Source organism: Burkholderia sp. BCC0398, assembly GCF_902833245.1.
Taxonomy (GTDB): Bacteria; Pseudomonadota; Gammaproteobacteria; order Burkholderiales; family Burkholderiaceae; genus Burkholderia; species Burkholderia sola.
Genome location: NZ_CADFEM010000004.1, coordinates 115343 through 173013 on the forward strand (window position 1 = coordinate 115343; position 57671 = coordinate 173013).

General features: G+C 67.1%; 47 protein-coding genes (2 of these 47 running past the window's edge). 18 read left to right on the forward strand and 29 right to left on the reverse strand.

What is annotated here, in order from left to right; all coding sequences use genetic code 11:
* From HWX76_RS09835 to tssH, 10 genes are all read right to left on the reverse strand, one after another.
* On the reverse strand, positions 1 to 66 hold the beginning of the coding sequence (locus HWX76_RS09835) for a tetratricopeptide repeat protein (RefSeq protein WP_176015747.1). It extends 1470 nt beyond the left edge of the window; the window shows 66 of its 1536 coding nt (coding positions 1–66); it begins with the start codon at positions 64 to 66; its stop codon lies beyond the left edge, outside the window.
* Positions 67 to 180: 114 nt separating this feature from the next.
* The gene (locus HWX76_RS09840; protein WP_176015748.1) at positions 181 to 2151 is read right to left on the reverse strand and encodes a phospholipase D-like domain-containing protein; all 1971 of its coding nucleotides are present in this window, start codon (positions 2149 to 2151) and stop codon (positions 181 to 183) included.
* 30 nt (positions 2152 to 2181) lie between these two features.
* The gene (tssI, locus tag HWX76_RS09845; protein WP_176015749.1) at positions 2182 to 4911 is read right to left on the reverse strand and encodes a type VI secretion system Vgr family protein; all 2730 of its coding nucleotides are present in this window, start codon (positions 4909 to 4911) and stop codon (positions 2182 to 2184) included.
* Between the two features lie 75 nt (positions 4912 to 4986).
* A complete protein-coding gene (locus tag HWX76_RS09850; RefSeq protein ID WP_124631106.1) occupies positions 4987 to 5322 on the reverse strand; it encodes a hypothetical protein in 336 nt (111 codons plus the stop codon).
* Between the two features lie 67 nt (positions 5323 to 5389).
* Positions 5390 to 6736, reverse strand: a complete 1347-nt coding sequence (gene tssK, locus HWX76_RS09855; protein WP_050012732.1) for a type VI secretion system baseplate subunit TssK — start codon at positions 6734 to 6736, stop codon at positions 5390 to 5392.
* Positions 6737 to 6767: 31 nt separating this feature from the next.
* Positions 6768 to 7274, reverse strand: coding sequence for a type VI secretion system lipoprotein TssJ (tssJ, locus tag HWX76_RS09860; RefSeq protein WP_050012733.1), 507 nt, complete (start codon positions 7272 to 7274; stop codon positions 6768 to 6770).
* An 87-nt stretch (positions 7275 to 7361) separates the two neighbouring features.
* Positions 7362 to 7847 (reverse strand): Hcp family type VI secretion system effector, encoded by a 486-nt coding sequence (locus HWX76_RS09865; protein WP_050012734.1) that lies wholly within the window; start codon positions 7845 to 7847, stop codon positions 7362 to 7364.
* Between the two features lie 93 nt (positions 7848 to 7940).
* Positions 7941 to 9434 carry a type VI secretion system contractile sheath large subunit gene (gene tssC / locus HWX76_RS09870; RefSeq protein WP_050012735.1) on the reverse strand — a complete coding sequence of 498 codons (1494 nt, stop codon included), beginning with the start codon at positions 9432 to 9434 and terminating at the stop codon, positions 7941 to 7943.
* 27 nt (positions 9435 to 9461) lie between these two features.
* Positions 9462 to 10004: a type VI secretion system contractile sheath small subunit gene (gene tssB / locus HWX76_RS09875; RefSeq protein ID WP_050012736.1), complete on the reverse strand. Its 543-nt coding sequence runs from the start codon at positions 10002 to 10004 to the stop codon at positions 9462 to 9464.
* A 38-nt stretch (positions 10005 to 10042) separates the two neighbouring features.
* Positions 10043 to 12736 carry a type VI secretion system ATPase TssH gene (tssH, locus tag HWX76_RS09880; protein WP_050012737.1) on the reverse strand — a complete coding sequence of 898 codons (2694 nt, stop codon included), beginning with the start codon at positions 12734 to 12736 and terminating at the stop codon, positions 10043 to 10045.
* A 488-nt stretch (positions 12737 to 13224) separates the two neighbouring features.
* Here tssH and HWX76_RS09885 point away from each other — a divergent pair, with 488 nt between their 5' ends.
* From HWX76_RS09885 to HWX76_RS09905, 5 genes are all read left to right on the forward strand, one after another.
* Positions 13225 to 13896, forward strand: coding sequence for a TagK domain-containing protein (locus tag HWX76_RS09885; RefSeq protein ID WP_176015750.1), 672 nt, complete (start codon positions 13225 to 13227; stop codon positions 13894 to 13896).
* A gap of 133 nt (positions 13897 to 14029) precedes the next feature.
* Complete coding sequence (gene tssE / locus HWX76_RS09890) at positions 14030 to 14587, forward strand: type VI secretion system baseplate subunit TssE (RefSeq protein ID WP_176015841.1); 558 nt, start codon at positions 14030 to 14032, stop codon at positions 14585 to 14587.
* A 32-nt stretch (positions 14588 to 14619) separates the two neighbouring features.
* Complete coding sequence (gene tssF, locus HWX76_RS09895) at positions 14620 to 16509, forward strand: type VI secretion system baseplate subunit TssF (protein ID WP_050012740.1); 1890 nt, start codon at positions 14620 to 14622, stop codon at positions 16507 to 16509.
* The gene (tssG, locus tag HWX76_RS09900) at positions 16509 to 17582 is read left to right on the forward strand and encodes a type VI secretion system baseplate subunit TssG (RefSeq protein WP_124639594.1); all 1074 of its coding nucleotides are present in this window, start codon (positions 16509 to 16511) and stop codon (positions 17580 to 17582) included. Before tssF ends, tssG begins: the two co-directional genes overlap by 1 nt.
* On the forward strand, positions 17579 to 18682 hold the full coding sequence (locus HWX76_RS09905; RefSeq protein WP_050012742.1) for a type VI secretion system ImpA family N-terminal domain-containing protein: 1104 nt from the start codon (positions 17579 to 17581) through the stop codon (positions 18680 to 18682). The genes tssG and HWX76_RS09905 overlap by 4 nt, the downstream gene beginning before the upstream one ends.
* A gap of 139 nt (positions 18683 to 18821) precedes the next feature.
* Here the strand turns inward: HWX76_RS09905 and HWX76_RS09910 are convergent, their stop codons facing one another.
* The 4 genes from HWX76_RS09910 to HWX76_RS09925 are packed head-to-tail and all read right to left on the reverse strand — an operon-like array spanning position 18822 to position 27338.
* On the reverse strand, positions 18822 to 23015 hold the full coding sequence (locus tag HWX76_RS09910) for a bifunctional nitrate reductase/sulfite reductase flavoprotein subunit alpha (RefSeq protein WP_176015751.1): 4194 nt from the start codon (positions 23013 to 23015) through the stop codon (positions 18822 to 18824).
* Positions 23016 to 23031: 16 nt separating this feature from the next.
* Complete coding sequence (gene nirD, locus HWX76_RS09915) at positions 23032 to 23379, reverse strand: nitrite reductase small subunit NirD (protein ID WP_050012744.1); 348 nt, start codon at positions 23377 to 23379, stop codon at positions 23032 to 23034.
* Positions 23380 to 23417: 38 nt separating this feature from the next.
* Positions 23418 to 25991, reverse strand: a complete 2574-nt coding sequence (gene nirB / locus HWX76_RS09920) for a nitrite reductase large subunit NirB (protein ID WP_176015752.1) — start codon at positions 25989 to 25991, stop codon at positions 23418 to 23420.
* Positions 25992 to 26012: 21 nt separating this feature from the next.
* Positions 26013 to 27338, reverse strand: coding sequence for an MFS transporter (locus HWX76_RS09925; RefSeq protein WP_050012746.1), 1326 nt, complete (start codon positions 27336 to 27338; stop codon positions 26013 to 26015).
* Between the two features lie 659 nt (positions 27339 to 27997).
* On the opposite strand from HWX76_RS09925, the gene cobA reads away from it, so the two are divergent.
* The 6 genes from cobA (at position 27998) to HWX76_RS09955 (ending at position 33113) form a co-directional block, all read left to right on the forward strand.
* Positions 27998 to 28759, forward strand: coding sequence for a uroporphyrinogen-III C-methyltransferase (gene cobA / locus HWX76_RS09930; protein WP_050012868.1), 762 nt, complete (start codon positions 27998 to 28000; stop codon positions 28757 to 28759).
* Positions 28760 to 28879: 120 nt separating this feature from the next.
* Entirely contained in the window at positions 28880 to 29473 is a 594-nt protein-coding gene (locus tag HWX76_RS09935; RefSeq protein WP_050012747.1) for an ANTAR domain-containing protein, read from the forward strand.
* 5 nt (positions 29474 to 29478) lie between these two features.
* Positions 29479 to 30531: a CmpA/NrtA family ABC transporter substrate-binding protein gene (locus HWX76_RS09940; RefSeq protein WP_176015753.1), complete on the forward strand. Its 1053-nt coding sequence runs from the start codon at positions 29479 to 29481 to the stop codon at positions 30529 to 30531.
* Positions 30532 to 30665: 134 nt separating this feature from the next.
* Positions 30666 to 31265 (forward strand): uracil-DNA glycosylase family protein, encoded by a 600-nt coding sequence (locus HWX76_RS09945; RefSeq protein WP_176015754.1) that lies wholly within the window; start codon positions 30666 to 30668, stop codon positions 31263 to 31265.
* Positions 31266 to 31355: 90 nt separating this feature from the next.
* A complete protein-coding gene (locus tag HWX76_RS09950) occupies positions 31356 to 32297 on the forward strand; it encodes a helix-turn-helix transcriptional regulator (protein WP_176015755.1) in 942 nt (313 codons plus the stop codon).
* Between the two features lie 117 nt (positions 32298 to 32414).
* Positions 32415 to 33113 carry a fumarylacetoacetate hydrolase family protein gene (locus tag HWX76_RS09955; RefSeq protein WP_050012751.1) on the forward strand — a complete coding sequence of 233 codons (699 nt, stop codon included), beginning with the start codon at positions 32415 to 32417 and terminating at the stop codon, positions 33111 to 33113.
* 55 nt (positions 33114 to 33168) lie between these two features.
* Here the strand turns inward: HWX76_RS09955 and HWX76_RS09960 are convergent, their stop codons facing one another.
* The 4 genes from HWX76_RS09960 to HWX76_RS09975 form a co-directional block, all read right to left on the reverse strand.
* Positions 33169 to 33708, reverse strand: a complete 540-nt coding sequence (locus HWX76_RS09960) for a DUF4303 domain-containing protein (RefSeq protein ID WP_176015756.1) — start codon at positions 33706 to 33708, stop codon at positions 33169 to 33171.
* Positions 33709 to 33834: 126 nt separating this feature from the next.
* Positions 33835 to 35046: an MFS transporter gene (locus HWX76_RS09965; RefSeq protein ID WP_176015757.1), complete on the reverse strand. Its 1212-nt coding sequence runs from the start codon at positions 35044 to 35046 to the stop codon at positions 33835 to 33837.
* A 228-nt stretch (positions 35047 to 35274) separates the two neighbouring features.
* Entirely contained in the window at positions 35275 to 36870 is a 1596-nt protein-coding gene (locus HWX76_RS09970) for a trypsin-like peptidase domain-containing protein (RefSeq protein WP_176015758.1), read from the reverse strand.
* Positions 36871 to 37386: 516 nt separating this feature from the next.
* Positions 37387 to 38865: a PLP-dependent aminotransferase family protein gene (locus HWX76_RS09975; protein ID WP_050012757.1), complete on the reverse strand. Its 1479-nt coding sequence runs from the start codon at positions 38863 to 38865 to the stop codon at positions 37387 to 37389.
* Between the two features lie 195 nt (positions 38866 to 39060).
* Between HWX76_RS09975 and HWX76_RS09980 the strand changes: the two genes are divergently transcribed.
* Complete coding sequence (locus HWX76_RS09980; RefSeq protein WP_176015759.1) at positions 39061 to 40263, forward strand: GNAT family N-acetyltransferase; 1203 nt, start codon at positions 39061 to 39063, stop codon at positions 40261 to 40263.
* On the opposite strand, the gene HWX76_RS09985 is transcribed toward HWX76_RS09980, so the two are convergent.
* On the reverse strand, positions 40232 to 40729 hold the full coding sequence (locus HWX76_RS09985) for a DUF3331 domain-containing protein (protein WP_089489419.1): 498 nt from the start codon (positions 40727 to 40729) through the stop codon (positions 40232 to 40234). The two genes, HWX76_RS09980 and HWX76_RS09985, sit on opposite strands and share 32 nt — an antisense overlap.
* Here HWX76_RS09985 and HWX76_RS09990 point away from each other — a divergent pair.
* From HWX76_RS09990 to HWX76_RS10010, 5 genes are all read left to right on the forward strand, one after another.
* The gene (locus tag HWX76_RS09990) at positions 40728 to 40976 is read left to right on the forward strand and encodes a hypothetical protein (protein ID WP_148095985.1); all 249 of its coding nucleotides are present in this window, start codon (positions 40728 to 40730) and stop codon (positions 40974 to 40976) included. The two genes, HWX76_RS09985 and HWX76_RS09990, sit on opposite strands and share 2 nt — an antisense overlap.
* 116 nt (positions 40977 to 41092) lie before the next feature.
* Positions 41093 to 41833 (forward strand): GNAT family N-acetyltransferase, encoded by a 741-nt coding sequence (locus tag HWX76_RS09995; protein WP_050012760.1) that lies wholly within the window; start codon positions 41093 to 41095, stop codon positions 41831 to 41833.
* Positions 41834 to 42180: 347 nt separating this feature from the next.
* Positions 42181 to 43245, forward strand: a complete 1065-nt coding sequence (locus HWX76_RS10000; RefSeq protein ID WP_050012761.1) for a 2,3-butanediol dehydrogenase — start codon at positions 42181 to 42183, stop codon at positions 43243 to 43245.
* A gap of 318 nt (positions 43246 to 43563) precedes the next feature.
* Entirely contained in the window at positions 43564 to 44220 is a 657-nt protein-coding gene (locus HWX76_RS10005) for a VC0807 family protein (RefSeq protein WP_050012762.1), read from the forward strand.
* Positions 44221 to 44305: 85 nt separating this feature from the next.
* Positions 44306 to 45172 (forward strand): CPBP family intramembrane glutamic endopeptidase, encoded by an 867-nt coding sequence (locus HWX76_RS10010; RefSeq protein ID WP_050012870.1) that lies wholly within the window; start codon positions 44306 to 44308, stop codon positions 45170 to 45172.
* 33 nt (positions 45173 to 45205) lie between these two features.
* Here the strand turns inward: HWX76_RS10010 and HWX76_RS10015 are convergent, their stop codons facing one another.
* The 5 genes from HWX76_RS10015 to HWX76_RS10035 form a co-directional block, all read right to left on the reverse strand.
* Positions 45206 to 46186, reverse strand: coding sequence for an aldo/keto reductase (locus tag HWX76_RS10015; RefSeq protein ID WP_176015760.1), 981 nt, complete (start codon positions 46184 to 46186; stop codon positions 45206 to 45208).
* A 160-nt stretch (positions 46187 to 46346) separates the two neighbouring features.
* Complete coding sequence (locus HWX76_RS10020) at positions 46347 to 47018, reverse strand: MarC family protein (protein ID WP_027780810.1); 672 nt, start codon at positions 47016 to 47018, stop codon at positions 46347 to 46349.
* Between the two features lie 137 nt (positions 47019 to 47155).
* On the reverse strand, positions 47156 to 47956 hold the full coding sequence (locus HWX76_RS10025; RefSeq protein WP_176015761.1) for an enoyl-CoA hydratase-related protein: 801 nt from the start codon (positions 47954 to 47956) through the stop codon (positions 47156 to 47158).
* Positions 47957 to 47994: 38 nt separating this feature from the next.
* A complete protein-coding gene (paaK, locus tag HWX76_RS10030; protein ID WP_124554929.1) occupies positions 47995 to 49317 on the reverse strand; it encodes a phenylacetate--CoA ligase PaaK in 1323 nt (440 codons plus the stop codon).
* Positions 49318 to 49372: 55 nt separating this feature from the next.
* A complete protein-coding gene (locus tag HWX76_RS10035; RefSeq protein WP_176015762.1) occupies positions 49373 to 50929 on the reverse strand; it encodes a 3-hydroxyacyl-CoA dehydrogenase in 1557 nt (518 codons plus the stop codon).
* Between the two features lie 542 nt (positions 50930 to 51471).
* On the opposite strand from HWX76_RS10035, the gene HWX76_RS10040 reads away from it, so the two are divergent.
* Entirely contained in the window at positions 51472 to 52560 is a 1089-nt protein-coding gene (locus HWX76_RS10040) for an ionic transporter y4hA (RefSeq protein WP_124554931.1), read from the forward strand.
* A gap of 134 nt (positions 52561 to 52694) precedes the next feature.
* Here the strand turns inward: HWX76_RS10040 and HWX76_RS10045 are convergent, their stop codons facing one another.
* The 5 genes in view from HWX76_RS10045 to HWX76_RS10065 are tightly spaced (at most 8 nt apart) and all read right to left on the reverse strand, a layout consistent with a single transcriptional unit that may run on beyond the window.
* Positions 52695 to 53552 carry an amidohydrolase family protein gene (locus tag HWX76_RS10045; protein ID WP_176015763.1) on the reverse strand — a complete coding sequence of 286 codons (858 nt, stop codon included), beginning with the start codon at positions 53550 to 53552 and terminating at the stop codon, positions 52695 to 52697.
* A complete protein-coding gene (locus HWX76_RS10050; protein WP_176015764.1) occupies positions 53549 to 54571 on the reverse strand; it encodes a hydroxyacid dehydrogenase in 1023 nt (340 codons plus the stop codon). The genes HWX76_RS10045 and HWX76_RS10050 overlap by 4 nt, the downstream gene beginning before the upstream one ends.
* Positions 54568 to 55653, reverse strand: a complete 1086-nt coding sequence (locus tag HWX76_RS10055) for a LacI family DNA-binding transcriptional regulator (protein WP_050012770.1) — start codon at positions 55651 to 55653, stop codon at positions 54568 to 54570. The genes HWX76_RS10050 and HWX76_RS10055 overlap by 4 nt, the downstream gene beginning before the upstream one ends.
* An 8-nt stretch (positions 55654 to 55661) precedes the next feature.
* Positions 55662 to 57548 carry a TRAP transporter large permease subunit gene (locus HWX76_RS10060; RefSeq protein WP_080334199.1) on the reverse strand — a complete coding sequence of 629 codons (1887 nt, stop codon included), beginning with the start codon at positions 57546 to 57548 and terminating at the stop codon, positions 55662 to 55664.
* A 3-nt stretch (positions 57549 to 57551) separates the two neighbouring features.
* A protein-coding gene (locus HWX76_RS10065; RefSeq protein ID WP_050012771.1) for a TRAP transporter substrate-binding protein crosses the window boundary here: on the reverse strand, positions 57552 to 57671 show its end. It continues 912 nt past the right edge of the window; only the last 120 of its 1032 coding nucleotides appear in the window; its start codon lies off the right edge, out of view — the gene reads right to left on this strand; its stop codon occupies positions 57552 to 57554.

Sequence of the window (57671 nt, forward strand, 5' to 3'; positions counted from 1 at the left end):
GCACTTGAATTCCATGCGGTGCGGATTAAACAGCGGAAGTTTCTCGTAGCGGGGCTGGTCAGACATGACAGTGGTCAATTTGTTGGTCAAAGTAATCGATGATCCAGCTTGAACATTAATACCGTTCAAGAATAGAGCAACGCAAATAAAGCGTATAAATATGGTCACACACACCTCCACTCACACCACCAACGTCCCGTCATATGACGGAACAGTTACCTGGGCGTGCATAGTTGCCGTCGCTCGGTAGTCCTCGAATTCAAGCAGAAAACCCTGCATACTCGCACCATCTTTTCTCGCTAATGCGTTTTGCTTCATGAGATCTCCCCATGCTTTATAAACTGTTGGAATCAAGGTTCGCTCCCCCGTCCCGCTGATCCCTCCACCCGATTGCAATCCAAACACCCGCTCACGCAACTTCACCACCCACTCCTCCCCAGTCGCAGCAATATTGATTTCGCTATCCACCGACATACTTCGTTGATTCAGGTTGGCGCTCCCGAGTGTCACGAATACATCGTCGATCAGCATCAGCTTCGAGTGAATATAAATCTCGCGATACGCCATCTTCCCTTCCACCATCCCGCTTGTGCGCAGTCGCGCCACGCTCACTTTCAGGCCAAGCGTGCCCTCCAACGCCTCCACGCTCGGACGATCGAGCACCTTGTGCCTTGCCTTGACCTTGAGCGGATTTCCGTGTTCATCCTTGAGATTCAGGTCGTATTGAACATACTTTGCTCTTTTATAGTCCTGACTCATCCTTCCGGAATCCACCAAATCGGCCTGATTCGGCATCGCTTTTCCGTGACCGAGTTCCGTCAATGTGTCAAAGGTACGCGGCACCATTCCGTCGTCCTCCGGATGTGGAATGACGATGAACAGATGGAGCCTAGGAACTTCGGCAATCGGCTTCTTGGACAGACGATCCCAAGCATCACAGAACTTTTCTCGCTGATCCTTCAAATGACACGCGAATTCCGGGTAATAAAAGTACTGATTTTCGATATAGATGTAGTTACGTGCGTAGCTTGTCGCCTGGAAATACAGCTCCTTGATGCTTTTTTCCCGCTCGTGAGCCTGAGTCCGAACTATCTGTACAGCCTGCCGTGGGTTTTTCGGCAAGGTGGGGATCCGAGGTGGCAACGCTGCCAACTCCTTCGTCTTCCAGTCTTTGGGCGCGAACAAATTCCAGCCTTGCTCAAAATTCTGGTGCAGACGCTTGAGCGCCGGCCCGACTACCCGGCAAGCGTAATCTTGCAGTGGCCTCGCATGCTTGTATTGCCCCGTACCAGTTCGATTTCCGGGATTCTGCGTAGCTTTTGCTTGCGCGTGCTCGCCATCGACATTTGTTGCCGACCAGGTCTCGCGCAGCGAGTCGTCGATTCGATGGTTTTCGCTGTCCCAGTAGTCCGTCACGGAGTTGAGGCCCATGACATATCCAATGGCATGAAGGCCTCCTTCATGCTCGTAATCAATCAGTATCGGCTTCTGGTGATGCGTCGGAAAATTCCACAGAAGCCCGGCCTCGTCTACGGGGTTATACCATTCGAACGCGGGTGGATCTTGCTCCTTTGGAGCCTGATCGATTAAAGCCTTGACATCTGATCTGGAAATACTTCGCAAAACGATCTGTAGATTTGGGTTTCTTCCTTGCGCCCTTTGCGACGAAGGGAGATGATCCTGCCACCACTTCACGCAGTAATCGTGGCGAGCGTGATTTGCGTATGGCGATCCAAGTGGTCCGTGCTTCGCATCGGTGTAACCAGGCATGTTGTTCTGCTTGGTCGATGCGAGCAAGTCATACCAAATCAGCAAGCGAACGCGAACGGGATTCCGCGCTCGAGTAGTGACTTCATGCAGCAACTCACCGTATGTTTTTCCACGCTTCCATTCCGCCCCAGAGCGGACGAGTTCCATTGCCGGATCGAACCCCCAGCAGACAATATCCACGGTTGCCTTGGCGTCACGGATGTCCTTCTCGATTCTTTCGAAGCCTTCGCGGCCACATACAAAGAAATCCAATGCGTTGCCGTAAGTAATCGGATTCTTCTCGCGCTTTTCCAGCAGCCATTGCACGGTGCCTTGCGCCCTACGCCCAGCTTCGTCGATTGCAATATCAACTGGATTATGCGTCTTGATGTCGTCGGCCATATAGTTGTCCCGTAGCGTTTCGAGCACACGTCACACGCGTTCGCCACGATTCGAGCGCAGATCGACATGCTCGGGATCGTGATTAAGCGCATCGCGCACCTTAAGATTGAACTCACCGCCGTTGCTGAGTTTGACGCGATACGCGCTTGTTCCCGGCTGATGATTCATGACGATCACGCGCCCGAACTCGTCGGTCACGCCCTCTCCGATCTTTGCGGTTCCCTTGAACAATTCGTACGGCTCGTCGACGTACCGGTTCGCGGCCCCAGGTAGCGCGCCAAGCGTGAAGTGCAGGTTTTCCGGCAATTCCGGGGCGTCGAGCACGAGCGGGCTGCTCTTGTTGTCCGGACCGGTGAATATGCGCCCAGCCGAATGCACTTCGAAATTCCCGTTTGTACCGCTTGTGATCTCACCGGCACGCCAGCGCGTGTAGCTACCGCCTCCGCTTATTTCCACTTCCTGCTGAGCACTGATGCGAATCCGGTCGGCAACGACCGTGACATTGAGTTTCGCGAGCAGGTTAATACTGTCTTTCAGCGCCTTTAGATCGATGTCACCTGCCGCGGCCACCAAGCGCATACCGGCTTGATAGACAAACAACCGTAACGCCTTGCGCATGCTCGCGAACAAGCCACCGCCCGTGCTGACCGACATGTCGGTACCGACAGTCACCGCGGCAGCACGGCCACTGCTCAGATGAATCTGTTCCGGCGTACTCGCAACGATGCCGGCGGGACTGGCGAGTACAAGCTGAGGGTCCCGGAACTGATTCAGCTTGCCGCCGCCCCGAATAGCATTCGCCTGTGCTTTCAAAGACGTCACAATGGTGGTTTGTTCACCATCGTGCGCATGAACGGACTGAGCAGTGTGTGCAAGCCCTTCTGCAAGCTCCTGGGACTCGGAAAGCTGCGCATCGATCTCGTCGACGCTGAATGCGTCGCCATTGGCGGCTGGTCGACTGAAGGTCGTGAGCAATAGCCCTTCGGCCCCCCGAACCGCAGCTTTGCCGTCCGTTCGCAATTCAGCCCCTCGACCACGCTCATCCTGCCGCCCAGCATTGCCGGCAATGCGCGTGATATACCCGAGATTCAACTGCGAAGTGCCTTCGTCGCTCGACAGGTGGGCCTGGATTTTTCCGTTCGTGTCGTCGAAGGCGAGCGTATTCGCCCGACGGCCGCCGACCTCCCGGCTGCGATAGCCGGCAAGCGTCTGGTTTTTCGGCAATGCGAACGGCGGCATGTTGAATGCATTGGCCGCACGCCCCACGATGATCGGTAAGTCCGGATCGCCGTTGACGAAAGCGACTTCGACCTCATGCCCCCGGCGCGGCAGAAAGATTCCGCCGAACTGATCGCCATGCCACGCACCGGCCACGCGCACCCAGCAACTTGAACGCTCGTCGTTGTTGCCGAGCCGGTCCCACAGAAACTGGAGCTTCACCCGACCGTACGCATCAGTCCAGATTTCCTGATTCTCCGGACACGTCACGACGGCATATTCGACGCCGTTCACACGTGGCTTTGCAATCGTACGCAGCAGCCTGAACGGTTCAATTGTCGGCTGCACCGTAAAATCCGCCTCGCAACGGTATCGCTGGCCGGATCCGGACGCTTCGCCAATCTCCTCGATCGTCAGCTTGCAGGCGATCACCGCATACTCGCGATTCGCCGCATCCTGCGGATAGTGCGACAGCACGAACGTCTGGCCTGCCACCATGCCGCGCAGGTTGCCTTTGCCGTAGGCCCTCAGCCCCTGACAACGCCGAGCCTCCATCTGCACCAGCGTCAGGTACTCCGCTTCCGTGCGCGGCTCGTTGTGATCGCCCGAGAGTCCAGCCGCACCAGCCTGCGGCTGTGCGTAATCACCCCACGTGTAGTGCTCCTGGTGGGCAAGCCCCGTATCGCGAGGATCCTCACGCGTCACCTTCAGGTCCGCACGCGGCAACGTATAGTCGTAGTCGACGCTCGTCACCGCACCTGCGGTCAGCGCGTGGGAGACCGAGAAGTCCTGAATGTGTTCCTCGTCAAGCCGTCGACCGGTCGGCGGTTCGTAGCGAAGCGCGGCATACGCGTCACCAAGCGGTTTGAGCGCGCCCATCGAGTCGCACAGCACAAGGCGATGCTTGCCTTCGCCATGCTCGAAGAAGTAGTAGATGCCCCACTCTTCCCACAGGCGCTGCAGGAACGTCCAGTCGCTTTCGAAGTGCTGGCGTTGAATGTCACGCTTGGGCCATGCGTTGTTCGGCCGCGGCGTGGTGAGCCGTTTTTCGACCGGGAACGGATACGACGAGAGCACCGCATCAGTGATCTCGACCACGGACATGTCCTGGAAGATACGACAGTCGCAATTCTTGGTTGCTTGCCAGAGCCATGGCCGCAGCGTGAGTGCATACACGATCGAACGACCATCCTCGCGCACGAGCGTCGCATGGCTCACGATACCGGTAATCTCGCGTGCGCCCGCGCCGAGATTGGCCATGCCAGCATTGCCGGCCAAGCCGGGGATGAAGCGGCCCTTGCCCTCGAGCTGAATCGATACGGTCACTTCCGTACCGATCAGCGTGTCGAGCTTGACGTTCGCCGCGATGCTCTGCGAAAACCCGAGCGCATCCGGAGTTTTCAGCTCAAGCGTGTACTCGAACAGTTCGCCAACGGTCTCGCCACCGGTGAGTTTCACCGGAGTGAGGATCGACTGTCCCGCATACAGCGGCAGGGCCGCGCCTGAGACTGATAGTGTCCGTGGTGCATCAAACAAAGCCATTCCGACATCTCCATTGAATCACTTGAGCTGCGGTTTACCTATAGTGCGTTCGGGTATCGACGCCTATCCGCCGATTCATTTCCAGCCGTTGACGAGCTGAGGCGGATTATTAATGAAATAGAAAAACAAAATACCCACCGAAACAATCAATACACAAAAAACATATACAAGACCAAGAAAGATTCCGCCGGCGATATCCGGTTCGCCGCGTACAAACAAGACAATCGCACAACCGACCGCTAGCAACGGTGGCACGATAAGGCCATAGCCCCCCCAAAACGACTGCGATCCCACACCTACAAATAAGACAAAGCAATAGCCTACGACCACAATCAACCAAGCCAGTCCGATACCGCGCCGTATGAGTTCTTTCTGAGTTGGGTTCGGAGACCGCTTGGTGATATTTTTCATTTTCCAGATTCGAGTTAGTTAAGAGCTTGGGCCAATTAGCTATCTAGCTCTCTCGCAACGGACGCGCTTATGCCCGTACGCCCCACAATTCGAGCTTGAGCGACGGAAACTCCCCCGCGACATGCAACGCAACGCCGCCATGCCGCACGACTTCCTCCCAAAGCGGCCCGCCCTGAGTCAATTCGTAATAGATGTAGCCCGCGTTGAATGGAATCTGCCGCGGGGGCACCGGCAACGCTTCGAGGCCAATACCCGGCAAGTGACTGCGCACGAGGCTCGGCAGCTTGTCCGACGGCCCCGCCTTCGCCTGCGCGAGAAACTGCTGCTTCAGCGCATCCGCAGGCATTGCCGCATGCACGGCCAGCACCAGCGCGGTGAACCCTTGCATGTCGACCGGATCGACCACCGCGTTGCGCATGCCGTGACCGCGATCCTCGAGCGCGATGCTCTGCGCGCTGCGCACCAGCACGGCGTTGAGCAGCCGATGCGTGTCGTCGACAACCGGCTTCAGGCACACATGCGGCGTCGTATGCTGATACATCGGATGCGTTTCGAGCGGACGGCGCGTATCGGTGCGCAGATGCGTCGACAACTCGCCAGCCATGCCGATCAGCAGCGCGTATACGTCCGATGGCGATGTCGCCGGCACCCGCAGCAGATGCTGAAGCAGCGGCTCGTAGCGGTTGAGAATCTGCAACAGCAGGTAATCGGTAACAGTCGCCGCGCTCGCGGTGGTGTCATCGGTTCCGGCCAGGCGCTGCGCCAGCGCATTCGCGCGCAAGCGCGCGAGATCATGAATCTTTGTCACCCAACTCGTGAGCAGGTCGCTCGCGCCGTAACCGGATACGGGCGGCACAAGCGTGTCGTCGAGCGCGATGCTGCCATCCGCGCGAATCGTCTTCACGCACGTGAGTGCGAGACCGATCCACGCATCGCCCAACTCCTTTTCAGGCAGCAGGCGTACTCGCAAGTTCGACAGTTGCACCGATTCGGGCGCAAGACCGATCGAGTTCGTGTCACGCAGCTCCGTGTCGAACACCTGATAGCGTGCGAGCGAATCGGGTGTGTTGTCGAAGGTGGTCTCCTCGCAATTCGGCAACCGGACAGGCACGGCCAGATAGATGACCTGATCCAGATGCTCCTGCCGAATCGTCAACGGCGGCGGCAACGGCGTGTTGCCCGGCGCATCGAACGGCGTGCCGTCGGCGAACACCCCGGCCGCCGACTTGACGACCACCTTGCCGAGCGCCAGCGCTTCATGGTCGAGCGCGTAGTGCGTGAAGCCGAAAAAGAACGGCGACAGCGGCGCCGCACGCTGATGCGCGTATTTCTCGAAATAGCGGTCCTGCTGCTGGAACAGCTGCGGGCGGAAGAACAGCCCTTCCTGCCAGGCGACCTTGGCGTACCAGCTCATGCGTGCCGTCCGTTTTGTTGCGCGACGTGTTTCATTTTTTCGCTTCCGTGATCTTGACGGCCTTGGCCTCGAGATCGATGGTCAGTTTCAGCTTCGGCGTGAACAGGCGGTACCACGCCTTGTCCGGTGCGGTCGGCATCACATAAACTGCTCGCCACACCGCATTCGGCAAGTCGCGATAAGCCGCGATCACGCCGATGGCCTTCGTGGCCGAATCGGGCCGGCGCACGAACGTCCGGTGCTCGCCAGGGCGCAACTGCAACTCGTCGCGTTTCACCACGTCGTCGGCCAGCACCGTTTTGTGCTGGGTCTGCAGCGTGAAAAAGTCGGATGCCTCGAAGGCACCGTCGTTCTTCAGTTCGTAAACGCGCACGACGATCGGCGCAGCCCTTCCCCGGTCGTCCGGATTGACATCGGGCAGCGCGTTCACGCGCATATCGAGCCGAATCGGCTCCTTCGGCTTCGGCTCGCCACTGCTTGCGCAAGCGGAAAGCGCGAGCGCGCAGACAAGTGTGGCGACGGTCGGTATCGAGCGCATGCAGCTATGAACCCTTATTCCCAATGTGGGACGCCCCACAACCGACGGAGACGATTCGCCTGCACCGGTTGCGAGGCATCGATGCGATTACGCTTCCTTGTTGCCCTTGATGTCGAAGCTCGCGGTCACGGCGCCACCGCTGCCGCCCTGCGCGTTCTGCACGACGTACTCCTGCTTGACCTTCGCGAACGACAGCGACACCGATTCACGGCTCTTTTCCGCGTCGTTCTTGCTGCCCGACGGCTTCACGCGCGTGACGATCACGTCGCTCATCGTGAGCTTCAGGTATTCGAGCGGGTTGCCGCCGGCCTTGCGCATCACCAGCGTTGCCTGGTCGATGTGCTTGCCCGTGAGCGCGTACTTCATCAGGTTCGGGCTGGCGCGGTCGATGTTGTGCTCGAACGTCAGGTCCTTGACGGTGGCCTTGCCGGCGCCGCCGCCGCTACCGGCGTGCATCGTCGATTCCTGCTGGATGTCCCACTCCCAGGTCAGAACTTCGATTTCGTCCTTGTGCTTGTCGTCGAGCGATTCACCGTTGATGCCGTCGATCTTCAGGAAAATGTCTTGCGCCATGCGTAGTACTCCTCTTATTAAATGATTTGAAACCGGTCGATCATCGTCCACCAAAGGCGTTCGATGTCCGTCCCTGCTGGACCTACCGGATGGTTAAGCCGCTTCCTTGATCGACGGCAGCTTCGTCACGAGCCGCAGCGAGACGGTCAGCCCTTCGAGCTGGAAGTGCGGACGCAGGAAGAATTTGGAGTTGTAGTAGCCGGGGTTGCCCTCGACCTCCTCGACCACCACTTCAGCGGCCGCAAGCGGCCGGCGCGCCTTCGTCTCCTGCGACGAGTTGGTCGGATCGGCGTCGACGTAATGCATGATCCATTCGTTCAGCCAGCGCTGCATGTCCTCGCGCTCCTTGAACGCGCCGATCTTGTCGCGCACGATGCACTTCAGGTAGTGCGCGAACCGCGAGCACGCGAACAGGTACGGCAGGCGCGCGGACAGGTTCGCGTTGGCCGTCGCGTCCGCATCGTGATACTCGGCCGGCTTCTGCAGCGATTGGGCGCCGATGAACGTCGCGTGATCGGTGTTCTTGCGGTGCACGAGCGGAATGAAGCCGTTCTTCGACAGCTCGGCCTCGCGTCGGTCCGAGATCGCGATTTCGGTCGGGCACTTCATGTCGACGCCGCCATCGTCGGTCGGGAACGTGTGGGTCGGCAGGTTCTCGACCGTGCCGCCCGATTCGACACCGCGAATCAGCGAGCACCAGCCGTACTGCTTGAACGAGCGGTTGACGTTGACGCCCATCGCGTACGCCGCGTTCGCCCAGCCATAGCGCCCATGGTCCGAACCGTTCGTGTCTTCCTCGAAATCGAATTCGTCGACCGGGTTGGTCTTCGCGCCATACGGCAAGCGCGCGAGGAATCGCGGCATTGCAAGCCCCACATAGCGCGCATCTTCGGTGTTGCGCATCGAGTTCCACGCGGTGTATTCGAGGTTCTGCGTGAAAATCTTCGTCAGGTCACGCGGGTTCGCGAGCTCCTGCCACGACTCCATCTGCAAAACTGACGGTGCGGCACCGGTGATGAACGGCGTGTGTGCGGCAGCCGAGACCTTCGCAATCGAGCCGAGCAGGTCGACGTCCGGTGGCGTATGGTCGAAGTAGTAGTCTGCGACGAGACACCCGTACGGTTCGCCGCCGAGCTGACCATATTCCTCTTCGTAGATCTGTTTGAAAAGCGGGCTCTGATCCCAGGCCAAGCCCTTGTAGCGACGCATCGTGCGATGCAGCTCGGCTTTCGAGACATCCATGAAGCGAATTTTCAGATGCTCGTCGGTTTCGGTGTTCGACACGAGGTGATTCAGGCCACGCCACGCGGATTCGAGCGCCTGGTAATCGCCGTGGTGCAGAATCAGGTTGATCTGCTCGGAGAGCTTGTGATCGATCTGCGCGATGATCGCCGCGATGCTCTTGTACGCATCGTCGCTGATCGTTGCCGTTTGAGCCAGCGCCTGCTCGGCGAGCGTCTGAACGGCCAGTTCGACGGCTTCGCGCGCGTCGTCGGTCTTGGGTCGGAATTCGCGCTCCAGCAGCTGAGTGAAATCGGATTCGGTATTCGTCTGCGCCACTGCGCCCCGTGCTTCCTGTTTCGCCATGATGGTCATCCTTTATCGGTTCGTCGGTCAGTTCGCGCCGTCTTGTGCGGCGGTTTCGTCCGCATGGCGCTCGGGCTTCGGCGCCGCGGCCAGCGACTTGAGCAGCGCCGGGTCCTGAAGCAGCTGCGTGACGAGCGCCTCGGCACCCGACTTGCCGTCCATGTAGGTCTGCAGATTGGCGAGCTGCGTGCGCGCTTGAAGCAGTTGGCGCAGCGGCTCGACCTTGCGCGCGATCGCGGCAGGCGAAAAATCCTCCATGCTCTCGAAGGTCATGTCGACCATCATCTGCCCGTCGCCCGTCAGCGTATTCGGCACGGCGAACGCGACACGCGGCCGGATCGCCTTCATGCGCTCGTCGAAATTGTCGATGTCGATTTCGAGAAAGCGCCGGTCCGATACCGCCGGCAGCGGCTCGGCCGGATGCTTGCCCGACAGATCGGCGAGCACGCCCATCACGAACGGCAGCTCGACCTTCTTCTCCGAGCCGTAGACCTCGACGTCGTACTCGATTTGCACACGCGGCGCACGGTTGCGCGCAATGAATTTCTGCGAACTGCTGGAAGCGGCCATGAATGAAACTCCTGAACAGTGGTGGTGGGACGGCGAGCTCAGCGAACCGGCTCGTCTGAATGAAGGGCGGTAGCGTCGAACGCGAGGGCCTGCCCCGGTGCGCCGGACGGATCGACCACGCCGATCGAAATACGCGACAGGGTCTGCTTCGCCTCGAAGGCCTCGAGCCACAGCGACGACAAGCGGGGCAGCACGTACTGCTCGATGAATCCGATCAACACGCGTGCGCCGGTTTCCTGCACGAGACAGCGGTCGACGATGTAATCGACGACCGCGTCGTCGTACGTCAGCGCGATTTCATGGCCGTCGGCCATACGCTTGACGACCCGGCCCAGATGCAGGCGGACGATGCTGGCGAGCGCACCGTCGGCAAGTGGCCGGTAGGGCACGACGGTCACGCGCCCGAGGAATGCCGCCGGGAATGTGTTCAGGAGTTCAGGCGTCAGTGCTGCCCGCAGGCCGTCCTGATCCGGCGCAAGCGACGGATCGGCGCAAAGACTCGTGCTCAGTTCGGAACCGACGTTGCTCGTGAGCAGGATCGTCGTATTGCGGAAATCGATATAGCGGCCGTCGCCGTCTTCCATGTAGCCCTTGTCGAATACCTGGAAGAACATCTCGTGCACGTCGTGGTGGGCCTTCTCGATCTCGTCGAGCAGTACCACCGAATACGGACGGCGGCGCACCGCCTCGGTCAGCACTCCGCCCTCGCCGTAGCCGACATAACCCGGGGGCGCGCCCTTCAGGCCCGAGACGGTGTGTGCCTCCTGATACTCGCTCATGTTGATCGTGATCAGATTCTGTTCACCACCGTACAGCGCTTCGGCGAGCGCCAGCGCGGTTTCCGTCTTGCCGACGCCAGAGGGGCCGGCGAGCAGAAACACCCCGAGTGGTTTCTTCGGATCCGTGAGACCTGCGCGTGCAGTCTGCACACGTTCGCCAATTTGACGCAGCGCATCGGCCTGGCCGATCACGCGTGCCTCGAGCGTGTCGGGCAACGTGCGCACCGCGGCGACCTCGTCGGTCAACATCCGGCCGACAGGGATGCCGGTCCAGTCGGACACGATTGCCGCGACGATCGCCTCGTCGACTTCGGGAAAGACGAGCGGCGCATCGTCTTGCAGCGCCGCGAGCGCGCGTTCGAGTTCGCGCAGCTTCGGAAGCGCTGCCGCATCGTCCTGCGGGGTTTCGCCGTCGTGGGGTTCAATGGCTTCGCGTGCGGCGAGCAGCGCCTGTGCGGCAGCCGCCTGAGCGCGCCAGCGATGTTCGATTGCCGACTCTTCGCTCGCCAACGTATCGATGCGCGCGCGCACGGCCGTCAGCGCCCTGTCGGTATCCAGGCCGATACGGGCTTCCTGCACCAGCAACGCTTCCTCGGCACGTGCGGCCGCGAAGCGCTGGCGCACATCGTCCAGTTCACGCGGCGCAGCATGCTGCGACAGCGACACACGCGCGCAGGCGGTGTCAAGCAGGCTGATGGCCTTGTCCGGCAGCTGACGCGACGGAATGTAACGGTGCGAGAGCGTCACCGCCGCGCGGATCGCTTCGTCGAGCACCACGACACCATGATGCCGCGAAAACGTTTGCACGAGCCCGCGTACCATATCGACCGCGGCAGCCTCGGACGGCTCCGCGACCTGCAGCACCTGGAAGCGTCGGGTAAGCGCCGGATCTTTCTCGATGTGGCGTTTGTACTCCGCCCAGGTCGTCGCGCCGATCGTACGGATCGTGCCACGCGCAAGCGCGGGCTTCAGCAGATTGGCGGCATCGCCCGTACCCGCCTGACCGCCCGCGCCGATCAGCGTGTGAATCTCGTCGATGAAGAGGATCACCGGCGCCGGGGATTTTGCAGCGGCTTCGAGCAGCCCTTTGAGGCGCGCTTCGAACTCCCCTTTCATGCTGGCGCCAGCGAGCAATGCGCCAACGTCGAGCGACAGCAGTCGCACGTCGGCCAGCTTCGGCGGCACATCGCCCGATGCAATTGCCCGGGCAAGCCCTTCCACGACGGCCGTCTTGCCGACGCCGGCCTCCCCCGTTATCAGCGGGTTGTTCTGCCGACGGCGCAGCAGAACGTCGATCATCGTGCGAATCTCGAGTTCACGGCCGATGACCGGATCGATCTCGCCCGCGCGAGCGCGCGCTGTCAGGTCTGCGCAGTACTGGTCGAGCGAACCGCCCTTCGATACGACCGGAATTGCACCGGACGCTTCGCCCGGCGTTGCCGCCGAAAAGTCGCTGTGATCGTATGGCACATCGGCGGCTTCCGGCGAGCCGTCGATCCATGCGGGCAATTTGTCGCCCAGCCCGTCGACAGGAATCTTGCCGAACGCGGGGGAGACTGACAGCAGAACGCGCCTCAACTCGGGCGTCGAAACAAGCGCAGCGACGAGCCACGCACCGCGCACGCGGCGATCGCCATGACTCAGCGTCGCGAGCACCCACGCGCGTTCGATCGCCGTCTCGATGTGCCACGAGAAATCGCTGATCGAACTGGCACCGGCCGGCAGCGCGGCCAACGCGGTTGCGAAATCCCGATCCAGTGCGTCGCGATCGATGCCAGCATGCCGCACGATGCGATGCAGGTCACTATCGGGTTGCTGCAGGAGCTGATGCAACCAGTGGACGAGCTCCACGTACGGATTGCCGCGCAGCTTGCAGAACCGTGTCGCCGATTCGATGCTGCGGTAGAGCTGAACCCCGAGCTTGCCGAACAGCGCCTGGCGTGAAATCGTCATGCGAACCTTCTTGTTGTTGATTCGATATTTTCCCGGCTCTGGCCGGAACGATCAGTAATCCTGTTCATGTGGCATTGGTCTACTGACGCACTTCGCACACAAATAATGTGCAAGCCTCTCAGGCCGAACATTATTTCAATTAACTTTCTCCGCCGTCAATCCACTCAAACGGGCAAGCACCCAGCCAATCAAAGATATTCCGCGTTCGTCCCACGTACCGAACGAGAGAGGCAACCACCCACATGACAAACCCACTAACCAATTGATTAAATTGATAAAATAAGAAATTAAACGTGAACTAAATTTTTTACAATCACCCACCAACCCCAACTATCCCAATATTCGCCGTGCGCAATCCATGCATCACATGAATTTATTATTTGGAGATTTCATCTCGATAATATTTTCAAATCGATCGGCCCATTTAAAATCGTCCAATTACGCACATCCATGAGTAAAATGCGTAATCCGCCATCACTGACTCTTCCATGCGCTCATTCCGTTTGCCGTGGCACCGTCGACTCGACACCTCGCTTGCCGAGCCCGAGTTGCGTAACGCGCCGCGCGGTCCCGACAAGCAGGAGGACGGCGCAGCCGCACTCCCGTTCGAATCGTCGGGTCTCGCTGGCCGCGGTCAGTCGATCCTTGATCTGATTGGCAGCCACGGTATCAGCGGAAACGGCGTCCGCGAGAAGCTCGGCGGCGGATCGCTTGCGACGCCGGCCCCTGAACGCACCGACGACCTCGTCGAAACGCTTCACGCGCAGTACTGGCGCGCGCTAACGGACCCGCACACCGCCCTGTCCGACTCATGGCGCGAACAGCTCGACTCCCCTGCGACGCCTGTCGCGTCAGTGATGCCCGATTTGCACGACGTACAGCCGACACCGGCAAATCCAGCCAGCGCTGGTTCCATCGAAGTGCTGCTATCCGGCAAACACAATCTCGAGGACGCGTTCGGACAGCTGGAGCAGAGTTTGATGCCCGATCTGGAAGTCGGATCCGTTCCGGAAGTGTTACGCCTCTTTGCGCCGGCCGAATTCCATGCGGCGCAAGCGCACCGCGCACCGCCTCTGCCGCCCGCGCTCACCCGGCGTGAGCATCACGCGCTGTCGGTCGACAGCCCGCTGTCCGCACCTGTACGCGAGAGCGAAGCATGAAGATGCCATTTGCAGCCGCAGAGCCGTCCAGTCACGCCCCGAACAACGAATCGCGGGGATTTCGGTCTCTTCGAGCTGGCCCGCGCGTAATTTGGCTCGTGTGTGGCGGCCACCACTACCGGAGAATCGGTCGATGACCGAGCGCAAACAGCGTCCAGTGCGGGGCAACTCGGCCGTTCCCCGCCCACCGAGGCAGGCAAACGCGCGCCTGATGCCGACCCTGCTGGACCGGCTGCGGGACGACGCACCGCTTCGACTCGTCGAAGCGCCCGAAGAATACGCCGTCACGCGCAAGCAGATGCGCGATATCGTCCAGCGCGATCTCGCCTATCTGCTGAACACGACGAGCATCGAAGACCAGATCGAGCGCGCGCACTATCCGCAGGCGGCCGCGTCCACCGTCAATTTCGGCGTGCCGCCGCTCGCCGGCACTTTTCTCGCGTCGCGCCAATGGAACGACATCGAGCAGATGATCCGGCGGGCCATCACCGATTTCGAGCCGCGGCTGATCGCCGATTCGCTGGTGGTGTCGCCCCGTCAAGGTGACGACGCCAGCGGTCATCACAATGTGCTCGCGTTCGACGTGCGCGGCCTGGTTCACATGGACCCGTATCCGCTCGAATTCATGGTGCAGAGCTCGCTCGATCTCGAGACGAGCGAGATCCAGATCACCGGCATGCGCGCCGGGTAGGCACGGCACAACGACACAACGAGACCTTTCCTATGGACCCGCGGCTACTCGACTATTACAACCAGGAACTTGTCTACATGCGCGAACTCGCCACCGAGTTCGCACAGGCGCATCCGAAAATCGCGCGCCGGCTCGGCATGCAGGCCGGCGAAGTGGCAGACCCCTACGTCGAGCGCCTGATCGAGTCGTTCTGCTTCATGGCCGCGCGCATGCAGCTCAAGCTCGATGCGGAGTTTCCGCGCTTCACCGGGCGGCTACTGGAAGTGATCTACCCGAATTACGTCGCGCCCACGCCGTCGATCGCGGTCGCGCGCCTGTATCCCGGCCAGGCCGAAGGCAATCTGGCCGCAGGCTACCGTATCGCGCGCGGCACGTCGTTCAAGGCGCGGATTCCCGATGGCGAAAAAACCGCCTGCCAGTTTACGAGTGGCCAGGACGTCACGCTCTGGCCGCTCACGATCACCGATGCGCGCCTGACGGGCATTCCGCCCGACATCCCGGCGCTCGACCGCTATGTTCCACCCGACCGACAGGTGCGCGGCGCATTGCGCCTGCGGCTGGCGACGACAAGCGACATGCTCATCGCCGATCTGAAGGGGCTCGATCGGCTGCCCGTGTATCTGGCCGGCGACGAACAGGTCGCCTCTCACCTGTTCGAGCTGCTGCACGTCGCCGGCGTCGCGTCCGTGATTGCCGCGCCGGGCAAGTTCGGCGCACCGGGGGGCGCTCCCGCCGCCGTGACGCACGGCGCGATCGAACACGAGGGCTTGCGCACCGATCAGAACTTGCTGCCACTGACCTGGACGAAGTTTCACGGCCATAACCTGCTGCACGAATACTTCGCGTGCCCCGCACGATTCTGGTTCTTCGCACTCAACGGTCTGGCGCAAGGGCTGTCTCGCGTGAACGGTCGCGAGGTCGAAATCGTCGTGCTGCTCGACCGAGCGCCGGGCCTGCTCACGAACCTCGTCGACGCGTCGCGCTTCGCGCTGTTCTGCACGCCAGTCATCAATCTCTTCAAACGGCATACCGACCGCATCGAGATTTCTCCCCGCGAGACCGAGTCTCATCTGGTGCCCGCCCGGCTCGCACCGCTCGATTACGAAGTGTTCTCGGTCGAGACCGTGCATGGACAGGTCGCTGCAACCTCGAACGAACTGGAATTCCGTCCGCTCTATCAGACGCTGAACAACGACGAAGGCAATCACGGCCGGTATTTCTCGACACGGCGCGAACGACGGATCGTGTCGGATTCAGCGCGCCGTTACGGCACACGGACGCCCTATGTCGGCACCGAAGTGTTTCTCTCGCTGGTCGATCAGAACGAGGCGCCTTATGGCGAGAACATTCGTTTTCTGTCGGTCGCCGCGCTGCTGACGAACCGCGATCTCGCCACGCTCGTGCCGCGCAATGGCGTGCGCGACCTCACAACCGACGCGTCCACGCCAGTCGAAAGTATTGGCCTCATTCGCCCGCCGAGTCCGCCGAAAGCGCCGTATGCGGAACGAGAAATGGCGTGGCGCCTGATCCGCCAGCTCAACTTCAACTACCTGCCGCTCGAAGGTCTCGATCATCGTGACGGGGGGCAGGGAATACGTGACCTGCTGCGCCTGACCGTGTCGAACGACAACGATGAACAGCTGCGGCAGATCGAAAGCCTCGTCGGCGTCAATACTCGCGCGGTCACGCGCAAGCTGCCGGGCACCGGCCCAATGACGTTCGGGCGTGGCATCGAGTGTGCGGTCACGGTCGACGAGACCGGTTTCTCCGGTGTGAGCCCCTATCTGTTCGGTACGATTCTCGAGCACTGGCTGGCGCGGCATGTATCGATCAACAGCTTCACGCAGACCGAATTGCATTCGATGCAGCGCGGCCGTATCGCACGCTGGCCCGTGCGCACCGGGACCCGCGGAGTGCTGTGATGGAACGCGCTACCTTGCCGGCGCTCGTGCGCGACAGCACGCTCTCGCCCGACCTGCTGGAGAGTCTTCAAATGGAGCCGTGGCGCTTCGGGTTCCTGTCACTGCTGCGGCGCATCGGCGCGAATCCCGCGGTCGACCCCGTCGGCACTGCCCGCCGACCACGGTCGGAGCCGTTCCGGCTCGGACAACAACCGAGTCTCGCTTTCGCGCCGCGCGAAATCGCCAGCGTCCAGGAAGCGGCGGGACGGCTCAAGGTACGGCTCTTCGGTCTCGGCATGCTCGGTCCGAACGGGCCCCTGCCGATCCATGTGACCGAATGGGCGCGTGAACGCGAAGAGAGCCGTCGCGACACGACGACGGTCGACTTCTTCGACATCTTCCATCACCGGTTCCTGACGCTGTTCTATCGTGCGTGGGCATCGGCACAGTCGACAGCCGGCCTCGACCGGAAAGACGACGAGCGGTTTTCGTTCTACATTGCGAGCCTCACGGGCCACGACACCGCGGAAATCGCGCGGCGCCCCCTGCCCTCGCACGCGCGATTGGCGGCGTCCGCGCATCTCGTCCGCGAGTCGCGCGACGCGGACGGCCTGCGCGCCACACTCGAGCACTACTTCGGCGTGCCGGTCGCGATCGACGAGCACGTGTTCCACTGGATCGCAATCGATGCGGCCGATCAGGGACGCATGGGCCGGCCTGGCCCCGCCGCGACGATGGGGCAAGCCGCGATGCTCGGTCGAGTGGCACCGGACCGTCAGCACCGGTTCCACATCGTGATCGGCCCCATCGATCTCGACGCGTATTTGCGCTTCACACCGCAGGGCGAGGATCTGCCGCGCCTCGTCGAATGGGTGCGGGCATTCGTCGGCTACGAACTGGAATGGGAACTTGAACTGCGCATCAAGCCCGAAAGCGCGCCGCCGGCCGTGATGGGCGGCCGCCAACGCATCGGATGGTCCGGGTGGCTTGGCCGCCCGAACCCCGACCGGCCGATTACCGGCATGCGGTTCGAGCCCGAGCGTTACGTACGGCATTTCGAACGGCGCACGGCTGAATCCGACAATCGACCATGAGCAAAAAGCAATCAACCCGACGGTCCGTATCCGGTCAAGGTACCGCGAAGGACACGCCGCATCACGACTGGCTCGCGCCCGTGAGCGATTCCATGCCCTGCGGCCCCGACCTCGAATACGACCACGATTTCGTCGTGCTGTTCGCGCGTGCGGCACCCAGGCAGGATGTGCAGTACGGCGCGTTCGTCGGCGCACCCGATCCCATCAACTGGAGCGAGCTCGAGCGCGACTGCCGACGGCTCATGGTGCGGACGAAAGACATTCGGGTCGCCGTGCTATATACGCGGTGTCGCACGCGGCTCGCCGGTGCCGCAGGTCTCGCGGATGGCACGAAACTGCTGGCCGCGTGGCTCGATGCATTTGCCGAACACGTCCATCCCCAGCCCGATATCGACGGTGGGCACGGCGCCGCAAGTGAAGTGCGGATGAATGCGATACAGGCCCTCGCCGATCCGGAAGGACTGCTCGCAGACGTGCGCGAGATCGTGCTTTCGAAGTCGACGCTGGCGCGACTGCAGGTGCGCGATGTCGAGCGTGCTTTTGCGCACCCTCGCCCCGCCGATGCGCTCGCGCCCGAGTCCGTTACGCAGCAGTTGCTGGATGTGCACGCGGTGCAGCCAGAGGTGATGACGGGTTTCGATGATGCGATTGCGCATCTCGCTGCAGTCGATGCGTGGTGCGCCCGTCATCTCGAAGGATATCTGCCCGATCTGGCGTCACTCACTCGGCTGCTCGGCAAGCTGAGTGTCACGGTGTCGGCGAACACCCCCGAACAGATGGAAGAAGCCCCCGATCCTGCTCTAGTCCACGACGCATCCTCAGAGAGCGATGCGTCGGTGCAACTAGAACCGGCGAATGACAAAACGGTTGCTGCCAACGACCACATCACGGCCCGACCGACATCCTCACCCGCAGACCGCCAGGCCGCGCTCACTCTGATTCGTACGGCGCGAACATGGTTCGAGACCCACGAACCCAGCAGCCCGATTCCCGTATTGCTCAAGCGTGCGGAGCGGTTCGTCGGCAAGCCTTACGCTGAGGTCGTCACGGCAATTCCGGCCGAGCTTCTGGCGCAGTGGGAAGAAACCAGCGGTTCATGACCATGGCCTCCTCGTCAGCGAAACATCGTATAGGCTCATCGAGCGCGCGACGGATTAATCGCCCCGCCATTCATGTGGTTAGCGTTTCCAAGCTGACGGCGGAGCGGCAAGCGCCCCAAGACGCCCGTCGCTCGCCCGGTCAATACACGTCCCGCATATAGCGCCGTGCCTTCGAAAGCCGCGCGACGTAGTCGTTCGCGGCTTCGTCCGACATGCCGCCGTGCGTGGCGACGATCGCCTTCAGCGCCGTATCGACGTCCTTCGCCATCCGCGCGGCGTCGCCGCACACGTAGAAGTGCGCGCCTTCCTCCAGCCATGCGAACAGCTCGGCGCCCTGCTCGCGCATCCGGTCCTGCACGTAGACCTTGTCGGCCTGGTCGCGCGAGAACGCGAGATCGAGCCGCGTGAGGAACCCGCTGTCGCGCATCGCGCTCAGCTCGTCGCCGTAGTAGAAGTCGGTCTGCGCGTGCTGCTCGCCGAAGAACAGCCAGTTGCGCCCGCGCGCGCCGCGCGCCTGCCGCTCGTGCAGGAAGCCGCGGAACGGCGCGACGCCGGTGCCGGGACCAACCATCACGATCGGCACGTCGCCGTTCACCGGCGGCCGGAAATGCGCGGACTTCTGCACGAACACGGGCACGCGGCTGTCGTCCGCGCGATCGGCGAGGAACGTCGACGCGACGCCTTTGCGCGCGCGCCGGCCGTTGTGATAGCGCACGGCAGACACGGTCAGGTGAATCTCGCCCGCGTGCGCGCTCGGGCTCGACGCGATCGAATACAGGCGCGGCTGCATGCGCTTGAGCATGCCGACCAGCTCCGCGCCCGACAGCTCGACCGGGTATTCGTGCAGCACGTCCGCAAGCTGTTGCCCCCACAACCATTGCTTGAGGTCGGCCTTGCGATCGTCGCCGAGCAGCGACTTCAGCGCGCCGTTCGCGCTGCGCGACGCGATGAAGGCCAGCGTGTCCGGATGCGGGCGCGTGATGTCGAAGTGGCGCGCGAGCGCGTCGCCGAGCCGGATATCGCCGACGCCCGGCACCGACACGGGTGCATCGGCCTTCAGCGCGGTGACGGACAGCAGTTCGTCGACCAGCTCCGGGCAGTTGGTCGGCCACACGCCGAGCGCATCGCCGGTTTCGTATTCGAGGTTCGCGCCCTGGGTCGACAGCGACACGTAGCGCGTGTCCTTCGCGGCGCCCGGCCGGTTCAGCCGCAGGTTCGCGACGAGTTTCGACGGCGCCGGATGCGCTTTCGTCGGCAGCAGCCCCGACGGGCTCAATCCACCGGCCGGCACCGCGTGCAGCGCGGCATCGGCCTCCTTGATCCGCGCGACGACGCGCTCGAGCCATTGATCGGCATCGTGCTGGAATTCGACGTCGCAATCGACGCGCGCACACAGGCGCGCCGCGCCGAGTTCCGCGAGCCGCGCGTCGAGCCGGCGGCCGTGGCCGCAGAACTGGTCGTAGTTGCGGTCGCCGAACGCGAGCACCGCGAAATGCACGCCGTCGAGGCGCGCGGCGCTGCCGCCCTGCAACGCGTCCCAGAACTCGCTGCCGTTGTCGGGCGCATCGCCGTCGCCGAACGTGCTCGTCATCAGCAGCACGTATTGCGCGCCGGCCAGCGACGCGACCGGATAGTCGGACATGCACGCGGTGCGGATCTCGAAGCCCGCGTTCATCAGCTTGGTCGCGTAATCGTCGGTCAACGATTCGATGTTGCCGGTCTGCGACGCCCACAACAACGTGACCTTCGGGCGCGGGCGCACGATGCGCACGCCGCCGGCCGCGGCAGCGTCGGGCGGCAGCGCGGGCGCGGCACGCTCCGCGGCGTGCGCGGGCAGCGAGCGGCTGAACAGCCCCGCGAGCATGCCGTCGAGCCAGAACCGCACGGGCGGCGTCAACGGCGCGCCGGCCGGCAGCACGGGCACGCTGCCTTCGCGACGGCCGGCGCTCGCCTTCAACCCGCTGACGAGGCCGGCCACGTACAGCCGCTCGGTGTCGGTCAGCGGCGGCGGCGCGAAATCGGCGACGCCGAGCGCGGCCGCGAAAGTGTCGATGTCTGCCATGTCGGATTCCTGTGAGGCCGTGATCGGCGCTATCGCGGGCACGGGCGCGGGCGGTGCATCGTCCTCGCGTGCGTCGGTGCGCGCCGTGTCGTCGGCGGTCGACGCGAACGCGTCCGTGTCGACGCGCGTCAGCGCGACCGCGCAGTATTTCAGTTCGGGTTGCTGCGATTCCGCGTCGATCGCGTCGTTCGTCACCGCGTTAATGCACAGATCGTCGCCGTACACGTCGTTCCAGTGCATCGGCGCGAAGCAGTTGCCGCGCCGCACGCGGTCGGTCACGACGGCCGGCAGCACCGCGCGGCCGCGCGCCGAACGGATCTCGACGCTGTCCTTCGCGGCGATGCCGAGCGCGCTCGCATCGTCCGGGTGCAGTTCGACGAACGGGCGCGGGTTGAGCTTGTTCAGCATCGCGACCTTGCCCGTCTTCGTCATCGTGTGCCACTGATGCTGCAGCCGCCCGGTGTTCAGCACGATCGGGAACATGTCGTCGGGCAGCTCGGCCGGATCGACGTGCGGCCGCGCAAAAAAGCGCGCCTTGCCCGACGGCGTGGGGAACGCGAGGCGCGGCGCGTCGTTGCCGCCGGCTGCCGGGCGCAGCGCCTGGTTCACGCCGTCGTTCAGGTAGCGGATCGGGTGCCGCTCGCGCGCGGCGCCCGGCGCGACCGGCCACTGTACGGGCCCATCGCGCAGCGCCGCGTGGCTCGCGCCGCGCAGGTCGTAGCCGGTCGCCGGATTCGAGAAACGGACGATCTCGTCGAACACGTCGGCCGCCGACGCATAGTCGAACGCATCGCCGAAGCCCATCGCGCGCGCGACTTCCGCGATGATGCGCCAGTCGGGCAACGCGTCGCCGGGCGGCGCGACCGCCGCGCGCATCAGCGTCATGTTGCGCTCGGAATTGATCATCACGCCGTCGCCCTCCGCCCACAGCGCGCCGGGCAGCAGGATGTCCGCGTAGCGGTTGGTCTCGGTGTCGAGGAACGCGTCCTGCGCGATCACGAGTTCCGCGGCTTGCAGCCCGGCGATCACGTTGCGCCGGTTCGGCACGGTCGCGACCGGGTTCGTGCAGACGATCCAGCATGCCTTGATGTCGCCGGCCGCCATCCGCTCGAACAGGTCGACCGTGCCGTTGCCGGTGTCCTTGCGCAGCGTGCCGGCCGGCACGCGCCACAGGTTCTCGACGAAGCGGCGGTCGTCATCGGACGCCACCGAGCGCTGGCCCGGCAGCCCCGGCCCCATGTAGCCCATCTCGCGTCCCCCCATCGCGTTCGGCTGGCCGGTCAGCGAGAACGGCCCGCTGCCCGGGCGGCAGATCGCGCCGGTCGCGAGATGCAGGTTGCAGATCGCGTTGGTGTTCCACACGCCGTGCGTGCTCTGGTTGAGCCCCATCGTCCAGCAGCTCATCCATTCCTGCGCGTCGCCGATCCATTGCGCGGCCGTGCGGATGTCGGCTTCCGCGAGCCCCGTGATCTCGGCGACGCGCTCGGGCGTGTAGTCGGCGAGGAACGCGGGCATCGCGTCCCAGCCTTCGGTGTACGTATCGATGAACGCGGCGTCGGTGCGCCCGTTCGCATGCAGCAGATGCAAGAGCCCGTTGGTCAGCGCGAGATCGGTGCCTGGCCGGATCTGCAGGAACAGGTCGGCCTTGTCGGCGGTGCCGGTGCGGCGCGGATCGACGACGATCAGCTTCGCGCCGGCCTTCACGCGATCCATCATCCGCAGGAACAGGATCGGATGACAGTCGGCCATGTTCGCGCCGATCACGAAGAACAGGTTCGCGCGATCGAAATCCTCGTACGACCCGGGCGGCCCGTCCGCGCCGAGCGACTGCTTGTAGCCGGTGCTCGCGCTCGCCATGCACAGCCGCGAATTCGACTCGATGTTGTTGGTGCCGACGAAGCCCTTCGCGAGCTTGTTGACGAGGTACTGCGCCTCGATCGACATCTGCCCCGACACGTAGAACGACAGCGCATCGGGCCCGTGCGTATCGAGCACCGCCCGCAGCCGCCGCGCGGTCTCGGCGATCGCGTCGCGCGCCGGCAGCGGCACGAGGTCGTCCTCGCGGGCGCGGCGCACGAACGCACGGTCGAGCCGCCCCGAGCGGCGCAGCGCGACGTGCGCGGACGAACCCTTCGTGCACAGCCGCCCGAAGTTGGTCGGATGGTCGGCGTCGCCGGACACCTTGACGACTTCGCCATCCTCGACGTGCAGCACCATCCCGCAGCCGACGCCGCAGTACGGGCACACGCTCTTGACGGGGGTGGCGGTCATGCGTGCTCCGGGGCGCTCAGGCCGCAATCCATACGAAGCCGTCCTCGACCCGCGACGGATACGCGCTCACCGATTTCTCGGGCGCTTCCAGGCATTCGCCGGTGCGCAGGTCGAAGTGCTGCTTGTACAACGGCGATGCAACGACGACGCGCTCGCCGAGGCTGCCGATCAGCCCGCGCGACATCACGGCGGCCTGCGACACGGGATCGACGTTGTCGATCGCGAACACGCCGCCTTCCTCGGCATGCGCGACGTGAAACACGGCGACCTGCTCGCCGTTGACGAGCGCGCATACGCCGGTGTTCGGCACGATGTCGTCGAGCGGGCACACGCGGGTCCAGGACAGCGGAAGACGATCGTTCATGATGGGCTCCTTGGAAAAGACGCTGGTGTCGGTCAGAGTCAAACGGTTGCGGGTTCGGCGACGACGGGAATCGACACGGGTTTCCCGCCCCCGCGCTCGCCGGGCGTCGCGGGCCGGATCTGGCCGCGCGTCTCGACGAACTCGATGGTCGTATCCGGCGCGTCGCTGTTCACGAAGTGGCGGAAGCGCTTGCGCGTGTCGGGATCGGTGACGGCGCGCTTCCATTCGCACTCGTAGGTGTCGACCACGTGCTGCATGTCGGCTTCGAGCTCGGCCGCGATCCCGAGCTTGTCGTGCACGACGACGTCGGCCAGATAATCAAGGCCGCCTTCGAGGTTGTCGCGCCACACGCTGGTGCGTTGCAGCCGGTCGGCCGTGCGCACGTAGAACATCAGGAAGCGGTCGATATAGCGGATCAGCGTGTCGCGATCGAGATCGGACGCAAGCAGTTCCGCGTGGCGCGGCTTCATCCCGCCGTTGCCGCACACGTACAGGTTCCAGCCCTTCTCGGTCGCGATGATGCCGACGTCCTTGCCCTGCGCTTCCGCGCACTCGCGCGTGCAGCCGGACACGCCGAACTTGATCTTGTGCGGCGCGCGCAGCCCCTTGTAGCGATTTTCCAGGTCGATCGCGAGGCCGACCGAATCGTCGACGCCGTAGCGGCACCACGTCGACCCGACGCACGACTTCACCGTGCGCAGCGCCTTGCCGTACGCGTGCCCCGATTCGAAGCCGGCCGCGATCAGCTCCTCCCAGATCGACGGCAGTTGCTCGACGCGCGCGCCGAACAGGTCGACGCGCTGGCCGCCGGTGATCTTCGTGTAGAGGCCATATTTTTTCGCGACCTGGCCGACCGAGATCAGCCCTTCCGGCGTGACTTCGCCGCCCGGCATGCGCGGCACGACCGAATACGTGCCGTCGCGCTGGATGTTCGCGAGGTAGTAGTCGTTCGAATCCTGCAGGCCGGCGTGCTCCTTCTTCAGCACGAACTCGTTGAAGCACGACGCGAGGATGCCCGCGACGGCCGGCTTGCACACGTCGCAGCCGAGCCCGCGGCCGTGCTTGTGCAGCAATGCGTCGAACGTCGTGATGCGCTCGACGCGGATCAGGTGGAACAGCTCCTGGCGCGAATACGGGAAGTGCTCGCACAGATGGTTGTTGACCGCGAGGCCCTGCTTCTTCATCTCGGCCTTCATGATCTGCGTGACGAGCGGCACGCAGCCGCCGCACGACGTGCCGGCGCCCGTGCACGTCTTCAGCGCGCCGAGGCTCGTCGCGCCGTCTGCGACGGCCGCGCAGATCTGCGACTTCGACACGTTGTTGCATGAGCAGATCTGCGCGCCTTCCGGCAGCGCATCGACGCCGATCGCCGGCTTCGCCGCGCCGTCCGACGACGGCAGGATCAGGAATTCCGGCGACTCGGGCAACTCGATGCGGTTCAGCATCATCTGCAGCAGCGTGCCGTACTCGGCCGCATCGCCGACCATCACCGCGCCGTGCAGGAACTTGCCGCAGTCGGACACCACGAGCTTCTTGTAGACCTGGCGGCGCTCGTCCGCGTACTGGTAGGTGCGGCTGCCGGCCGTCGTGCCGTGCGCGTCGCCGATGCTCGCGACGTCGACGCCCATCAGCTTCAGCTTGGTGCTCATGTCGGCGCCGGCGAACGCGGCGTCCGCCGCTTCGTCCGCGTCGCCCGCGAGCTGCTTCGCGACCACGCGCGCCATGTCGTAGCCGGGCGCGACGAGGCCGTACACCATGCCGTTCCAGGCCGCGCATTCGCCGATCGCGTAGATGTCGGCGTCGCTCGTACGGCACGCGTCGTCGATCGCGATGCCGCCGCGCGGGCCGATCTCGAGCCCGCACGCGCGGGCCAGTTCGTCCCGGGGACGGATGCCGGCCGAGAACACGATCATGTCGGTGTCGAGATGCGAGCCGTCGGCGAACGCCATCCGGTGCGCGCCTTCGTCGCCGTCGACGATTTCGAGCGTGTTCTTGCCGGTATGCACGGTCACGCCGAGCGCCTCGATCTTCGCGCGCAGCATCCGGCCGCCGCCGTCGTCGACCTGCACGGCCATCAGGCGCGGCGCGAATTCGACGACGTGCGTTTCAAGCCCCATGTCGCGCAGCGCCTTCGCGCATTCGAGGCCGAGCAGCCCGCCGCCGATCACGACGCCGCGCTTCGCGTGCGCGCCGCACGCCTGCATCGCTTCGAGATCCTCGATCGTCCGGTACACGAAGCAGCCCGCGCGATCGCGGCCCGGCACCGGCGGCACGAACGGACGCGAGCCGGTGGCGAGCACCAGCTTGTCGTACGCGAGCGTTTCGCCCGACGCGAGCGTGACCGTATGCGCGGCGCGGTCGATCGATGCGACTTGCGCGTTCAGGCGCAGGTCGAATTGCGGATGGCGCGCGAAGAAGCCGGGTTCGACGAGCGACAGCTCGTCCGCCGACTTGCCGGCGAAGAATTCCGACAGATGCACGCGATCGTAGGCCGGGCGCGGCTCCTCGCCGAGCACGGTGGCCTGCAGCGCGCCGGCCACGCCGGCTTGCGCCGCGACGCATTCGAGGAGCTTGTGGCCGACCATGCCGTGGCCGATGACGATGAGTTTCATGATGACGGTTCCTTCGGTCGATCAGTTCGCGGCGCTCGCGGCGGCCAGCGCGCGATCGCGCAGCTCGGCTTCGCGCGCCTTGTGTTCTTCGCTGAAGCGCACGGCCATCGCGCACAACGCGGTCGCGGTCACGGCAAGGCCGAGCAGGCTCAACGTGTGCTGCACGTCGCCGACGCCCTTCAGCAGGAAAGCCGCGGCGACCGCGCCGACGTTGCCGCCCGCGCCGACGATGCCCGCGACGCCGCCGAGCGCCTTGCGGTCGATGAACGGCACCAGCGCGTAGGTCGCGCCGCACGCCATGTGCGTGAAGAGGCCGAAGGTGAGCATCGCGACGAGCGCGATGCCGATGCCTTGCGCATGCGAGAACCAGATCAGCCCGAGCCCTTCGCCGATGATCAGCGCGCACAGCAGCGTCGCGCGCACGTCGAGACTGCGGCGTGCGGCGATCTTGTCGGACAGCCAGCCGCCGAGCGCGCGGGCGAACAGCGCGAGCAGCCCGAACATCCCGACCGCGAAGCCGGCGTCCTTCAGCGACAGCTTGAAATGATCGACGTAGTACAGCGCGGCGATGTTGTGGATGAACACCTCGACGCCGAAGCACGCGCCGTACGTGACGAACAGCATCCACACGCGGTAGTTGCCGCAGGCCGCGAAGAAGCTCGCCCAGCCGCCCTTCTTGCCGCTGTCGATCGTTACGCCCTGCTTGCGCAGCGCGACGAAATCGCCTTGCGGGCAGTCCTGCGTGAAGCGCCAGTACGCCCACGCCATCACGAGCATCGCCACGCCCGGCACGACCAGCGCGATGCGCCACGACGAATCCTCGCCGAAGCCGAGCATCAGGCCCGCGGCGACGAGCAGCGGCATCAGCGCCTGCGTCGCGCCCGCGCCGGCATTGCCCCAGCCGGCCGTCGTCGCGTTCGCGGTGCCGACCACGTTCGGCGCGAACATCACCGACGTGTGGTACTGCGTGATCACGAAGCCCGCGCCGATCGCGCCGATGCCGAGCCGGCAGATCAGGAACCACAGGTAGTCGTGCGTGAACGACACGGCGAACACGGGAATCGCGCCGAGCAGCAGCAGCCCGGCATACACGCGGCGCGGGCCGAAGCGGTCGCACATCGGGCCGACCAGCAGCCGCACGGCGATCGTCGCGGCGACCGCGGCGATGTTGATGTTCGCGACTTGCGCCGCCGTGAGATGGAATTCGCGCGCGATCAGCGGCATCAGCGGCGCGCACGCGAACCACGCGAAGAAGCATACGAAGAACGCCATCCACGTCAGATGGAACGCGCGCATCGGCGCGGTGCGGAGGCTGAAGAGATCGATACGGGTAGCTTTGTCGGTCATGTCGTCCGCCCAAACGAAAAACGGCGTCCTGCGCACCCGGTCTCGTCGAGACCCGATGCGTAGGACGCCGTTGCCCATGAAGCCCGTTGCCGGGCGCGTCAGTATTCGGTACTGCGGGCGAATCGCCGTTGATCCGCCCGAACCAGCTTACGCAAACGCCGTGCCATATCGGCACGAATCCGGCCGAAAGCCTCGTCGCACAAGGCTTGCCGGACAGCACGCGACGCGAGGCGACGCATCGCGCGCTCTCCGTCGCGATGCACCGAGGCACAGATGTGGTGCGCTGCAGCACTGTCGCCGTGCGACATCGCGGTGCGCGCGGACGGCGCACGATGCACACCGATGCGACATGGCGACGGCCTATGTGAGGCATGCGCATGCACGCGTGCGGCCATCGCGCAGTGCATCGCGGCATGCGCTGACCGCGCGTTGCGCCGGTTGGCCCGGATATTGCTGAACGCTATGCATCACCGGCAACGGCGCCGGTGGGCAGTCCCCGCAAAACCCTGCCCGCCCTTCACGGCGGGTCCGACAGGACAACGGCGTCCCCCCGTGCACGGCACGGCCGGATGCCGGTGCGTTTCGACCGCCCGCCGCCGCCGCGCAACAACGCGACATCAGACCGCCGCAGCGATGCGATGCGGCACAGGAATACGACAATGACGACAGGCAAAGTCACGCTGCTGGGCGCCGGCCCCGGCGACCCCGATCTCCTCACGCTGAAGGCGGTAAAGGCGCTGGCCGCCGCCGACGTGCTGCTGCTCGACGATCTCGTCGCGCCCGGCATTGTCGGACTCGCGCCGCAGGCGCGCGTGATCCGCGTCGGCAAGCGCGGCGGCTGCCGCTCCACGCCGCAGGCGTTCATCGAGAAGCTGATGCGTCGCTACGCGCTGCGCGGCGCGCACGTGGTGCGCGTGAAGGGCGGCGACGCGCTGCTGTTCGGGCGCGCCGGCGAAGAGCTCGCGACGCTGCGCGCGGCCGCGATTCCGGTCGAGATCGTCAACGGCATCTCGTCGGGATTCGCCGCCGCCGCGAGCCTCGGCATCTCGCTCACGCACCGCGAGCACTGCCAGGGCGTCACGTTCGTCACCGCGCACCGCCAGGACCATGGCGAACCCGACTGGGCACGGCTCGCGGCGACCGGCACCACGCTCGCGATCTACATGGGGATGAGCCGCGTCGACAGCATCGCGGCCGGCCTGCTCGCCGCGCTCCCCGCGTCGACGCCGGCGGCAGCCGTGCAATGGGCCGGCACGCCCGACGAGCGCCGCTGGACCGGCACGCTCGGCACGCTCGCGCGCGGCGTCGAAGCGGCGCGGCTCGGCAGCCCGGCCGTGATCCTCGTCGGCGGCGCGATCGGCGAAGCGGCCGCGCAGGACGCGGACGCGGCAGCCGACGCGGCGCTTGCGCGGGCCGCCTGACATGCGCGGCATCGCGCGGCCTCAGCCGCTCCCCGTTTCCTTTCGCCCCGGCCGCGCGTGCGGCCTGCCTGCATCGCTCGCCGGTTGCACCGACGCATCACTGCTCCTGTTGCCCGCCTCATGAGTTCGTCCGCCCCCGCCCGCCTGCGCGTGCTGCTCGTCACCGATACCGACAAGCCGATCGGCGAACTCGGCGACGCGCTCGCGCGCCTCGGCTACGAGATGCTGAACGACGTCGCGACGCCCGCGCGCCTGCCGGCGGCCGTCGAGGAGCAACGCCCCGACGTCGTGATCATCGATACCGATTCGCCGTCGCGCGACACGCTCGAGCAACTCGCGGTCATGCATGCAACCGCGCCGCGCCCCGTGCTGATGTTCAGCCACGACGCCGACCAGGAACTGATCCGCGCGGCGGTCGGCGCGGGCGTCAGCGCATATCTCGTCGAAGGGTTGTCGGCCGAGCGCCTCGCGCCGATTCTCGAAGTCGCGCTCGCGCGCTTCTCGCACGACGACGCGCTGCGCCGCCGGCTGGCCGACGTCGAGCGCGAACTCGAGGAGCGCAAGCTGATCGACCGCGCGAAACGCGTGCTGATGGACCAGCGCAAGCTGTCCGAACACGACGCCTATGCGGCGCTGCGCAAGCGCGCGATGGATCAGGGCCTGCGCATCGTCGACGTCGCGCGACAATTGCTCGACGCGTCACCCCAGTCATGAGTCCAATGAATACCTCTCCTCCCGCCGCGCCGGAACGCGCGCATCTTCGCCTCGGGTTCGTCGCGCTCAGCGACGCGGCCCCGCTGATCGTCGCGCAACGCCTGAACCTCGGTGCGCGTCATGGCCTCACGCTCGAATTGAGCCGCCAGCCGTCGTGGGCGGCCGTGCGCGACAAGCTGCTCAGCGGCGAGCTCGACGCCGCGCATGCGCTGTATGGGCTCGTCTGCGGGCTGCAGCTCGGCATCGGCGGCCCGCAGGCCGACATGGCCGCGCTGATGGTGCTGAACCGCAACGGCCAGGCGATCACGTTATCGCGCGGCCTCGCCGACGCTTACCGTGAGACCGGCAGCGTGCGCGCCGCGTTCGCGACGCTCGGCCGCAAGCCGCTGCTCGCGCAAACTTTCCCGACCGGCACGCACGCGATGTGGCTGAACGCGTGGCTCGCGTCGCACGGCGTCGATCCGCTGCGCGACGTGCGCAGCGTCGTGATTCCGCCGCCCGAGATGGTCGCGGCGCTCGCGGGCGGCGAGCTCGACGGCTTCTGCGCGGGCGAGCCGTGGCACGCGGTGGCCGAAGCGTGCGGCGCAGGCCGCACCGTCGCCGTCACGAGCGAGATCTGGCCCGATCACCCGGAGAAGGTGCTTGCGACCCGGCGCGATTTCGTCGCACTGTATCCGGCCGCCTCACGTGCGCTGGTCCGCACGCTTGTCGACGCATGCGCGTGGCTCGACAGCGCCGCGCACCGCCGCGAGGCGGCCGACTGGCTTGCGTCGCCCGACGCGCTCGGCGTGCCGGCCCGGCTGATCGCGCCGCGCCTGCTCGGCGACTACGGCGCGGGGCCGTTTGCGACGCCGCCGCTGCCGATCCGTTTTCACGACGGCGGCGCGGTGAACCGGCCCGATCCGCGCGAGGGCCTGTGGTTCCTGTCGCAATACCGGCGCTGGGGCATGCTCGACGGTTCGCACGACGACGCGGGCATCGCCGCGGCGATCGCGCAGACCGCGTTGTATGATGCTGCGGTCGCCGAAGGCGGCGCGGCGGGTCTGTCGCTGGCGTAGCGCGTAGCCGTAGCGCGCACCGCGCAGTGCAGCCGGTACCCGCCGGCGCCCCGGAGGGGGCCCGGCCGCCGACCGCCGGCCGCTCGTGCCGCTCGGGCGACACCGCCTCGCCACCCCATCCCCGCTCCGAATCAATGCCGAAACCAACGCGCGCGCCGCTCGACGTGCTGCTCACCGAAATCCGCGCGTGCCGTGCATGCGAAGCCGACCTGCCGCTCGGCCCGCGCCCGGTCGTGCGCGCGCATCGCGACGCACGCATCCTGATCGTCGGGCAGGCGCCGGGCGCGCGCGTCCATGCGAGCGGCATCCCGTGGGACGACGCGAGCGGCAAGCGGCTGCGCGACTGGCTCGGCGTCGACGCCGACACCTTCTACGACGAGACGCGCTTCGCGATCGTGCCGATGGGCTTCTGCTACCCGGGCCGCGGCGCGAGCGGCGACAACCCGCCGCGCCCCGAATGCGCGCCACTGTGGATCGACCGGCTACTGGCCGAACTGCCGTCGATCCGGCTCACGCTGCTGATCGGCCAGTACGCGCAGCGGCATTTCCTGCGCGGCGCGCGCAAGGCGACGCTGACCGACACCGTGCATGCGTGGCGCGACTACGGCCCCGCGATCCTGCCGCTGCCGCATCCGTCGCCGCGCAACCAGGCATGGTTCAAGCGCCATCCGTGGTTCGACGCCGACGTCGTGCCCGAACTGCGGCGCCGGGTCGCGCCGCTCGCGACGGGCTGACCGGGTAGGCGCGGGGCCGCGCCCGTCCCCGTCGCGCCCGGTTCGCTGTACCATCGCGGCTCCACCGCGTCACGAACAGCACAATCCTTCATGCCCTCCACCGCCCCGCCGCGCCTGTACGGGATGCCCGAACGCAGCGACCGGCTCGATTTCTACATCCGCGACCAGGCGTCGCGCCAGGCGATCACCGAGCCGCACCGGCACGCGTATTTCCAGATCCAGTTCAATCTCGGCGGCGACACCGAGCAGCGCATCGGCGGCGTCACGCGGCCGTTTCCGCGCGGCGCGCTCGCGTTCGTGCTGCCGCACCGCGAGCACCTGATTCCGCACCCGGAAGGCGCGCATTTCATCGTGATCAACTTCAGCCAGGCGTTCCTGCGCGCCGATCTCGACGTCGATCCGCTCGATCTCGAGGACGTGCCCGCGCACCGCTTCCCCGAGCTGACGCCGTTCCGCTTCCAGGAGCACGTCGATTTCATCCTGACCGGCGATACGTACGACGAAGCGCGCCGCCTCGCGCTGTGCATGCTCGACGCCGATCGCGTGCGCACGTTCGGCTCGACCACGTTGCTGCGCGGCTACCTGCTGCAACTGATCGGGCTCGTCTGCACGCAGTACGCGGGCGCGCTCGACAAGCTCGCGCAACGCGGCGCCCAGCGCGCCGGCCGGCGCGACGCACTGGCCCGCGTGCTGCGCCACGTGCGGGCGAACCTGACCCGGGAGGACCTGACGCTCGCCGCGACCGCCGAAGCCGCGTTTCTGTCGCCGAACTACCTCGCGCACCTGGTGCGCAAGGAAACCGGCAGCACCTTCACCGATCTCGTGACCGAGCGCCGGATCGCGCTCGCGCAGTCGCTGCTGGCCCATACCAGCCGGCGCATCGCGGACATCGCACGCTCGGTCGGCTTTCGCGACGAAGGCTATTTCGCACGGCGCTTTCGTGCGCGGGTCGGCGTGTCGCCGAAAGCGTACCGCGACGCGAACGCCGCGCTGCCCGCCGCCGACGACACGCAGCCGGCCGCCGACGCGTAGTTTTGTCCCGGTAAAACGCAGTTGCGTCGCATCCGCGCGCACGCGCGTCGGGTATCGTTGCACGCATGCCGGCCGACGCGCCGGTCGTCCGTCTTCCTACCGAACGAGGCCAATCCGATGTCCGCCTATGTCATCGACGCCGCCGAGCGTCCTTCCGTCGAAGTCGAACAGTCGTCCGCGCGCTTTCCGGTGCGCCGCGTCTTCTGCGTCGGCCGCAACTACGCCGACCACGCCCGCGAAATGGGCGCCGACCCCGACCGCGAACCGCCGTTCTTCTTCACGAAGCCGGCCGACGCGATCGTCCCGGCCAGCGGCACGGTCGCCTATCCGCCGCTGACGAACGACCTCCACCATGAAATCGAGCTGGTCGTCGCGATCGGCAAGGACGGCCGGTCGATCGACCCGGCCGACGCGCTGTCGCACGTGTGGGGCTACGGCGTCGGCGTCGACCTCACGCGCCGCGACCTGCAGGCCGAAGCGAAGAAGCTGAGCCGGCCGTGGGACTGGGCGAAGGGTTTCGACGCATCGGGCCCGGTGACCGCGCTGCGCGCGGCGACGGCCACCGGCCACCCGGCGACCGGCCGCATCTGGCTCGCGGTCAACGGCGACACGCGCCAGCAAGGCGACCTCGCCGACATGATCTGGCCCGTGCCCGACGTCATCGCATACGTGTCGCGCTCGGTCGAGCTGAAGGCCGGCGACCTGATCTTCACCGGCACGCCGGCCGGCGTCGGCGCGCTGCAGCCGGGCGATCGCGTGACGGGCGGCGTCGACGGCATCGCGACGTTCGAATTCGTGGTCGGCGCGAAGCCGTAACGCGACATGCGCGGCGGCCGCGTGCCCGGGCCGCCGTACGAGATGCTGATGCCGGTCAGTCGTAGCGGCGCAGGAACGCGTCGGCGACGGCGGGCGGATTCAGCGCTTTCGCCGATGCGTTTTCCAGTGCCTCGGCCGCGTCGTCGTCGCTGATCGACGCGAACAGCGTGATGGCCGCCCGGTCGTCGCCCGTGCCGAACACGCCGTCGCGATCGAGCAGCCGCAATGCCGCGATCATGTCGACGTGCAGTTGCCGGGAAAATTCGCTGAAGCGCGACTGGACGAACTGCGGGCTCAGCACTTCGTCGGCGAGCCTGCCGCAGATCGCGTTGAACGGCGACGCCTCGGCCGCCGCGTACGCCCATTCGGACACGCCCCACACGAACCACGGATCGTCGTCCGCCACCGCCTGTTGCGCGCGGATTCGGCGCAGCCCTTCGACAGAATTGGCGGCCGGCACCACCGTCATCGCGCCGCTGTCGGTGTACAGCGCAAACGCATAGAAATGCTCGTCCGGGTGCAACGCCCGCAGCGCCCTGAAGGTCGCCCTCGCGGCGTCGGCAATGTCCCGCTGGAAATCAGAAAAGTCGCTCATCGCATCCTCGTCCAGTCGCCCTTCGCGCTCGCCGGGACACGCGGCGCGCGGATCATGCGTCGTCTCCCGGCATGCGGCGGATTGTCCGTCATTCGGCCGCGCGCCGGTACCGGGGCGCACCCGCGCTCACCGCCCGGCGTCCTGCCCGTCGAACGCCCGCACGCACACGGCGGCCGCCAGCGCGATCGCCGCCGACAGCAGCATCATCGCGAGCGGCAGGTAGCCGGCATTGCGCGGGGTCAGCAGCGCGCCTGTCAGCGACGACAGCGCGGCGCCGCCGCCGATCGTCATCGCGCCGGCCAGCCCCGACGCGCTGCCTGCCAGCTCCGGGCGCACCGACACCGCGCCCGCATGGGCGCCTGGATTGCTCAGCCCGTTGCCGATGCCGACCAGCACGCACGGACCGAACCATGCGAGCGCGTGCGTCGCGCCGCCGGACACGAGCGCGAGGCCGGTCAGCGGACCCGCACACGCCGCGACCCGCCCGCACAGGATCGTCGTGGCCAGCGCGTAGCGGCGCGCGACCCGCGCGGCCAGCAAGCTGCCACCCACGAAACCGGCCGTGATCGTCCCCATGTAGAAGCCGATCTCCGCCGGCGCGATGCCGAACAGCGTTTTCGCGGCGAGCGGCGCGCCGGCCAGGAAGGCATAGAACGTGCCCGTCGAAAACGCCATGCACAGCGCATAGGCCCAGAAACGGCGCGCACGCAGCAGCGCCGGATACGCACGAAGCTGCTGCGCGAAGCTCGACGGCCGGCGCGTATGGGTTTCGACGAGATCGAACGCGCACCAGCCGAACAGCGCACTGCCGACCGCGCCGAGCAGCCAGAAGCTCGCGCGCCACCCGACCGTCTGATCGAGCACGCCGCCGAGCGTCGGGCCGAGCATCGGCGCGAACGCGGCGGCCATCGCCGCATAGCCGATCCGGCTCGCCGCGCGCGCCCCGCCGCCGGTATCGCGGATCGCCGCCATCGACACCGGATAGACCGACGTGATCGCCGCCTGCATCAGCCGGCAGCCGAGAAACACGCGAATATCGGTCGCCATCGCGCAGCCGAGCGAACCGAGCGCGAATATCGCGACGCTCGTCAGCACGATCGGCCGCCGCCCGAACCGGTCGGACAGCGGCCCCGTCACGCATTCGAGCGACGCGGCCACCGCCGCATAACCACCGAGCGACAGCGCGACGAGCGCATAGTCGGTGTGCAGGTCGCGCACGATCGCCGGCAGCGACGGCAGGAACAGGCTCAGCGGCAGCACCGACAACGCGCACAACAGGATCAACGTTGCGTGTCGCGGCGACGCCGGATCGGAAGCGGTCGGCAGGTTCGATGACAAGCGGATGCCCTCCCGCGCACGGGCCGCACGGCCGTGCGCAACACAAAAAAAAGCCCCCGAACGAGTCGGGGGCGCATGGGTGCCGGCGCGGTGCCGCTACCGGACCCTGCGCCTGTGGACTACTACGATGAAGCAAGCCGTTTTCATGCCGAGTGGCTCCTGAATGCGTGGCGGACCGCCAGCGATACCGGACGATGTTAGGCGGACGCTAGCAGCCGCGTCAACGCCCTACCGCACGCGCACCGAGACGAACTTCCGCGCGTTGTTGCGCTGGATCAGCACGGCGATCACGCTGCCGCCGCTCGCTTCGAGCGTCTGCACGTCGTCCGGCGTCTCCAGCAGCGTGTCGTTGAGTTCCAGCACGACGTCGCCGGGCAGGATGCCTGCGCGCGCGGCCGGGCCGTGCACCGCGTCCACCATCATCCCGACCGCGAGCCCCGTCGACCGACGCTCGGCGTCGCTCAGCGCGTGCATCGTCAGCCCGAGGCGATCGCCGCGGTCACCGCTGGCACCGCCGTCGCCGGGCTCGCCGGCGGCCGGCCCCGGCCCCGGCCGTCCAGCGGACTTAGGTGCGGCCATGCCGACCGTTGCGGCCGCGCTCATGCCCGCGTCGTCGGCGCCGGTGATCGTCAGCTTCACCGGCGCACGGTTGCGGATCACGCGCAGCGGCGCCTTCGCGCCGGGCAACAGCGCGGCGGCCAGGTCGTCCAGTTCCGCCGAGCGACCGATGGTCTTGTCGCCCATCTTCACGATCACGTCGCCGGGCTTCAGGCCCGCCGCGGCGGCCGGCGAGCCGGGCGCGACGCCGTTGACGAGCGCGCCTGCCGGACGCGGCAGCCCGAACGCCGCGGCCAGCCCGACGCCGACGTCCTGCACGTCCGCGCCCAGCGCATTGCCCGACGGCGCAGGCGCCTGGGCCTGCTGCGCCTGCTGTTGCGTCTGCATCTGCGCCTGCTGTTGCGCGCGCAACTGGGCGCGCATCCTTGCCGCGAATGCGATCGGGATGGCGAACGTCGTGCTTGCGTAGCGATCGGTGCCCGTATAGACCTGCACCGCGATGCCGATCACGTCGCCCACGCGATTGAACACGGGGCCGCCCGAGTTGTCCGGGTTCGGTGCGATGTCGGTCTCGAAGAACGGAAACGCGCTGCCGTCCGGCAAGCGGCGCGACGTCGCGCTGACGATGCCGGCCGTGACCGTGTTGCCCGATCCGTCCGGCGCGCCGATCGTCATCACCGGTTCGCCCGCGCGGACCTTCGACGAATCGCCGACGCGCACGAACGGCAGCTTCGTCGCGTCGACGCGCAGCACGGCGACATCGCTTTGCGGATCGACGGCCAGCACCGTCCCCTTGAATTCGCGGCGGTCGGTGAGCCGCACCGTCACGTCGGTCACCTCGTCGACCACGTGGGCGGACGTGAGAATCAGGCCGTCGGCGCTGACGATGAAGCCCGAGCCGCTGCCGGACACCGCACGCGGCGTATCGGACGCCGGCGCCGCATGTGCGGGCGGCGCCGCACCGTGCCGGAAGAACGCGGCGAGCGGATCGTCGGGATCGAGGGCGGCAAAGGCCGGCCCGCCGGTTTGCGGATCGGGTGTGGCGGCCACGATGGTCACGACCGCCGGGCCGTAGCGCTCGACGATCGCCGGGAAATCGACCGGCATCGCGTAAGGCGCGGCGGGCGGCCGCACCTTCATCGCCGGTGGTGCGGCGTGCGGTGCGAGGGTGCCGGCAACGGCGGCGGGCGGCGGCCAACATCCGGCAAACACGCCCCCGATCAACGCGGTGCGAAGCACGGCGCGAGCAAGCGTCTGGCAAACCACGGTGCCACCTCCCCCGGCAGCCGCGACGCTACCCTGCGCGAGACGCGCAGGCGCCCGACAAGCACCGGTACACCCAACCATTTATAGCGCACGCGCCGGTTGGAACACACGAATCGAAACCCGTATGCCGGGAGGCGCCGTGGCGGCGGAACCGCGACGGCGTTCGTTTCGAACAAAGCGCGCGGTTCGTCAATCCGAATATCCACCACGCAGCGGTGCGCGTGCCGGCGTCAGCGTGACGGTCTGCGGGCAATCGTCAGCCTGTCGCGCATCACCGACAGACAGCATGCGAAGCGCGGATGGTCCGTCATCGGTCCGCATCCGTCGACGAGCCGGCACCCGCTCCGTTCAGTGGCACGACAATACCGCCACCCCGCCGACGCCTTGCGTGTTCGGCAACGCAGCCGTGTAACCGCGTGCCCCCTGCGACATGCATGCAATGGCAACGAACAAGAATGACGGGCGGAGCGTCATCACGATCGGGCAGCAAGCAGTTGAAATCGCGAAACCATACCATCACGCGCCACCCGCGCCCACCCGCTCCGCGATCGTCGACACCATCCGCAACATCGGCTCGAACGCGTCGGCCGACGTATTGCCGAAGCCGAGCACGAGCCCGTTGCCGGCCCGCGCCGCATCGATCGCGAAACCCGACAGCGGAAACGGCCCGATGCCATGCGCGCGCGCCGCTTCGACGATCGCGCGATCGCGATAACGCGCCGGCAGCCGCAACGCGAGATGCAGCCCGCACGGGCCGCCCTCGACCTGATGCGGCACGCTCAGGCTGCTGTCGAGCGCGGCGAGCAGCAAACGCCGCCGGTCGCGATACAGCCGGCGCATCCGCCCGAGATGCCGGCCGTACTCGCCCGTCTCGATGAAATCGGCCAGCGCGAGCTGCACGTGGCGCGTCCCGCCGCGCAGCATCTCCGGCAGCGCCGGCCGCACGGCGGCCAGCAACGTGTCGGGCAGCACGAGAAAGCCGATCCGCAGCGCCGGAAACATCGTCTTGCTGAACGAACCGAGATAGACGACCGGCGAATCGGACGCGAGCCCCTGCATCGCGCCGATCGGCTCGCCGGTGTGACGGAATTCGCTGTCGTAGTCGTCCTCGATGATCCACGCGCGATGGCGGCGCGCCGCATCGATCAGCGCGAGCCGGCGCGAGATCGACAGCACGGCGCCGGTCGGGAACTGGTTCGACGGCGTCGTGTAGACGAGGCGCGGCGGTCGCTCGCGCCAGTCGTCCGGTTCCGCGCGCAGCCCTTCCGCGTCGACCGGCATCGGCACGACGTCGAGGTCCGCCGCCTGCATCGCGGTGCGCGCGCCGCGATAGCCGGGCTCCTCGACCCACACCGTATCGCCCGGATTCGTCAGCAACTGCGCGCACAGCGCGATCGCGCCCTGCGCGCCCTCGGTGATCACGATTTGCTCCGGGTCGCAGCGCACGCCGCGCGTGACGGCCAGATGGCGCGCGATCGATTCGCGCAACGCGGGCTCGCCGAGCGGATCGCCGTACGCCAGCAGGTCGCGGCCGGCGCGGCGCAACGCACGGTCGATCGCATGCCGCCACGCGTCCACCGGGAAATGCGACAGCGCGGGCACGCCCGGCCGGAAGCCCTCCGATTCGCCGGTGCCGACGAGACTCGGGCGAATCCGGCCGAGCCGCTGCGCGACGGCCGGCGGCGCCGCACGCCGGCGCGGCGGCGTGGGCCGCGACAGCCCGACGACCCGCGTGCCGCGACGGTCCGACTGCAGGAAGCCTTCGGCGACGAGCTGCTCGTACACGGCGGCCGTCGTATTGCGCGACACGCCGAGCGTTTCGGCCAGCGCGCGCGTGCCGGGCAGCCGCGTGCCGGCCGGCATCGCGCCGCCGAGAATCGCGTCGCGCACGCGGCGCAGCAACTGGCGCTGCAGCGAAGGCGCGCCGGGCGCGCGCGCCAGCGGCGCATCGAGCGGTAGCAACGGCGCGTCGGCGGAAGGAAAGGCAGTCGTCATCGGAACATTGCAGCGTGAAAGGCGGGAACGGGACGGATGGGCGGTGGCGCACCGGTAAGCGCTCATACGCCTGACGGCCACCGCTCATGGCACCATAAATTTGCCATACTCTGGCGCTTCTCATGGTACCTCGCCGGGACTACGATCGTCTGCATGCCGGCATGTCGCCGGCCGACAACCGAAGCGAGATCGACCTTGCCCACGCTCACCAACGCTTTCCAGCAGCCCATCGGCCACCCCGTTCCCGACTGGTCCGCGCGTCCGCGCCCCGAGCGCATCGCGCTCGAAGGCCGTTACTGCCGACTCGAACCGCTCGACGCCGAGCGCCACGCGGCCGACCTGTACGCCGCCTACGCGCAAGCGCCCGACGGCAGCGACTGGACCTATCTCGCGCACGGCCCGTACGCCGACGCGTCCAGCTACCGCGACTACGCGCGCGGCGCGCAGGCGAGCGCCGATCCGCTCCACTACACGGTGATCGATCGCGCCACGGGCCGCGCGGTCGGCACGCTCGCGCTGATGCGCATCGATCCGGCCAACGGCGTGATCGAGGTCGGCTCCGTCACGTTCTCGCCACTGCTCAAGCGCACGCCGGTGTCGACGGAAGCGCAGTTCCTGCTGATGAAGTATGCGTTCGACACGCTCGGCTACCGGCGCTACGAATGGAAGTGCGACGACCTGAACGCGCCGTCGCGCAAGGCGGCTGCGCGCCTCGGCTTCCGCTACGAAGGCACGTTCCGGCAGGCGATCGTCTACCGCAGCCGCAATCGCGACACCGCGTGGTTCTCGATCATCGACGGCGAATGGCCGGACGTCCGCGCCGCGTTCGACGCGTGGCTCGCCCCGGATAACTTCGACGCCGAAGGCAACCAGCGCCAGTCGCTCACCGCGATCCGCCACGCGCAAGCCGCCGCGCGCGATGCGGCCAGCCGCGCAAACGACGCCACGCGCGTCACGGTGCGCCCGCTCGTCGCCGCCGACGAAGCCGCGTGGCGTCCGCTGTGGCAGGGTTACCAGACGTTCTATGACACCGCGCTGAGCGGCACGGTGTTCGCGACGACCTGGGCGCGCCTGATGGACCCGGCCGAGCCGATGTTCGTGCTCGGCGCGTTCGACGCGTCCGGTGCGATGGTCGGGATCGTGCATGCGATCTACCACCGCTCGTGCTGGACGGAAGGGCCGTACTGCTACCTGCAGGACCTGTACACGGCGCCCGACGCGCGCGGGCAAGGCGCGGGCGGCGCGCTGATCGAGGCCGTGTACGAACGGGCCCGCGAAGCCGGCGCGAGCCGCGTGTACTGGCTCACGCACGAAACCAACACGACCGCACGTGCGCTGTACGACAAGCTCGCGAACAACGCCGGGTTCATCCAGTACCGGCACGATCTGAAGAAGTAACGTCGTCGCCCGGACGGCGTGCGTCGCCGTCCTCCGGCGCGCCATCGCACGCCGAACCGTCCATACCCGACACCGCTGCCGGGTGGATCATCTCGTCGCCATTGGCCGGCACGGGCCGCCGCACCGGCCGGAACACCGGCTCGCCCGGCTCGATCGTCTGCCCCGAGAGCGCGCAGCGACCGGGCTGCAACGCGACGCGCAGGCGCCAGCGCTGCTCGCCGTAATGACAGCGGCCGCTCTCGACCCATCGCACCAGCAGTGCATCGTCGCCCGCCTCCAGTACCGTGACGAACAGTTGCGGGCGCAACGGCGACGCCGCGGCCGTCGCGTGCGCCGGAATCGGCGCGAGCGGATGCGCGACCACGCCGTCGCGCGACGGCGGCGCATCGTCTCCGTCGAGCGTGGACGCGAGCACATCGCACGACCGGTCTTCTTCGCAGATCAGGCTTTCCATGATGTCGAGCATGCTTGACGGATTTCCGTGCAGGTGGACCGACGCAGGCGCAGCACTCAGCGCCGGCCCATCGGTTCGCGCCGCAGGAACAGACCGATCGCCGCGCCGGCAGCCGCGCGACGGCGGCATGGCGGCATCGGCCGCGACCGGCGCTTCGGTCATCGTCACCGGCATCGAAGCGGCAGCGTGCAACGGGATGCCTGACGCGAGCGCAATCGGACTGCCGCACATGATACAAATTGAAGTTAACTTCAAGTAAAGGGGTAGCGTGCGCAACGATCCGTTTCGGCGATGACGACAATGGCCGGCGCGACGCCCGACGGCGTCCTGATTTAAGCTGTTGGCCTCGCCCCCGACAACGCTGCGCACCTACGCATGCCGACCGCCTCCCCCGCCCCGGCCACGCTGTTTCCGCTCGACGAGGCGTGGTCCGCCTTCCCGCGCCGCAAGGCGGCCGTACGCGCGTTCATCGCCGGATACTGCGCCGCGCGCGACCGGCGCGATGCGCCGCTGTACGACGGCCCGGACGGCCATGTCGTGCAGTTCGACGACGCGATGGGCCGGCCGTTCGAGCATTTCATGATCGAGGGTGCGCCCGTCGCCGGCGCCGGCCCGTTTGCCGTCGGCGCGTGGATCACGCGCTACGGCGCGGCCCCGCTGCCGCCCGCGCTGCACGGCAGGACGCGCCGGCTGACCGACGAGCACTTCATGGCCGCCGATATCGACGGGCTGTCCGGCGACGACGCGCTCGCGCGAGCACTCGCCTGCGACACGCCGGACGCCATCGCGGCGTTCAACGCCAGCGGCGTCTTCCCGCCGTTCCAGCCGAATCCGGCCGCGGTCCTGTTCGCGCACCGCATCGACGGCCAGATCGCGGCCACCGCGCGCTATGGTTTCGCGTCGCCGCGCGATATCGTCGTCGACCGCGTCGGGACGGCGGACGCATACCGGCGTCGCGGCCTGGCGACGCAGCTGCTCGCCGCGATCGTCGCGCACGCGCGGCACCGCGGTGCGCAGCGCGTATGGCTCATCTCGACCGAAGCCGGCCAGCCGCTGTACCGCGCTGCGGGATTCACGGCGCTCGCGACGGTTGCCGTCGACGAAGTGCTCGCCTGACTGCGGATCGAGCAACGCTGCCCGTGGCGGTTCGTCTCGCGATTCGTCTCATTGCGCTGAGACGAACGTCCCGGCGTCTCACTCGACTCGCCGCTTCGCTATCGCAGCAAATTCGACCCGCCATTTCTTCCGAACCTTTACCGGACGGCGAAAAGCGACATGGTGCAGTGCGCGTACCGGCATCTTCCGACCGCCACGCACAGCCCCGATTCACGCTGGCCCCGTTCCTGCATACCGGTCGATCGCGCAATCGCGCGACGGGCGCACCGGCAGCGTTGCCGCACGCCCGACGACAACCTGACGGAGACAGCAACGTGAGTACACCGGCATCGATCACCCCGCCCAGCATGAAAGCCGCCGTCTGGCATGGCCGCCACGACATCCGCGTCGAACAGGTTCCCGTTCCGGAGCGCCCGCCCGCAGGCTGGGTCACGATCCGCGTGCACTGGTGCGGCATCTGCGGCTCCGACCTGCACGAATACGTCGCCGGGCCTGTGTTCATCCCGGTCGACGCGCCGCATCCGCTGACCGGCCTGAAAGGCCAGTGCATCCTCGGCCACGAGTTCAGCGGCGAGATCGCCGAACTCGGTGCGGGCGTGTCGGGCTTCGCGGTCGGCGACCGCGTGACGGCCGACGCGTGCCAGCATTGCGGCACCTGCTGGTACTGTCGGCACGGGCTGTACAACATCTGCGAGAACCTCGCGTTCACCGGGCTGATGAACGACGGCGCGTTCGCCGAATACGTGAACGTGCCGGCCGAACTGCTGTACAAGCTCCCCGATAATTTCCCGACCGAGGCCGGCGCGCTGATCGAACCGCTCGCGGTCGGGCTGCATGCGGTGAAGAAAGCCGGCAACATCGTCGGGCAGACCGTCGTCGTGGTCGGCGCGGGCACGATCGGCCTGTGCACGATCATGTGCGCGAAGGCCGCGGGCGCGGGGCGCGTGATCGCGCTGGAGATGTCGGCCGCGCGCAAGCAGAAGGCGCTGGAGGTCGGCGCGAGCGTCGTGATCGATCCGAAGACGTCCGACGCGATCGCGGAAGTCAGGGCGCTGACGGGCGGCTACGGCGCCGACGTGTCGTTCGAGTGCATCGGCCACACGACCACCGCGAAGCTCGCGATCGACGTGATCCGCAAGGCCGGCAAGTCGGTGATGGTCGGCATCTTCGAGGAACCGGCGCCGTTCAACTTCTTCGACATCGTGTCGACCGAGAAGGAAGTGATCGGCTCGCTCGCGTACAACGGCGAATTCGCGGACGTGATCCGCTTCATCGCGGACGGCCGCATCGACGTGCAGCCGCTCATCACCGGACGCATCGCGCTCGGCGACATCGTCACGCGCGGCTTCGAGGAACTGGTCAACCACAAGGACCGCAACGTGAAGATCATCGTCCAGCCGGCCGTCTCCTGACCGCACGGCATGCGCGGCCGCGGCGTCGATTCACGCCGCGCCGCGCAGGCTCGCGTACCGCCAACGCATCCCGATCGACGACGTGCCGCGACACGACACGACACCACGGCGCGATCGTGCAGGACGCCCCCGGCCCTGCTGCCGCGTGCGCCGATCAATCCGCCGGCCGCCGCACGCGAGTCCGGCGGATCGCCGTCGCGGCAGGCGACACCGCAACCGCGCACGATTCTTCGATATACTGGGCCGAACCCTTTTCGGGGCAACAAGGGCAACGGCGCCTTTCGCGCGTCCGCCCCGACCTGCGTGGACTAGCGCACCGTGAAACCGCGAGCCGGACTGATTCTCGAACTCTTCGTCAACCTCGTGCTGCCCTGGGTGGCCTATCGGGTCGCGCATCCGTATTTCGGCGAAACCGGCGCGCTGTACGCGTCGGCGGTTCCGCCGATCGTCTGGTCGATCGTCGAATTCATCCGCTCGCGCCGTGTCGACGCGGTGGCGGCCATCGTGCTGCTCGGCATCACGCTGTCGATCGTCGGGATGGCGTTCGGCGGCAGCCCGCGCACGCTGCTGATGCGCGAATCGATCGGGTCGGGCACGATCGGCATCGTGTTCCTGCTGTCGCTGTTCCGCGAACGCCCGCTGATCTACTATCTGGCCCGCGCCACCGTGGCCCGCGAGATGGACGGCGGCGCCGCACACTTCGAAGCCGTCTGGGACGCGCAGCCGGGCCTGCGGCAGATGCTGCGGCTGATGACGTTCGTGTGGGGCGCCATCATGACGATCGAGATGCTGCTGCGCTGGTGGATGGTCGTCAACTGGCCGGTCGAGCGCGTGCTCGTCGTGTCGCCGGTCATGGGCTATACGGTGTTTGCCTGCCTGCTGCTGTGGACGTTCTGGTACCGACGGCGGATGCGCGTGCGCAACAGCGTCGACATCCCCGGCCGCAGCGGCGTCACCGAGACGGCCGGCCGCTGACACGCGGCTGGCCCGTTGCCCGGCGGCATGTCACGGCGCCTGCTGTATGATGCGCGGCGTCTCGTCCGCCGATTCGTTTCCCGTCATGTCCCTTTCGCTCCTTCCGTGTGCCACGATCTGGATCGCCCTGTTCGCGGCCGCCGCATTCGCATGGCATCGCCCGCTGCACGGCCTGAGCATCGGCCTCGCCGCGCTCGGCTATGCGGGCGCGCTGGCGTTCGGCCAGCTTGCGCCGATCACGCTGGCGCCGTTCGCGCTGCTGATCGCGGCCGGCTGGGGCGTGCTGCCCGGGCGCCCGCTCGCGGTGCGCATCGCCGCGCACGTCGTCTTTGCCGCGCTCGCGATCGCGCTGAGCCTGCACCTGATTCCCGGCTTCCATAATCCGCGCGTGATCGGGCCGATCCGCTTCACGCCGGACGCCGTGCCGTTCACGATGTACCTGAATTTCGACAAGCCGCTCGTCGGCCTGTGGCTGCTGTGGATGCTGCCGTGGGTCGCCCCCGACGTCGCGCTGTCGCGCGCGCTGCGCACCGGCGTCGTGGCGGCCGTCGCGACGGCTGCCGCGTGCCTGGTCGGCGCGCTCGCGTTCGGGATGGTCGGCTGGGCGCCCAAATGGCCGCCGTCCGGCTGGCTGTGGCTCGCGAACAACCTGTTGCTGGTGACGCTCGCCGAGGAAGCGCTGTTCCGCGGCTACGTGCAAGGCGGGCTGACCCGCGTGCTCCGCGCCTGGTCATGGGGCCCGTGGGTCGCGCTCGCGGCCGGCGCGGTGCTGTTCGGCGCCGCGCATGCGGCCGGCGGCTGGCCATGGATCGTGCTGGGCACGGTGGCCGGCGTCGGCTACGGGCTCGCGTGGCGGCGCGGCGGCCTGCTCGCCGCCGCGCTAGCGCATGCGGGGCTGAACGTCGTGCACTTCGGCCTGTTCACCTATCCAATGCTCGCTACCGCGCGGTGATCGCGCCGACGCCTGTGTCGCCCGCGCCGCCGCTCAGTTGAACCCGGCCACCGCGTGCGGCACGTACGGGCGTTCGAGCGTGGCGATCTCGTCGTCGGTCAGCTTCAGCGCGAGCGCGCCGAGCGCATCGTCCAGTTGCCGCGGCTTCGAAATGCCGACGATCGGCGCGGTCACGCCGCGCTTTTTCGCGACCCACGCGAGCGCGACCTGTGCCCGCGGCACGTTGCGCGCGGCGGCGATCGCCGCGACGGCCTCGACGACCGCCTTGTCGGCGTCGGCCGTCGCGTCGTACAGCCGCTGGCCAACGTCGTCCTGCTGCTGCCGTTCCGACGACTCGTCCCAGTTGCGCGTCAGGCGCCCGCGTGCGAGCGGGCTCCACGGGATCACCGCGATGCGTTCGTCCTCGCACAGCGGCAGCATTTCGCGCTCTTCCTCGCGATACAGCAGGTTCAGGTGGTTCTGCATGCTGACGAAGCGGGTCCAGCCGTTCTGCTTGGACGTGTGCAACGCCTTAGCGAACTGCCACGCGAACATCGACGACGCGCCGATATAGCGCGCCTTGCCGGCCTTCACGACGTCGTGCAGCGCCTCGAGCGTCTCCTCGATCGGCGTGCCGTAGTCCCAGCGGTGAATCTGGTAGAGGTCGACGTAGTCGGTGCCGAGCCGCTTCAGGCTCTGGTCGATGTCGGTCATGATCGCCTTGCGCGACAGGCCGGCGCCGTTCGGCCCCGGCCGCATCCGGTAGAACACCTTCGTCGCGATCACGACGTCGTCGCGCTTCGTGAAATCGCGCAGCGCGCGGCCGACGATCTCCTCGGACGTCCCGTCCGAATACATGTTCGCGGTGTCGAAGAAGTTGATGCCGGCCTCGACCGCGCGCTGGATGATCGGGCGGCTTTCCGCTTCCGGCAGCGTCCACGGGTGCGTGCCGCGCAACGGCTCGCCGAATGTCATGCAGCCCAGCACCAGCTTCGACACATCCAGCCCGGTCGATCCGAATTTCACGTATTCCATTGCACGCCTCGCCACTCAAGTTGGGGGTTGCGGCCGGATGCGCGCCGCGCATCCGCCAGACGTTGCATGGTATCCCGCATGCCGCGAACGCGTAGGACCGCGCGCCGCATGCAGGCTGCGTGAAAGGACGGACCTCGAAGGACGAACCGGAAGGCCCCGGTTACTTGGCCTGGTCGGCGATCGGCTGCAGGAACGCGGAGAAGCCGGTCAGCATGATCTGCACGCCGATGCACAGCAGCAGGAACGCCGACACGCGCTTCGCGACCTTGGTCCCTTCGCTACCGAGGTAGCGCGCGAGCAGCGCGGAGCGGCTGTAGACCTGCCAGATCACGAGCGCGACGAGCACGGACACGGCGATCGACACGATGCTCGACAGCATGAATTCCGACAGCTTGTGCGTGCGGTTCGCGTTCAGCGCGATCGCGGTCGCGATCGAGCCGGGGCCGACCGTCAGCGGCACCGTCAACGGGAAGAACGCGCGCGTCATGATCGCGTTCGCGTCGATCGGCTTGACCGGCGTGTCGCCGCCACCCGGACCGTCCGGTTCGTTCAGCATCTGCCAGCCGGCGACGGCAACCGCGAAGCCGCCGCCGATCCGCAGCGCTTCCATCGAGATCCCGAAGAAATGCAGCACCGGCGTGCCGGCGAAGAACGCGACCATCAGCACGACGAACGCATTGAACGCGACCTTCCGCGCGAGCAGATCCCGTTCGTGCGCGGTAAGCGCCTCGGTTCGTTCGAGAAACAGGAACGCGATACCGATCGGATTGATGATGCCGATCAGGCCGGTAAAGCCGAACAGGATCTCGGAGACAAGGCGATTGACGATCATCGTGCGAAGCATCGGTCGGGACGGGGCCGGCAGCGCGCCGGGGGTCACGCATTGTAGTGCAAGCGCCCGCGCCCGAGATGCAAAATGCGGCCGGCCCGGTTCCGCCGTCGATCGTCGTGAAAGTTCGTCGCGCGGCCTTATTCGGTGCCCGTCTCCCACGCCGGCGGCCGCTTCGCGAAGAAGGCCGCGAAGCCTTCCTTCGCCTCCGGCGTCGCCCGCACGCGGGAGATCGTCTGCGCGGTGAACGCCGTGCGTTCGTCCGACGGCGGATACGCGCCGATCGCATCGAAAAAGCGCTTGACCTCCATCAGCGCGTGCGGGCCGTTGCGGCCGAGCTCCGAAAGCGTCCGCTCGAGTGCGTCGTCGAGCGCATCGAGCGGCACGGCCTGATGGATCAGGCCGATCGCGACGGCCTCGGCGGCCGCGAGCTGCGTCGCGGTCAACGCAAGCCGGCGCGCCTGACGCTGGCCGACCGCCTCGACCAGATACGGGCCGATCACGGCCGGCAGGATTCCGAAGCGCGCCTCACTGACCGAAAAGCGCGCGTGGTCGCTCGCAATCACGATATCGCACGCCGCGCACAGGCCCACGCCGCCGCCGAACGCGTGGCCCTGCACGCGTGCGACCGTCGGTTTCGGGCACTGCCGGATCGCGCGCATCATCGCGGCGAACCGCTCGGCGTCACGCAGGTTCGCGGCGGCGTCGTTCGCGCTCGCGCGCTGCATCCACTGCAGGTCGGCGCCCGCGCAAAATGCGCGGCCATCCGAACGCAGCACGATCGCGCGTACGTCGTCGCGCCGGCCGAGCGTCGCGAACGCGTCGGTCAGCTCCGCGATCATCGTCTCGTCGAACGCGTTCAGCACGTCGCCGCGCTGCAGCGCGACGGTCGCGATGCCGCGCGCATCGACCGCGACGGCCAGGGTCTTCCATTCATCCATCGAACAGGTTTCCTCGGGTAGAACGGCACACATCGACATCAGGCGGCCTGACGGCGATCGATCACGCGCCGCGCCTTGCCGGTCGCGGTCGCGGGGATACCACCGGCCGCCAGCACCGTCACGCCGGACGACACGCCGACCATCGTCTTGATCCGGTGCTGCAGCTCGCGCGCGAGCGCCGCGCGATCGCCATCGGTGACCGATGCCACCGCCTCGGAGCGCAATTCGACCGCGAGGTCGAGCCGGTCCATGTGACCGTCGCGCGACAGCGTGATCTGGAACTGGCCCGACAACTGCGGCAGCGCGACGACGATTTCCTCGATCTGGCTCGGGAACACGTTCACGCCGCGCACGATCAGCATGTCGTCGGAGCGGCCCGTGATCTTTGCGAGCCGGCGCATCGCGCGCGCGGTCGGCGGCAGCAGCGCGGTGAGATCACGCGTGCGGTAGCGGATCACCGGCATCGCCTCCTTCGTCAGCGACGTGAACACGAGCTCGCCCTCACTGCCGTCGGGCAGCACTTCGCCGGTGACGGGGTCGATGATCTCCGGGTAGAAATGGTCTTCCCAGATCACCGGGCCGTCCTTCGTCTCCACGCATTCGCACGCGACGCCCGGGCCCATCACTTCCGACAACCCGTAGATGTCGAGCGCGTCGATGCCCACGCGCGTCTCGACTTCATTGCGCAGCGCTTGCGTCCACGGCTCGGCGCCGAAGATGCCGATCTTCAGCGACGATTCGGCCGGGTCCATCCCCTGCCGCACCATCTCGTCGATCAGGTTCAGCATGTACGACGGCGTGACGAGGATGATCTTCGGTTCGAAATCGCGAATCAACTGCACCTGCTTCTCGGTCTGCCCGCCGGACATCGGCACGACCATGCAGCCGAGCCGCTCCGCGCCGTAGTGAATCCCGAGGCCGCCGGTGAACAGGCCGTAGCCGAACGCGTTGTGCAGCGTATCGCCCGGGCGGCCGCCGGCCGCGCGGATCGAGCGCGCGGTCACGTTCGCCCACGTGTCGATGTCGCGCGCCGTGTAGCCGACCACGGTCGGCTTGCCCGTCGTGCCGCTCGATGCATGCACGCGCACGACCTGCTCGCGCGGCACCGCGAAGAGGCCGAACGGATAGTTGTCGCGCAGGTCGCTCTTGGTCGAGAACGGGAATTTCGCGAGATCGGCGAGCGACTTCAGGTCGTCCGGATGCACACCCGCCGCATCGAACGTGCGCCGATAGTGCGGGACGTTGTCGTACGCGTGGCGCAGCGACCACTTGAGGCGCTCGAGCTGCAGCGCCTGCAGTTCGTCGCGGCTGGCGGTCTCGATCGGCTCGAGGGCGGCGGCGGGATGCGTCGGGTGAGTCATCGGGGTACTCCTCCAATGGAGTGATGTCGTTGTCGTGTTCGAGGTGACGCGGTGGTCACGACCGGAACGTGCGGCCGGCCGCGTGCAGCGCGGCAAGACGCGGCGACACGCGATAGCGGTCCTCGCCGTAGCTCGCCGCCAGGTTCGACAGCACGCGATGCACGCGGCCGATGCCGATCGCATCGGCCCATGCGAGCGGGCCGCACGGGTAGTTCACGCCCTTCTCCATCGCGAGATCGAGATCGGCCGGCGAGCACACGCCCTGGTTCACCGTGTCGGCCGCCTCGTTCGCGAGCATCGCGACGGTGCGCATCGCGACCATCCCCGGCACGTCCGCGATGCCGACGACGCGAAAGCCCGCGTGCTGGAACAGGCCGACCGCGTCCGCATACGCGGCGTCGCTGCACTGGAGCGCGCGCGTCAGCGCGACGAGCCCCGCCTGCGCGTAATCGCGCGCCAGGTCGACGAGCACGAGATCCGCCACGCCCGTCCGGGCGGCGCGCGCGGTCGCCGTACGGCCGTCGGTCAACGCGATCGACGCGCGGCCGGCCACGGCGAGCAGCGCGTCGGCATGCGCGTCGTGGCGCCGCGCGGTCGCGATGCGTTCGACGAAGCGCGCATGCAGCGCGGTGGCCGGGCCGTCCTGCGCGAACAGCGCGACGTCGGCCGGCGCGTCACGTGCAGGTTCGAGGTCGGGCGCGGGCGGCGTCGCGCCGTCCGCATACGAGTAGAAGCCGCGCCCGGACTTGCGCCCGAGAAAGCCCGCGTTCACGAGCTCCTGCTGGATCAGCGACGGCGTGTAGCGCGGATCGTTGAAGTACGCGCGGAACACCGACTCGGTCACCGCGAAGTTCACGTCGTGACCGATCAGGTCCATCAGCTCGAACGGCCCCATCCGGAAGCCGCCCGCTTCGCGCATCACCGCGTCGATCGTGGCCGGCGCGCCGCCCTGTTCGTTCAGCACGCGCAGCGCCTCCGCGTAATACGGCCGCGCGACGCGGTTCACGATGAAGCCCGGCGTCGATTTCGCCATCACCGGTTGCTTGCCCCACGCGGCGGCGGTCGCATGCAGCATCCGCGCGACCTCGGGCGCGGTCGCGAGCCCGCAGACCACCTCGACGAGCGCCATCAGCGGCGCCGGGTTGAAGAAATGCAGGCCGGCGACGCGTTGCGGCACGCGCAGCCCGGCCGCGATCGACGTGATCGAGATCGACGACGTGTTGGTCGCCAGCACGCAGGCGTCGTCGACATGACGCTCGAGCGTCGCGAAGATTTCGCGCTTCACGTCGAGCCGTTCGGCCGCCGCCTCGACGATCAGCGCGGCGCCCGCGAAATCGGCCAGCGCGCGCACCGCGCGAATTCGGTTGCCGGCCGCGTCGGCCTGCGCCGGTTCGAGCCGGCCCTTCTCCGCGAGCCGCGCGAACTGCGCGCGGATGCCCGCCAGCGCCTTGTCGCAGGCCGCTTCGTTCAGGTCGTACAGCAGCACCGGATGGCCGGCCGCGGCCGCGACCTGCGCAATGCCCGCCCCCATCGCGCCGGCGCCGATCACGCCGACGACGGCCGACGGCGCCAGCGCGCCCGAGTTCACCGAATGTGCAGAGGAAACAGCCATCGCTTGCGATCCGTCATGAAGTGGAAGTGCGAGCGATTATAAACCGACCGGTCGGTAGATTTATGTCAGGGCGAGCCCGAATGTGTCGTGCAAGACACCGTTACGGAAGCTGCAACGACAAAAAATCGACAGGCCGGGGCACTTTTTGTAAACCGAAAGGTCAATGTAATGATTCGAATATGAGATAGTGCCCCCCGATCGCCTGATAAAATTCGACAAATCGCCGGATTCCAGGGGGAAACGCGTGTCGCGACATCACCGCCGTCCGTCGCTCCCTTTCGGGGTCGAATCGCGGCTCCGGCCCGCGCGTCGCCACGTGTTGTTCGTCGCACTGTCAGCGGGCAACCGCATCGAATCGTTTCATCCCGCGACGGGCTTCGGCCCGCCCGCGCCGTCGCCGCCTCGCGGCAGCGAACCCAGGGCGGCACCGCTGCGTGCCGCCACCCATCGGTTTCATCGTCCTCGTTCGGCGGATAGTACGGCCGGGCTTCGTCAACCCGTGACGGCGCGTCGCGCGCCGCCACTCGCATAAGGAATCCCTCATGCCGCTCTCGTCCAACCAGCTCCCGCGCTGGACCCTCTGGGCCCCGCTTGCCGCGTGGCTGGTACTCGCGCTGTCGCGCGTCGTGCCAGCCGAAGGCTTCGTCATCGCCGTGTTCGCCGCCGCGCTGGCCGGCGCCGTGTTCGCCGCCGTCCATCATGCGGAAGTCGTCGCGCACCGCGTCGGCGAACCGTTCGGCACGCTGGTGCTCGCGGTCGCCGTGACCGTCATCGAGGTCGCGCTGATCGTGTCGGTGATGCTCGGCGCCGGCCCGGAAAAATCGGGCCTCGCCCGCGACACCGTGTACGCCGCCGTGATGATCATCTGTAACGGCATCGTCGGCATCTGCCTGCTGGTCGGCGCATGGAAGCACGGCGAACAGGACTTCCAGGGGCGCGGCGCGAGCAAGGCGCTCGCGGTGCTCGCGTCGCTGTCGGTGCTGTCGCTCGTGATGCCGAACTACCTGAGCGCCGCACCCGGCCCGTTCTTCTCGAAATCGCAGCTCGCGTTCGCCGGCGTCGCGTCGCTCGTGCTGTACGGCGCGTTCGTGTTCGTGCAGACCGTGCGCCACCGCGACTACTTCCTCGCCGCGCACGACAGCGCGGACGAAGCGGTGCATGCCGCCGCACCGAGCAACCGCACCGCGATCATCAGCATGGTGCTGCTGTTCGCGAGCCTCGTCGCGGTCGTGCTGCTCGCGAAGCTGCTGTCGCCGGCCGTCGAGCATGCGGTGCTGAAGCTCGGCGCGCCCGAAGCCGCGGTCGGTATCGTGATCGCAGCGCTCGTGCTGCTGCCGGAAGGGCTCGCGGCCGTCACCGCCGCGCGTGCGAACCGCCTGCAGACCAGCATGAACCTCGCGCTCGGTTCGGCCCTCGCGAGCATCGGGCTCACGATCCCGACCGTCGCCGCCGTATTCATCTGGGTCGGCCAGCCGCTCACGCTCGGGATCGGCGCGATGGAAACGGTCCTGCTGGCGCTCACGCTGCTGGTCAGCACGCTCACGCTGAGCCAGGGACGCACGACGGTGCTGCACGGCGTCGTGCACGTCGCGCTGTTCGCCGCTTATCTGTTCCTGTCGTTCACGCACTGACGTCCCGATGCGCGCGGCCCGGCGAATCCTCTCCGCCGGGCCGCGTGCACGTCTTCCCGTCCCTTCCGCCCTCCTTCGCTTCACGCCGCCGTCACCGGGTCGCAATCGCACAATGCGTCCGGATCGACAGCGCGTTACGTCGCGTCATCGCGCCGCGTATCGGCGTGGAATCCGTAGAGCGCAGCCGCGTTGTCCACCAGGATTGCGCGAGCCGTCGCGTCGTCGGCCGCGCAATCGCGCAGCCAGCCGAGCAGGCGCGCATCGTCGGGCACCGGCGATGCGTTCGGGTGCGGCCAGTTGCTGCCCCACACGCAGCGCACTGAATGGCCGCGCGCGAGCACGGCGGCAAGACGCGCGACGTCGTCGTAGCCCGGCGCGCCGGATCGCGACGTCTCGTACGGCGCGGACAGCTTCACCCATGCGTGGCCGCGATCGAGCAGGCGGCGCAGTGCGAGGAAGGACGGCGCATCCGGTGCGACGGGCGTCAGGAATTTGCCCGTGTGATCGATCACCACGCGCGCCGGCAGCCGCGATAGCGCGTGTTCGATATCGCACAGCGTGCGACCGTCGAACTGCAGATCGATATGCCAGTCGAGCGGCGCGATCCGTGCGGCCATCCGCTCCAGATCGCCCCATTGCGCGGTGCCGCCCGCCAGCATCATGAACCGCACGCCGCGCATGCCGGCGGCATGCAGACGTTCCAGCTCGGCGTCCGGCACGTCGACCGGCAACGTCGCGACGCCACGCGAGCGCGAACCGAACGCGGCCAATGCGTCGAGCGTGCAGCGGTTGTCGAAGCCATAGCCGGTCGGCTGCACGACGACCACACGCGTGAGGCCGAGCGCCCCCTGCATGCGCCGATATGCATCGACCGGCGCATGGGGCGGCCGAAACGTCGCCGTCGGCGCGAGCGGATACGCATCGTCGTAGATATGAATATGGCAATCGCACGCATCCGGGAACCGCATGCCGTCTGCCCCGTCGCGCGTCATTGCAGCCCCTGGCCGACGGATGCGCTCGACCTGCGCCAGCGCGCGAGCCGCGTCGCCTGCATGGCGTTGACCGCGCCGTTCGGCACCCGTCCATCGAGCAGCGCGGCAAGCTGGTCGACCGTCTCCAGCGCCTGGTGTTCGATCGCCGGCAGCGTCAGTCCGCCGATGTGCGGGGTCGCGATGACGCGCGGATGCGCGGCAAGCGCGGGAGGCGGCATCTGGTCCGCCGCGCGGCCGACGTCCAGCGCGCAGCCGGCGAGCCGGCCGCCGTCGAGCGCGTCCGCAAGCGCCTGCTCGTCGACGAGTTCGCCGCGCGACGCATTGATGAAATACGCGCCCGGCTTCATCGCGGCGAATGCCGCCGCATCGATCAGGTTCGCGGTGGCCGGCGTGGCCGGCGCAAGGCAGACGACGTAATCCGCGTCGCGCAGCAACGTTGCGAAATCGACCTGTTCAAGCGGCGGCGAGTCGATCCGCACGTAAGGATCGCTGACGAGCACACGCATCCCGAGCGCCGTCGCGATCGGTGCGAGATGACGCGCGATCTGCCCGTAGCCGATCAGGCCAAGCGTGCTGCCGCGCAGTTCGCGCCCCATCCTCGGCACCGGCGGTGCACCACGATGGTAGGCATCCGCGTAACCGCCGATTCCGCGCGCGAGGTCGATCATCGCGCCGACGACCCACTCGGCGACGGCCGGCCCGAAGCCGGGGCTCGCCTGCGTGACCAGCACGCCGAACGCGCTCGCCGCGGCGACGTCGATCGTGCGGATGTCGACCGCGCAACGCAGGAACGCGGCGAGTGCGGGCAGCCCCGCGAACAGTCCGCGAGGCGCGGGGGTCTGCCGGTACGCGATGATCGCGTCGCATCCCTGCGCGGCGGCAATCAGTTCGTCCGGACCGAGTTCTCGATCGTGCGGGTTGCAGGTGACGTCCGCGAGCGCGCCCAGCGCGCGCAACGCCTTGGCGCCGAAGTAGTGGTCGATCATCCCGGTCGGATGCGTGACGTAGACGCGCGTCATGCTTGACCTCCGCTCGTACCGGCCGCATCCGGCGGCGGCGGCGCGACCGATGCGCGCTCGACGAGCGTCACGTCCGCGAACACGCATTGCCCCGGTGCGGACGGCGCGTCGCCCTCCTGCCGCATCACGCGCCGCACCATCTCGCCGGCCATTTCGGTGACCGGCAGTTGCACCGTGGTCAGCGCCGGCCACGAGATCGCCGACAGGAAATGACCGTCCATCCCGATGACGGACACGTCGTCCGGCACCCGCAGCCCGCCGTCGCGCAGCCCGGCCATCAGACCGAGCGCGAACAGGTCGTTGACCGCGACGATACCGGTCGGCCGCGCCGGATCGGCCGCGAGCTCGGCGCCGAGCGCACGCCCGACATCGACGATCACCGAGTCGCCGTATTCGTTCGCGGGGCCGCCGTCGAGCACGCGGGCCTGCATGGCGCCGCCCGCCTCGCTTGCCGCGGCGAAAAACCCGCGGATCTTGTCGCTGCGGCTCACGGTGATGCCGGCCACGGTCGCGAACGCGAGCCGCGTATGACCCGCGTCGACGAGGCGGCGCGTCGCGAGCCGCGCGGCCGCCTCGTTGTCGGCCGTCACGTGATCGACCTTCGATTGCTCGCCGGGCGTCGCGCGACGGTCGTAGCTGACGACCGTCATCCCGCGTTCGGCCGCGCGCTCGAGGTGGCTTTCGTCGGCGAGCGACGAGATCACGATCACGCGCCGCACGCCATGCGCGTAGAGATCGTCGAAGAACGACGCCTCCTTGCGCGCATCGCGGTACGTGTTGCCGATCAGCACGCGATGACCATACCGTTCCTGCGCGCAGGCCTCGACTTCGCGTGCGATGTAGCCGTACATCGGGTTCGCCATCGACGGCACCAGCAGCCCGACGAGCGGCGTCTGCCCCGTCTTGAGCTGGCGCGCGAGCGTGCTCGGCCGGTACTGCAGCGCATCCATCGCCGCCTTCACGCGCTCGAGCGTTGCCGGCTTCATCTGGTCGGTGCGTCCGTTGAGCACGTTCGAAACCGTGCTGACCGAAACGGCCGCATGACGGGCCACGTCCTGAATCGTACTCATGTCGTCTTGCATGGAACGGGCTACAGGCCGAAATGGGCCGGCAGCCACAACGAAAACGCCGGAGCGAAGATCAGCGCCACGAGGGCGGCGAACAGCACCAGCAGGTATTTCACCATCGGCCGGGCCACGCGGCCGACCTCGGTGCCCGTGATCGCGCACGTCGTGAACAGCCCGAGCCCGACCGGCGGCGCGAACAGCCCGAACCCCATCGCCACCACCACGACCGTGCCGAAATGCAGCGGATGGATGCCGAGCTGCAGCGCGATCGGCGCGAGCAGCGGCCCGAAGATGATCAGCGCGGGCGCGCCTTCGAGCACGGCGCCGAACACGATCATCAGCAGCGCCGACAGCAGCAGGAACATCGTCGCGCCGTACTGATGGGCAAACGCCGTCATTGTGCCCGAGACGAGGGCCGGAATCTGCTCGATCGACAGCGCGAACGACACGCTCGACGCCGCCGCGACGATGAACAGGATGCCGCTCGCCATCGACGCGGCGCGCACGAATACGCGGCCGACCGAGCGCCACGTCAGTTCGCGGAACGCGAGCCAGCCCACGACGAGCGCATAGACCACCGCGAACGCGGACACTTCGGTCGACGTCGCGATCCCCGACGTCACGCCCTTGCCGATCATCGCAACCATGACCAGCGCGACGAGCGCGCCGCCCGCGAGCGGCAGCCACGCGCGACGCTCGCCGAATACCTCGGCCACGTCGATCTTGCGTCCGGTAATCACCGTCACGACCGCGAGCGACGCGGCGAGCACGGCCGCCGGCACGATCCCCGCGACGAACAGCCCGGCGATCGAGATGTTCGCGACGAAGCCCATGATGATCATGTTCACGCACGGCGGAATCGTCTCGGCCATCACCGCGCTGCATGCGAGCAGCGCGGCGGTTTCGTTCGGGTCCTGCCGCGCGCGGCGCACGGCCGGCATCACGACGCCGCCCACCGCCGCGATATCGGCCAGCTTCGAGCCCGACACGCCGGAAAAGCAGGCCGTCGCGAAGATCACGATCAGGCCGAGCCCGCCCCGCACGCGTCCGAACATCCGCAGCAGCAATTCGACGAGCCGCGCCGACATCCCGTTGGACTCCATCAGCAGCCCCGCCAGCACGAAGAACGGCACCGCGAGCAGCACGAAGTGATCGGCCCCCGCCATCACCTGTTGCGAGTAGACGAGCAGCGGCAGCGTCGGATCCGCGAGGAAATACAGCAGCGCCGAAAACGCCAGCACGAATCCGATCGGCACGCCGAGCACCAGCCCGCCGACGAAGCCCGCGACGAGCAGCGTGCCGGGCGCGACCGCATGCGCGGGCCACAGCGCGTTCCAGCCGTAGATGGCGGCCGCGAGCGCCGCACAGCACGCGAACGTGCCGATCACCCGGCGGCGCGGCGCGTTCAGCGCATTGGCGAGCGCGAATACCGTCATGAACAGCGCGCCGAACATCATCGGATACCCGTTGATCCAGCCCGGCAAGCCGCCCGTCGTCATCTGGTCGTACGAATCCGCGAGCAACTGGCTCGACGACACCAGCAGGTTCAGCGCAACGGCCGCCACGATCCAGTGGCCGGCCTGGGTCAACGCGCCCTGCCAGCGTGCGGGCAGCAGGCCGCGAAACACGTCGATGCCGACATGCTGGCTGCGCCCGAGCACCGTCGCCGCGCCGAAGAACACCAGCACGATCATCAGCGCGCTCGCCACTTCTTCGGCCCAGTCGACCGGGTCGTGCAGGAAATAGCGGAACACGACCGACACGAACACGACGAGCACGTCGACGGCGAGCACCGCGGCCGACAGGATCTCGATCCAGCGCAGCACCGCATCCAGCACGCGGGCGGCGCGATGCGCCGGGCGGCCTGCGGCGGGCGCCGGCGCGGCGCCCGAGACGGAATGCATGTCCATCGCTCAACCCCGCGCGGCGGCGATCGCCGGAAAGAGCGGCGCAGTGGCCGGATACTGCTTCGCGAACGCCACATACAGGCGGTCTTGCATCGTCTGCCGCAGCGCCGCGTGCTCGCCCTCGGC

Bases quoted from the DNA above. Each gene is read 5' to 3' on its own strand.
- HWX76_RS09840 (WP_176015748.1), bottom strand. From the start codon at position 2,151: ATGGCCGACGACATCAAGACGCATAATCCAGTTGATATTGCAATCGAC.
- tssI (WP_176015749.1), bottom strand. From the start codon at position 4,911: ATGGCTTTGTTTGATGCACCACGGACACTATCAGTCTCAGGCGCGGCC.
- HWX76_RS09850 (WP_124631106.1), bottom strand. From the start codon at position 5,322: ATGAAAAATATCACCAAGCGGTCTCCGAACCCAACTCAGAAAGAACTC.
- tssK (WP_050012732.1), bottom strand. From the start codon at position 6,736: ATGAGCTGGTACGCCAAGGTCGCCTGGCAGGAAGGGCTGTTCTTCCGC.
- tssJ (WP_050012733.1), bottom strand. From the start codon at position 7,274: ATGCGCTCGATACCGACCGTCGCCACACTTGTCTGCGCGCTCGCGCTT.
- HWX76_RS09865 (WP_050012734.1), bottom strand. From the start codon at position 7,847: ATGGCGCAAGACATTTTCCTGAAGATCGACGGCATCAACGGTGAATCG.
- tssC (WP_050012735.1), bottom strand. From the start codon at position 9,434: ATGGCGAAACAGGAAGCACGGGGCGCAGTGGCGCAGACGAATACCGAA.
- tssB (WP_050012736.1), bottom strand. From the start codon at position 10,004: ATGGCCGCTTCCAGCAGTTCGCAGAAATTCATTGCGCGCAACCGTGCG.
- tssH (WP_050012737.1), bottom strand. From the start codon at position 12,736: ATGACGATTTCACGCCAGGCGCTGTTCGGCAAGCTCGGGGTTCAGCTC.
- HWX76_RS09885 (WP_176015750.1), top strand. From the start codon at position 13,225: ATGCGCTCATTCCGTTTGCCGTGGCACCGTCGACTCGACACCTCGCTT.
- tssE (WP_176015841.1), top strand. From the start codon at position 14,030: ATGACCGAGCGCAAACAGCGTCCAGTGCGGGGCAACTCGGCCGTTCCC.
- tssF (WP_050012740.1), top strand. From the start codon at position 14,620: ATGGACCCGCGGCTACTCGACTATTACAACCAGGAACTTGTCTACATG.
- tssG (WP_124639594.1), top strand. From the start codon at position 16,509: ATGGAACGCGCTACCTTGCCGGCGCTCGTGCGCGACAGCACGCTCTCG.
- HWX76_RS09905 (WP_050012742.1), top strand. From the start codon at position 17,579: ATGAGCAAAAAGCAATCAACCCGACGGTCCGTATCCGGTCAAGGTACC.
- HWX76_RS09910 (WP_176015751.1), bottom strand. From the start codon at position 23,015: ATGACCGCCACCCCCGTCAAGAGCGTGTGCCCGTACTGCGGCGTCGGC.
- nirD (WP_050012744.1), bottom strand. From the start codon at position 23,379: ATGAACGATCGTCTTCCGCTGTCCTGGACCCGCGTGTGCCCGCTCGAC.
- nirB (WP_176015752.1), bottom strand. From the start codon at position 25,991: ATGAAACTCATCGTCATCGGCCACGGCATGGTCGGCCACAAGCTCCTC.
- HWX76_RS09925 (WP_050012746.1), bottom strand. From the start codon at position 27,338: ATGACCGACAAAGCTACCCGTATCGATCTCTTCAGCCTCCGCACCGCG.
- cobA (WP_050012868.1), top strand. From the start codon at position 27,998: ATGACGACAGGCAAAGTCACGCTGCTGGGCGCCGGCCCCGGCGACCCC.
- HWX76_RS09935 (WP_050012747.1), top strand. From the start codon at position 28,880: ATGAGTTCGTCCGCCCCCGCCCGCCTGCGCGTGCTGCTCGTCACCGAT.
- HWX76_RS09940 (WP_176015753.1), top strand. From the start codon at position 29,479: ATGAATACCTCTCCTCCCGCCGCGCCGGAACGCGCGCATCTTCGCCTC.
- HWX76_RS09945 (WP_176015754.1), top strand. From the start codon at position 30,666: ATGCCGAAACCAACGCGCGCGCCGCTCGACGTGCTGCTCACCGAAATC.
- HWX76_RS09950 (WP_176015755.1), top strand. From the start codon at position 31,356: ATGCCCTCCACCGCCCCGCCGCGCCTGTACGGGATGCCCGAACGCAGC.
- HWX76_RS09955 (WP_050012751.1), top strand. From the start codon at position 32,415: ATGTCCGCCTATGTCATCGACGCCGCCGAGCGTCCTTCCGTCGAAGTC.
- HWX76_RS09960 (WP_176015756.1), bottom strand. From the start codon at position 33,708: ATGAGCGACTTTTCTGATTTCCAGCGGGACATTGCCGACGCCGCGAGG.
- HWX76_RS09975 (WP_050012757.1), bottom strand. From the start codon at position 38,865: ATGACGACTGCCTTTCCTTCCGCCGACGCGCCGTTGCTACCGCTCGAT.
- HWX76_RS09990 (WP_148095985.1), top strand. From the start codon at position 40,728: ATGCTTGACGGATTTCCGTGCAGGTGGACCGACGCAGGCGCAGCACTC.
- HWX76_RS09985 (WP_089489419.1), bottom strand. From the start codon at position 40,729: ATGCTCGACATCATGGAAAGCCTGATCTGCGAAGAAGACCGGTCGTGC.
- HWX76_RS09995 (WP_050012760.1), top strand. From the start codon at position 41,093: ATGCCGACCGCCTCCCCCGCCCCGGCCACGCTGTTTCCGCTCGACGAG.
- HWX76_RS10000 (WP_050012761.1), top strand. From the start codon at position 42,181: ATGAAAGCCGCCGTCTGGCATGGCCGCCACGACATCCGCGTCGAACAG.
- HWX76_RS10010 (WP_050012870.1), top strand. From the start codon at position 44,306: ATGTCCCTTTCGCTCCTTCCGTGTGCCACGATCTGGATCGCCCTGTTC.
- HWX76_RS10015 (WP_176015760.1), bottom strand. From the start codon at position 46,186: ATGGAATACGTGAAATTCGGATCGACCGGGCTGGATGTGTCGAAGCTG.
- HWX76_RS10020 (WP_027780810.1), bottom strand. From the start codon at position 47,018: ATGATCGTCAATCGCCTTGTCTCCGAGATCCTGTTCGGCTTTACCGGC.
- HWX76_RS10025 (WP_176015761.1), bottom strand. From the start codon at position 47,956: ATGGATGAATGGAAGACCCTGGCCGTCGCGGTCGATGCGCGCGGCATC.
- paaK (WP_124554929.1), bottom strand. From the start codon at position 49,317: ATGACTCACCCGACGCATCCCGCCGCCGCCCTCGAGCCGATCGAGACC.
- HWX76_RS10035 (WP_176015762.1), bottom strand. From the start codon at position 50,929: ATGGCTGTTTCCTCTGCACATTCGGTGAACTCGGGCGCGCTGGCGCCG.
- HWX76_RS10040 (WP_124554931.1), top strand. From the start codon at position 51,472: ATGCCGCTCTCGTCCAACCAGCTCCCGCGCTGGACCCTCTGGGCCCCG.
- HWX76_RS10045 (WP_176015763.1), bottom strand. From the start codon at position 53,552: ATGACGCGCGACGGGGCAGACGGCATGCGGTTCCCGGATGCGTGCGAT.
- HWX76_RS10050 (WP_176015764.1), bottom strand. From the start codon at position 54,571: ATGACGCGCGTCTACGTCACGCATCCGACCGGGATGATCGACCACTAC.
- HWX76_RS10055 (WP_050012770.1), bottom strand. From the start codon at position 55,653: ATGCAAGACGACATGAGTACGATTCAGGACGTGGCCCGTCATGCGGCC.
- HWX76_RS10060 (WP_080334199.1), bottom strand. From the start codon at position 57,548: ATGGACATGCATTCCGTCTCGGGCGCCGCGCCGGCGCCCGCCGCAGGC.